At 65.8% G+C, this 42,749-nt stretch carries 32 protein-coding genes; 11 read left to right on the plus strand and 21 right to left on the minus strand.

All coding sequences use genetic code 11. The features are described from left to right. Positions 1-98: IS3 family transposase (locus tag ACREPD_RS10245; RefSeq protein ID WP_046427907.1), on the plus strand; the 98-nt coding region annotated here is incomplete at its 5' end. 26 nt (positions 99-124) lie between these two features. Here ACREPD_RS10245 and ACREPD_RS10250 read toward each other — a convergent pair. The 6 genes from ACREPD_RS10250 to ACREPD_RS10275 form a co-directional block, all read right to left on the minus strand. Beyond that, positions 125-418 (minus strand): hypothetical protein, encoded by a 294-nt coding sequence (locus ACREPD_RS10250; protein WP_431599234.1) that lies wholly within the window; start codon positions 416-418, stop codon positions 125-127. A 76-nt stretch (positions 419-494) separates the two neighbouring features. Continuing rightward, the gene (locus ACREPD_RS10255) at positions 495-3,107 is read right to left on the minus strand and encodes a fimbria/pilus outer membrane usher protein (protein WP_431599235.1); all 2,613 of its coding nucleotides are present in this window, start codon (positions 3,105-3,107) and stop codon (positions 495-497) included. 621 nt (positions 3,108-3,728) lie between these two features. Next, positions 3,729-4,520 carry a fimbrial biogenesis chaperone gene (locus ACREPD_RS10260; protein WP_431599236.1) on the minus strand — a complete coding sequence of 264 codons (792 nt, stop codon included), beginning with the start codon at positions 4,518-4,520 and terminating at the stop codon, positions 3,729-3,731. 29 nt (positions 4,521-4,549) lie between these two features. Continuing rightward, positions 4,550-5,113, minus strand: coding sequence for a fimbrial protein (locus ACREPD_RS10265; RefSeq protein ID WP_431599237.1), 564 nt, complete (start codon positions 5,111-5,113; stop codon positions 4,550-4,552). 164 nt (positions 5,114-5,277) lie between these two features. Beyond that, on the minus strand, positions 5,278-9,081 hold the full coding sequence (locus ACREPD_RS10270) for an ATP-binding protein (protein WP_431599238.1): 3,804 nt from the start codon (positions 9,079-9,081) through the stop codon (positions 5,278-5,280). 46 nt (positions 9,082-9,127) lie between these two features. Then, positions 9,128-9,772: a response regulator gene (locus tag ACREPD_RS10275; RefSeq protein WP_431599239.1), complete on the minus strand. Its 645-nt coding sequence runs from the start codon at positions 9,770-9,772 to the stop codon at positions 9,128-9,130. A 477-nt stretch (positions 9,773-10,249) separates the two neighbouring features. Here ACREPD_RS10275 and ACREPD_RS10280 point away from each other — a divergent pair, with 477 nt between their 5' ends. Continuing rightward, complete coding sequence (locus tag ACREPD_RS10280) at positions 10,250-10,414, plus strand: hypothetical protein (protein ID WP_431599240.1); 165 nt, start codon at positions 10,250-10,252, stop codon at positions 10,412-10,414. A gap of 281 nt (positions 10,415-10,695) precedes the next feature. Here ACREPD_RS10280 and ACREPD_RS10285 read toward each other — a convergent pair whose 3' ends face one another. Beyond that, entirely contained in the window at positions 10,696-11,697 is a 1,002-nt protein-coding gene (locus ACREPD_RS10285) for a LacI family DNA-binding transcriptional regulator (protein ID WP_431599241.1), read from the minus strand. A 94-nt stretch (positions 11,698-11,791) separates the two neighbouring features. Here ACREPD_RS10285 and ACREPD_RS10290 point away from each other — a divergent pair, with 94 nt between their 5' ends. From ACREPD_RS10290 to ACREPD_RS10310, 5 genes are read left to right on the plus strand one after another with little or no spacing between them, the layout of a single operon-like run. Beyond that, the gene (locus ACREPD_RS10290) at positions 11,792-12,844 is read left to right on the plus strand and encodes a sugar phosphate isomerase/epimerase family protein (RefSeq protein ID WP_431599242.1); all 1,053 of its coding nucleotides are present in this window, start codon (positions 11,792-11,794) and stop codon (positions 12,842-12,844) included. Between the two features lie 26 nt (positions 12,845-12,870). After that, positions 12,871-14,088, plus strand: a complete 1,218-nt coding sequence (locus ACREPD_RS10295) for an MFS transporter (RefSeq protein WP_431599243.1) — start codon at positions 12,871-12,873, stop codon at positions 14,086-14,088. A gap of 12 nt (positions 14,089-14,100) precedes the next feature. Beyond that, on the plus strand, positions 14,101-15,225 hold the full coding sequence (locus ACREPD_RS10300; RefSeq protein ID WP_431599244.1) for a Gfo/Idh/MocA family protein: 1,125 nt from the start codon (positions 14,101-14,103) through the stop codon (positions 15,223-15,225). Between the two features lie 19 nt (positions 15,226-15,244). Next, positions 15,245-16,111, plus strand: coding sequence for a sugar phosphate isomerase/epimerase family protein (locus ACREPD_RS10305; RefSeq protein ID WP_431599245.1), 867 nt, complete (start codon positions 15,245-15,247; stop codon positions 16,109-16,111). Between the two features lie 18 nt (positions 16,112-16,129). Beyond that, positions 16,130-16,426: a c-type cytochrome gene (locus ACREPD_RS10310; protein ID WP_431599246.1), complete on the plus strand. Its 297-nt coding sequence runs from the start codon at positions 16,130-16,132 to the stop codon at positions 16,424-16,426. A gap of 7 nt (positions 16,427-16,433) precedes the next feature. Here ACREPD_RS10310 and ACREPD_RS10315 read toward each other — a convergent pair whose 3' ends face one another. The 6 genes from ACREPD_RS10315 to ACREPD_RS10340 form a co-directional block, all read right to left on the minus strand. Next, a complete protein-coding gene (locus ACREPD_RS10315; RefSeq protein ID WP_431599247.1) occupies positions 16,434-17,174 on the minus strand; it encodes a 3-keto-disaccharide hydrolase in 741 nt (246 codons plus the stop codon). Positions 17,175-17,185: 11 nt separating this feature from the next. Beyond that, positions 17,186-17,761 (minus strand): gluconate 2-dehydrogenase subunit 3 family protein, encoded by a 576-nt coding sequence (locus ACREPD_RS10320; RefSeq protein ID WP_431599248.1) that lies wholly within the window; start codon positions 17,759-17,761, stop codon positions 17,186-17,188. Then, positions 17,761-19,446, minus strand: a complete 1,686-nt coding sequence (locus ACREPD_RS10325) for a GMC oxidoreductase (RefSeq protein WP_431599249.1) — start codon at positions 19,444-19,446, stop codon at positions 17,761-17,763. The genes ACREPD_RS10320 and ACREPD_RS10325 overlap by 1 nt, the downstream gene beginning before the upstream one ends. A gap of 31 nt (positions 19,447-19,477) precedes the next feature. Continuing rightward, positions 19,478-20,374 (minus strand): hydroxypyruvate isomerase family protein, encoded by an 897-nt coding sequence (locus ACREPD_RS10330; protein WP_431599250.1) that lies wholly within the window; start codon positions 20,372-20,374, stop codon positions 19,478-19,480. A gap of 177 nt (positions 20,375-20,551) precedes the next feature. Beyond that, positions 20,552-21,031, minus strand: coding sequence for a hypothetical protein (locus tag ACREPD_RS10335; protein WP_431599251.1), 480 nt, complete (start codon positions 21,029-21,031; stop codon positions 20,552-20,554). Positions 21,032-21,320: 289 nt separating this feature from the next. Further along, entirely contained in the window at positions 21,321-21,878 is a 558-nt protein-coding gene (locus tag ACREPD_RS10340) for a single-stranded DNA-binding protein (RefSeq protein WP_431599252.1), read from the minus strand. A 343-nt stretch (positions 21,879-22,221) separates the two neighbouring features. On the opposite strand from ACREPD_RS10340, the gene ACREPD_RS10345 reads away from it, so the two are divergent. Then, positions 22,222-23,256, plus strand: a complete 1,035-nt coding sequence (locus tag ACREPD_RS10345; protein ID WP_431599264.1) for a LacI family DNA-binding transcriptional regulator — start codon at positions 22,222-22,224, stop codon at positions 23,254-23,256. 30 nt (positions 23,257-23,286) lie between these two features. Here the strand turns inward: ACREPD_RS10345 and ACREPD_RS10350 are convergent, their stop codons facing one another. The 7 genes from ACREPD_RS10350 to ACREPD_RS10380 all read right to left on the minus strand — a co-directional run bounded on the left by ACREPD_RS10350 (position 23,287) and on the right by ACREPD_RS10380 (position 33,944). Continuing rightward, on the minus strand, positions 23,287-24,342 hold the full coding sequence (locus ACREPD_RS10350; RefSeq protein WP_431599253.1) for a DUF5694 domain-containing protein: 1,056 nt from the start codon (positions 24,340-24,342) through the stop codon (positions 23,287-23,289). 89 nt (positions 24,343-24,431) lie between these two features. Next, positions 24,432-26,504, minus strand: a complete 2,073-nt coding sequence (locus ACREPD_RS10355; protein WP_431599254.1) for a PAS domain-containing protein — start codon at positions 26,502-26,504, stop codon at positions 24,432-24,434. After that, complete coding sequence (locus ACREPD_RS10360) at positions 26,494-27,993, minus strand: ATPase domain-containing protein (protein ID WP_431599255.1); 1,500 nt, start codon at positions 27,991-27,993, stop codon at positions 26,494-26,496. Before ACREPD_RS10360 ends, ACREPD_RS10355 begins: the two co-directional genes overlap by 11 nt. 125 nt (positions 27,994-28,118) lie before the next feature. After that, positions 28,119-28,499 (minus strand): SseB family protein, encoded by a 381-nt coding sequence (locus tag ACREPD_RS10365; RefSeq protein ID WP_431599256.1) that lies wholly within the window; start codon positions 28,497-28,499, stop codon positions 28,119-28,121. 44 nt (positions 28,500-28,543) lie between these two features. Next, positions 28,544-30,265 (minus strand): alpha-amylase family glycosyl hydrolase, encoded by a 1,722-nt coding sequence (locus tag ACREPD_RS10370; RefSeq protein ID WP_431599257.1) that lies wholly within the window; start codon positions 30,263-30,265, stop codon positions 28,544-28,546. Next, complete coding sequence (locus ACREPD_RS10375; RefSeq protein WP_431599258.1) at positions 30,265-31,752, minus strand: MFS transporter; 1,488 nt, start codon at positions 31,750-31,752, stop codon at positions 30,265-30,267. Before ACREPD_RS10375 ends, ACREPD_RS10370 begins: the two co-directional genes overlap by 1 nt. Then, complete coding sequence (locus ACREPD_RS10380) at positions 31,749-33,944, minus strand: Six-hairpin glycosidase-like protein (protein WP_431599259.1); 2,196 nt, start codon at positions 33,942-33,944, stop codon at positions 31,749-31,751. The genes ACREPD_RS10375 and ACREPD_RS10380 overlap by 4 nt, the downstream gene beginning before the upstream one ends. 255 nt (positions 33,945-34,199) lie before the next feature. Between ACREPD_RS10380 and ACREPD_RS10385 the strand changes: the two genes are divergently transcribed. Continuing rightward, positions 34,200-36,266: a glycoside hydrolase family 97 protein gene (locus ACREPD_RS10385; protein WP_431599260.1), complete on the plus strand. Its 2,067-nt coding sequence runs from the start codon at positions 34,200-34,202 to the stop codon at positions 36,264-36,266. Positions 36,267-36,583: 317 nt separating this feature from the next. Beyond that, positions 36,584-39,346: a TonB-dependent receptor gene (locus tag ACREPD_RS10390; protein ID WP_431599261.1), complete on the plus strand. Its 2,763-nt coding sequence runs from the start codon at positions 36,584-36,586 to the stop codon at positions 39,344-39,346. A gap of 488 nt (positions 39,347-39,834) precedes the next feature. Here the strand turns inward: ACREPD_RS10390 and ACREPD_RS10395 are convergent, their stop codons facing one another. Continuing rightward, positions 39,835-41,448, minus strand: coding sequence for an alpha-glucosidase family protein (locus tag ACREPD_RS10395; RefSeq protein WP_431599262.1), 1,614 nt, complete (start codon positions 41,446-41,448; stop codon positions 39,835-39,837). Positions 41,449-41,684: 236 nt separating this feature from the next. On the opposite strand from ACREPD_RS10395, the gene ACREPD_RS10400 reads away from it, so the two are divergent. Next, the gene (locus tag ACREPD_RS10400; protein WP_431599263.1) at positions 41,685-42,683 is read left to right on the plus strand and encodes a polyprenyl synthetase family protein; all 999 of its coding nucleotides are present in this window, start codon (positions 41,685-41,687) and stop codon (positions 42,681-42,683) included. Positions 42,684-42,749 lie beyond the last annotated feature (66 nt).

Here is a 42,749-nt window from a genome sequence, read left to right on the forward strand (position 1 = left end):
AGTACATCGAGATGTTTTACAACCCAAAACGGCGGCACAGTTCCAACGACGGGCTGTCCCCGGTAGAGTTCGAGAAGCAGTACGCACTAAACGGCTGACGACTGTCTACAAAACCCTGGGCGATTCACTTCGCCACCTTTCCATTGGTGCAGCCTGCCTGGCCCGCACCGCCCACAATCAGGGAGAACTGGGTGTAGCCTGCCATGTCGCCGTCGTTGGCGAGTTCGGCTTGCGTGGCACTCCTCATATTGACAGTGAAGTCACCGTCACTCCCGTCCGTGCCTGTGCCACCGCGCACCGAGCAGGTGACCGAATCGATCGAGCCACTGAGTGTGATGCGGCCATCGGCAGCCGACGCAGAATTCGCAAAGAAGCCGGCGATTGCGAGCAACGCAGTTGAGGTAGCAATCCTGTTCATCTTGTAAGTCACTTTTCTGGTGATGGTAGGGTGTAGTTCCGGCATGGCGCGTCGCGGCCAGCGCACGAAACCTGAACTAAAGGGTGCGGCATTCCGCGTTGATGGCTTGCATGGACTGGTCGGCCGTCTTGCTGGCCCCCGGTGACCAATCGATCTGGCAACTACCGGCGCCGTCACCCCAGTTCACGGAGAGTGCGCTGGCGCCGTCGTCCGACAGGCGCACCAGCGCCTGCCCGCCTTGGCCTACATAGCCGACGTTGTTGCCACCGGCATCCAGGACTTCGGCCGCGAACGGAACCGGATTGCCGTCTATCTGGACCAGCTGGAGGAGGTAGGCCATGCCCGTAGTGGTCTGGAACTTCACGGGTACCACTGCACCGGCTCGCGGGGCCACCTGCAGACGGGATTCCTGCAGTTCGACGTTCGCGGAGGTCCCCTTGGGATCCAGCACGACGTCGTTCATGCGGTACGGAGAAAGCGACGTCGTGATGGCGTAGCCGCGACCGTCGACCTTGACGCCATTGTTGCTGCCCAAGAGGGCGCCCTTGGCACCCTTGGCCTCGATGATGCCGATCGTCTCGCCCAGCTGGGGAGCCAGGGTAACGCCACCGGAATGGACAACCACGGCACCCGATGCCGAGGCGGACGCCTGGCGCGTGCCGTTCGAACTGCTGGTGTAGGAGCCACCCAGCGTGGCATACGGCGCACGCCAACCGGTGCTCACCGCTACGCTGTTGTCACCGGTGCCAACACGCCCATTGACGCCGTACCGATACTGTTCCTCCTGGCCAAACGTGCCGTCCACGCTACCGATCAGCGAATTGCCCTGCGGCGCATGGGCGCCCTGCAGGGTCATCGTCGGGGCACGGCTTCCTGCGGTGCTGGGACCCAGGGGCATCGACAGGCTCAGGTATACCGAGTCGTCCTTGCGGCCACCGGGCGTGACGCTGCGCGAGGCAGACACGCCGTAGGACAGTGACTTGTAGCGGTTGCTGTAGCCGACGTTGTACGTCATCTCATTGTTCTGGTCGCTCCAGTAGGCGTTGCGCGAGCCGCTGACATGCAGCTGCCCCGCGCGGTCACCCAGACTCTGGCTGACCGTCAGCTGGAACCGACTGCGCTCCGCCCGGCGCGCAACATCCGACGCCGACAAGCCCCGGGTACTGAGGTGATCATTGAGCGTGGCCGCATCGCCGAGGCCCAGATAGCCTTCGCTCGAGTAGCGGTACGCCGCCAGGGCGAAGTCCGTATTGGTCTGGGGAATGCTCTTGCTGTACGTGGCACGCGCGGAGTAGCCGCTCTGGCTGCCTGCGCCGTTGTCGAACTGCGCACGCGAACCGGTGACATCCAGCGACACCGCGCCGATCGGGGTATTCAGCGCCGTCCCCACCACGGCACTGCGGTGCAGGTTGGAATCGGTAGTGGCCTGCACGCCACCATAGGCCGTCACCACGTTGTTGATACCGCGCTGGTAGGTCGCTTCCACGAAGGTGGGCGCGTCGCTCAGCTGCCCATTGCGCACTTCACCGGCCGTCACCGCGTAGCGGGAGACGCCGGGGCGCAGCAGATTGGGCACGGCGGCGAACGGAACGCCGAAGGTGCGTTCGCGACCATCCGCCTCGACGACGGTCACCTCAAGGTCACCGCCATAGCCGGTGGCGCCAATGTCAGTGATTTCGAAATTTCCGGGTGCAACCTGGGTTTCGTAGACGATGAAGCCGGCCTGACGAATGATGACGCGCGCGTTGGATTCGGCCACGCCCCGGACAGTCGGCGCGAAGCCGGTCATCGAGTCCGGGCGCATGCGATCGTCGGTGGCCAGGCTGACACCACGCACACCGACCGAATCGAAGATCTGACCGGAGGTGAAGGTATCGCCGAGGGTCAGCGTGGATTGCAGGCGATCAACGTCGTGCTGGGCGTAGGTACGGATGTTCTGATAGTCGGCGCCGTCGCCGTCCGCCCAGCGATAGTTGGACTGGTTGCGGATGCGCCAGCCACCGACATTCAGACCGGCTTCCAGGCCCAGGTAGGCGTTGCGACGCCCCTGTGCACCGCCCTGAAGATCGGTGGCATTGAAGTTGTAGCCAAGCGTGAACGCGTTCACGCCGCGCTCCCACAGCGAAGGATCCACGTAGCCACGCGGGTTGCGCACCATCGCAACCTGGGGAATGGACACGGTCAGGCGCAGTTCGCCGGAGTCGGCGCTGATCGTCGCATCGGGAATCAGCTGCGCCAGATCCAGGCACTCGCCACCGAGGTCGGCACCGGCCGCTTCCAGCTTTGCCACATCCACGCCCATGACCGTCAGCCGCGCCCGATCCACGCAGGGACGCGCGGAGCCGCCCTCGGCGTCCGCGATGAACTCGATGCGTTCACGCGACACCAGGCGCTCGTTGACGTACAGGTCGACGCGATAGGTACCCGGAAGCATCGGGTTGCCTTTCTCGTACCGGGAGATGTCGATGGTCTGTGCGGTCTCGCCGAGGAAGGCCGCACTGAACTCCACCGACTGCGGGGCCGGAGACGGAGAGGGCGACGGCGACGGCGCTGCAAATACGGCGGCGGCCGGCGAAGCAGCCAGTACCGTCAGAATGGATCGCGCCAGGCGGGCATGGCGCACACCACGCAAGGCTACGAAGCGCTGGTCGCTGGATTTCTTCATGGCCATGGTTTCGTCAGCTCGCATCGTTGGGTGCCTGGGTGCTCGAATGGAATAACGCTTGAATATCTGAATATCTGAACTACCGAACATTTAGGTTCGCGACCTGAAACTTCCGCCCTGAACCATGGAAACATTCTGCAAACTGCGGCCTGCGGTAGAAATGAGAGCAATCTCACGAGCGATCTGCCGCGGTACCGGATCATTCAGGGTTTCCAGCCTTCTCACGCAGATAAATGACGCATTTACGCGCGTCGCTGCGAGCCAGATGGACCGAATTGATGGACCTCGAACACGAGGCCATCGATCAATCTGGATAAACTTGATTTCCCCCGCGCACGCTCCGCCAAACAGCCGGAAAGAGCGGCCGGAAGTTAATGGCTGCGGAATTGATCGAATACGCGGTCTGGTTTCGGCGAGGCCGCCGAACGCAGCACTACCCGTGGGGCAGGTGCAATGTCGCATTTTCTGTCTGACCGACGCGCTGCGTGTCGCAGCGCGAGGTTGTCAGGCGCCGCGTACTGCTTTACAGCGCGGCCTGGAATGCGGATTGACAGGCGCAGATGGCCTGCGCGAAGCCGCACTCCACCGCCCCTCCGAGTTAAGGGGCTTGGAATTCTGGCACTACATCACGCTGAACAAGGAGGATCAGCGGGTATACGCCGCTTCACCGTCGCGGAACGCGCCGTAGTCATCGATGGACTGGAACGTCAGGCGACCGCTCTCGCTGCCACCGTGGACGTCGAACGTTGCGGTGCCCTTCGCGGGGCACATGCCGCCGCCGGTTGCATCGTTCTTCTTGTCAGGCGCGCCCTTCAGACGCACATCGGCGAAGGACACGTTGAAGGCACTGTTGTTGGTGCACTCCAGGGCCATCTTGCCGTTGCTGCCGACCAGACGCCACGCAAGCGTGTCGATCGAGCTCTTGGGATCGCCCGGCAATGCCGTAGGCCGGTAGAAGATGTTGATACGCGTACGTACGGCAAACTGGAGATGGTTGGCAGATTCGCCTTCCTTGACCTCCGGCTTGGGCGGCACTTCCACCACATTCAGCCAGAACACCGATTCACGGTCCTGCGGCAACGGGGCACCTGTAAACATGAGGCGCAGCGACTGGCCCTTGCCGGGCTCCACGCGGGACACCGGGGGCGTCACCAGGAAAGGCGCCTTGGACGTTTCGGCAGTCTGCCGTTCGTCGCCATCATCCACCCAGGCCTGCAGCAGACGCGGCGAATCGCCGGTATTCAGGATTCTAACCGAGACATCACGGTCGGCTGCCCCGTACACAACACGCGTGCCAACGATCTGGGTACCGGCGTGAGCGGCTGAAATGCCGCAACCAGCAAGCAGAAGAAGCGAAGCGAATCGAGCAATGACGTTCATGTTGATTCCTGCCCTATGACGGTGGAATGGACGGAAAAACACGCGGGGCTGGAACACCAGCCCCGCGCTGGCGGAAACAACTGGGATCAGTTGTAGCCGGCCGAGTACATCACGAAGGTGTCGACCGTACCCGAGGTCACGCCTTCCTTAGCGGCGTAGTACTGGGCGAAGTAGTCCAGGGTCGCGGTGTTGCCGGCGATGGTGGCAACCGGGTTGCCGCTGCCGTCGACCAGATTGATGTCGGCGCCTTCCTTGTCCAGCAGGCCGATCTGCACGAACTCAGCCGCGCCGGTGCCAGCCTGGTTGATCAGGCGGCCGGTGGCCGAGTCGACCGGGCTCTGCGCCGGCTCGAACTTCAGGCTCACCAGCTTGCCGTTGGTGCAACCGGCTTCGCCAGCGCCGCCGACCTGCACGGAGAACGCCTTGTCACCAGCGCGCGCGCCGGCAACGGCCAGGGCGGTCTTCGACACGGTGTCCAGGGTCACGGTGAAATCCTTCGCAGCACCGTCGGTGCCGGCGCCGCCGGTGACCGAGCAGGTCACGTCGTTGACCAGGCCCTTGAAGGCGATCTTGCCGTCGGCGGCAAAGGCGGACGGAGCAACGCCGCCAACGATGGCAACGAGGGCAGCGGTGATGATGGTCTTCTTCATTTGATACATCCTAACTAGTGGTTTCAGGGAGTGATAAAGCTGTCTGATCGACCTTTCGCGAGAAGCGAAGTGCTTGCCGCAGCAGGTGGACGTAGTTTGTTGATACTCCCCGTCCAGAGAAATGAGATACCTCTCATCGGTGACATTCAATTCTCATCTGGCGTTCAGGCAGAAAGTGCGGCCTTTACCGTCGCGTTTATGCAGCGCATCACTTCATTGTGAAGTTCGACTAACTCCGGGCGATGGGCGGCCACGCCATCGGACTCGATGAGGGCGATCACGCGCCGGATGCGCTGTGCCGTGGAGGTATGTCCCACACAGGCAAGCGCGCCGGCGATGCGATGCAGTGCGCGCTCCATCTCGCGCGGATCTTCCGCGCGCAGGGCAGCGTCCATTTCATCGCGCAGATTGTGCGCATCGCTGGAGAACGCCTGTATCACGCTCTCCGGCACTGTTTTAGCTGACACCTTGGCGGCGACCGGGATGCGACGCTCGGAAGGCTGCGAGGGATCCAACCACCGTTTCAGGGCGGCGGAGAGTTCTGCCAATGAGGCTGGCTTGCTCAGGTGACCATCCATCCCTGCATCCAGGCAACGCTGGGCGTCCTCGCGGAAGGCACCCGCGGTCAGCGCCATGATGGGCAGTCTCGAGCCTGTGGCCTGCTCCCGCAGACGAATCTCCCTGGCGAGGCCAACGCCATCCAGCCGGGGCATTCCCATGTCGGTAATCAGCAGGTCATAACGGCCCGTCTCCAGCGCAAGCAGGGCCTCCACGCCGTCGCCCACCACGTCACACACACAGCCCAGCTCCGCAAGCTGGCCCCGGATGAGGACCTGGCTGGTCGGATCATCTTCCGCAACGAGCACGACTGGCGCGTTTCCCTCGGCGTGGAATAGCTCGCTTCGAGTGTCGATGGAGGTGGATTGAGGCGCGTCACCGCCCAATGCCCTGAGACATACATCGCGCACGGCGGTAAAGAGCACGGGCTCACATGCCAGCGAAAGCTGCGTCGCGCTCAGCGTCGCCAGAGGGGTCGCCATGATCAGGGTCACGACCGGCCTTCCGGTAGCGCCATCGCCCTCATCGGTCATGATGACGTCCGCATCCGCGGCATCCGTGACCAGGATCATGCCAAGCGTGCTGAGATCAGCGCGAATGTCAGCATGGACGATGGCATCGTCGCAGAGCAGCAGCACCTTCTTTCCAATCAGTGCCACATGCGTGTCGTCGCGTTCGACAATGGTGTTGTGCAGATCCAGGCGCGCCGTGGTCCCGCGACCCACCTTGCTGGTGAGCGAGACGCTTCCCCCCATCAGCTCGGCAAGTCGACGGGCGATCACCAGCCCCAGGCCCGACCCACTAGTTCGCGCCTCCGCACTGGAGTGCGCCTGTACGAAAGGCTGGAACAGCGCGGCCAGCGCGTCTTCGGGAATCCCGATGCCGGTGTCGGACACTTCGACCGCCCACGACTGCACGCCGTCCGCCTCGGCGACCACGACGGCGCGCAACGCGACATGGCCGCGCTCGGTGAACTTGATCGCGTTGCTGAGCAGGTTGATGACGATCTGCCGAATCCGCGCGCCATCGCCCCTCAGAATGCCGGCAAGTCGGGCGTCGATGTGGCACTCGAAGCCCACGCCCTTCTGCTCTGCGATACCCGACATCAACAGGCCGACCTCGCACAGGAGGTCACGCGGCCTGATGTCGGTCGTCTCAACCTGCAGGCGTCCGGACTCGATGCGACTGAAGTCCAGGATGTCGTCCAGCAGCAGCCGCAGCGAGCGCGCGGCCGCTATTGCCAGCTCCAGCATGCGTCGTTGTTCTGCGGCCAGTCCGCTGCGACTCAACAACTCGAGCAACCCCGCCAGCCCACTCATGGGCGTGCGGATCTCATGACTCATGGTCGCCAGGAAGGTCGCCTTGGTGTTGGCCGCGAGTTCGGCCTGCACCTTCGCGGTGGCCAGTGCATCCAGCTGCGCCTGCTCCTGCGTTGCATCCGCGAAGTAGCCGCTCCAGTAGGTCCTCCCATTCCCTGAAGCAAGCGCAGCCGCACTGAGTCGGATCCAGCGCTCACCTACCAGCAGGTTCATGAGAACAGCGGTTTCGGCTTCGTTGCGCAGCGTCGATACCAGCCGATCACGGTCTTCCGGAGTGAACGTATCCAGCAACCTCTCGACACTGGCTTGAACACGCTCGGCACTGATCCCGAAAATCTCCTCGGTATTACCACCGACGAAGACCGTCTTCATCGTGCCGTTCGGCGCGACGGCGATCTTGAATACGACACCGGGAAGGCTGCGCGTCAGGTCGGCAATCAACTCGAACGCCTGCTCCCTGCCGGCGATGGCCCGGCGCAGATGGATATAGGCGAAGGTAAGGATGCCCGCCATCAACGCGGCGAGGAACATCCAGGCGATGACGCTGCGCCAGTGAACCCCATACTGGACGTTGAGCTGCAGCCAATCCGAGCGGAGGCGGTGATTCTCCTCGTCACTCAAGCCGCTGATGACGCGATTGATGATAGGAACCAATTCAGCGTGCCGGGGGCTGACCGCGAAGACGACGACCTCCTCGAACCCGGCCGGCGCAAGGATCTGCAGCGCCATCCGTTCATCGCGCAACGTTCGATTCACATTGACGACGTCGCCAACATACACGCTGACGGTGCCCTGCTCGACCATGCGCAGACCTTCGACAGGGCTGTCGACCTGCACGATGCGGGCCGCAGGCGCCAGCCTGAGAATATGGGCCTGCCTACCCGGCCCCACCGTCGCAACCGTTTGTCCATTCAGGTCGCTGACACCGGTTATGGCTACACGGTCACTCCTGCCGACGATGACATTGGCGAGGCGCAGCATCGGCTCGGTTTGATGCCAGCCTGCCGCCAGCGCGCGGCCGCCGGTCGTGATGGCGACGTCGACCTTGTCCTGCGAGACCAGCTTCGCCAGCCGGGAATGCCCGCCCACGGGCACCGGTATGAAATGAATCCCCAGGCGCTCTTCCAGTATCTGGGCATACTCCCCGGAAATGCCGCCCAGGCCTCCCTCGAACTCGGGACTGATCGCGTCCCAGGTCGTGTTGAACCCCAGCCTCAGCGGAGGCAGGTGCGAGATCCAGTCACGCTCGCGCCGATTCAGCACCACCCGCTGCCCGCGGGTCTCCCTGACGACGTCATCGACCACCAACCAGCGTTCCCGGATCGCGTTGCGCTGCTCGTCAGTGATCGTCGCCAGCGCCTTGTTGATCGCGCCAACCAGCGGCTTCGCATGCTCAACCACCGCGAAATGAAACGCGCTGAAGGGGATATCCGCATTGCGCAGGATGGCCAGCTCGCTGAACTCCGGCATTCTCAGCAGCTCTGCCACCAGATAGGGATTGTCGACGTACACATCGGCTTTTCCCTGAAGAATTGCCCTGAATGCCTCCTCGGCGCTGCCCACTTCCACCTGTTTGGCCAGGGGATATCGATCCGAGACGCCCGCCGAGCTTGCGTTCTCTCTTTCGACTGCGATCCGGGCCACCGCAAGCCTGGCATCATCGATCGGGCCCAGCGCGCTGTTCCCAACCACCACGGGAGGGATATCCATGTAAGGCCGGCTGAAGACCATGCAGCGCGTGCGATCCGGCACGAGCGCGATATTCATCACCAGGTCGATCTCGCCTGCACATGCCGCCGCCAGCACCTCGGCCCAGGAAGCGTAGCGCTTGATGACCACCTTCAGGCCCAGCTTCTTGGTCACGAGCGCCATGTAGTCCGGCCCGAGACCGATCAGGTTCCCGGCGCTGTCCGTCTGTTCAAACGGCGGCCGGCCGTGGTCGAGGATTCCCAGGGTGACCTGCCTGTTCTGGCTCAGCCACGCCCGCTCATCACTTGAGAGAGGCAGATCCGCCGTCTGGGCGGCAGCACCGAATATCAACGTGCAGTGCACGATGACGACGTACAGAAAATAGCGAATCGAGCGTGACACGTGACTCCTTTCCTTGGCGCCTCGCTCTACCGCATGCAGGTACCGCTCAGCTGATCATTCCGCTTTCGCGCGCATACTGGTAAAGCTCGACGTTGGTGGTCAATCCGAGTTTCCGCATCGCCTGCATCTTCTGCCGGCTGATGGTCTTGATGCTCTTCCCGCTGCGCTCGGCGATCTGGTTCACGCCCATTCCGCCGGCCAGCAACCTGACCACCTCTACTTCGCGCGGCGACAACTTCTGCTGCGTTCCACTTTCGGCCTTGTGCAGGCTCAGCATCTCGCGCAGATCCTTGGAAACATACAGCCGCCGGGTGGCTGCGGAACGGACCGCGGACGGCAGTGATTCCAGGTCTGCCGCCTTGTCGATCAACCCGAGTACGCCCAGGGAAAGCACCTGCTGCAGGATCCCCAGGTTCCCCATCATCGTCATCACGATCACAGGCAACAGCGGATAGGTTTCGCGCACCAGCCGGATGTACTCGACACCGTCATCCCGCTCGCTGTCGGGCATGGCGAAGTCGGTGACCAGTACGTCGCAGGGCTGTCGCGGCAGTTCGCGCATCACTTCATCCACTGATCGCGCCTCACCGACCACGGTCGCGATGCGCGACTGTTCGAGCGCCGCGCGCGCACCGACAAGGACGATGGGATGGTCATCTGCAAGGAATACACGGAGCGGCTGATCGTTCATGGGGCACTCCGGTTCGATTGCGGTGAATGAGAATCAAGCTGCAGATGGATGGACCGACGCCGTGCGAGGGCATGCATGGCGGGTGTCGGGTGCAGCACCCGTGGAGGGGCAGCACTATCTCCGCGGTGCTCACGGACATACATGAGACTGTTCTCACGCAGATGCAGGCGCGGGCGGGCGAGTGCCGTATAGGGAGATTTATCCACTTTCGTCACTGCGCGGCCTGATCTATGTTTCTTCCCGAACAGACGACTGGAACCTTCGTACATGAAAACGACGAGTTGTCCTGCGTGCATTCCGGAATATGAGACCGAGTCGAGTGCAGGCGGGCGATCACCACCCGCGCCAGCGAATGCGGCGGGCGGCACACCCCCAGCGCCGGCCGCCCCGCTCTCGCCGGACGACCTGGACGCCATCCGGCTCATTGTCGAATACCTGTGTGGACGCATGCGACACCTCAAGGAAGAACCGGGCTCCATGGACGACATCATCGAAGCGCGCGGCCGACCCACCACGCGGCTGAGCGCCTATCACTTTCCGGTGTATCTATGGGACTGCCAGACGAAACGCGGCCACCGCATGGAGGCGGTCATCGACCAGGGCAGCCGGCGCTTCGCCTTTCATTTCCGTAGGACACGCTAGAACCTGGCGGGATCACATCGCGCCTGCGTCCACGCCAGCCGCAGTCCCACGCTTCCCGGAATCGTCGAGCCCACGCGCGCGTCGCCGCTGAGGGCGTCCCCACGGCGAAAGAGAAACAGCACACGTGAAGGCGCTGCGGAATTACGGGAGTCGTTGCTCCATATACTGGCCGCTCGGCAATTACCCGACTACGGTAAAAGTACTGATCTGACTTGGGTGCTGCACGCATCCCGCGCAGCCACGCAGGGCTTCGCGCTACCTCAGCCACGCATGGCGTGGCTCTACCTCGGCGACGCCGTGGAGCCGCGCACCATCAGGGTGAATTCCAGCGTCTGCTGGAGCGGCACGTCCACCCCTTCGATGATGGCCAGCAGCAGGTTGACCGCGCGCTCGCCGATCTCCCGCATGGGCTGCCGGACGGTGGTCAACGCGGGCGTGAGGTAGCGAGACGATGCCAGGTCGTCGAAGCCGACGATGGACAGGTCATCGGGCACACGGATGCCCAGATCCCGGCAGGCCGCGAGGGCACCCAGCGCCATCTGGTCGCTGAAGCAGAAGATCGCGGTCGGCACCGCCGCACTGGCCAACAGCGCCATCGCGGCCGCGTGCCCTGCCTCCACCGAGAAGTCGCCCGGCACGACGGTCAGGCTGCGCAAACGGCCACGCGCCTTGCCGGCAGCCCGGACGCCTTCCAGCCGCTGCTCGTGCAGCGGATTCTCGGGCGGCCCGCCCACCACGGCGATCCGCTCGTGGCCCAGTTCATACAGGTGTTCCATCACCGCACACGCGGCGGCCGCGTTGTCGATATGGACGCTGGGGATGCCCAGCGCGGGGTCGAACTCGCAGCCATTGACCACCGGCGCCGCGTTGCCTTGCTGCTGGACGATCTCGCGCGCGGTCGGCGGCAGGCGATGCCCCAGCACGATCATGCCGTCGGCCTCGTTGCGCCGGAGCATCTGCGCGTAGCGCTCCTCGCGCTCGGGGCGATGCTGGGTGTCGCCCAGCAGCACGGCGTAGCCGACCGCCTGCGCCGCGTCCTCCGCGCCCTGCAGGATCTGGGCGAAGAACGGGTTGGCGATGTCCGGCACGGTGACCAGGAGCTTGCCGCTGCGCTGGGTCTTGAGCGTCCTGGCGACCGTGTTGGGGACATAGCCCAGTGCGGCAGCGGCCTGCTCGATGCGCGTGCGCGTGGCCGGCAGGACTTTGTCTGGCCGGGAAAGCGCCCGCGACACCGTACCTGCGGAGACGCCGACGTGCTTTGCGATGTCGTAGATGGTGGCCATGGGTGAGATTCTTCCTATTGCTGTGCAGTGCACAACAGGTTTTTCGAAACGTCCTGCTAGGGTAATGCAATCGATTGCATCGGGGTGAATCACGTTGAAGACGCTCAAGGGTCCGGCGCTGTTCCTGGCGCAGTTCATTGGCGATACGCCACCGTTTGATCGGCTCGACACGCTGGCCGGCTGGGCCTCGAGCCTGGGCTATCGTGGCCTGCAGGTCCCCACCAGCACGCCCCACCTGTTCGATCTGGCCGAGGCCGCCCGCAGCCAGGCGTACTGCGACGACATCGCCGGCATGCTGGCCGGCCACGGCGTGCAGATCACCGAGCTGTCCACCCACCTGCAGGGGCAACTGGTCGCGGTCCATCCCGCCTACGACAGCCTGTTCGACGGCTTCGCGCCGGCGGACACGCACGGCGATCCGGCCGCCCGCCAGGCCTGGGCGGTGGAGCAGTTGATGCTGGCCGCCAAGGCCAGCCAGCGCCTGGGGCTGACCGCGCATGCCACCTTCTCCGGCGCGCTGGCATGGCCATACTTCTATCCCTGGCCGCAGCGCCCGCCAGGACTGGTGGAAGAAGCCTTCGCCGAACTCGGCCGCCGCTGGCGCCCGATCCTGGATGCCTTCGACGCCTCCGGCGTGGACCTTTGCTTCGAGATCCACCCGGGCGAAGACCTGCACGATGGCGCGACCTTCGAACGCTTCCTCGACGTGGTGGACCACCACCCCCGCGCCAAGATCCTGTACGACCCCAGCCACCTGCTGCTGCAGCACATCGACTACCTGGGCTTCATCGACCGCTATCACCCGCGCATCGGCATCTTCCACGTCAAAGACGCGGAGTTTCGTCCCAATGCGCGCAGTGGCGTGTACGGCGGCTACCAGGATTGGATCGATCGGCCCGGTCGGTTCCGCTCACTCGGGGACGGTCAGATCGACTTCAAGGCGATCTTCTCGAAGTTCGCGCAATACGATTTCCCGGGCTGGGCGGTGCTGGAATGGGAGTGCTGCCTGAAGCACCCGGAGGACGGCGCGCGCGAAGGCGCCGCCATCATCCGCGACCACATCATCCGCGTGACCGAACGTTCCTTCGACGACTTTGCCGACAGCGGCGCTGATCCGCAGTCACTGCGCCACATGCTGGGAATCTGAGCCACTACCGCCTGGGAGGGCAAGCCATGAGGCACGCCATGTCGCGCTTGGGCGCGATGATGTTTCTGCAGTTCTTCATCTGGGGGGCATGGTTCGTGACCCTGGGAACGTACCTGGTGCAGGGCCCGCTCCAGGCCAGCGCCAGCCAGGTGGCCGCCGCCTTCCTCAGCCAGTCCGTCGGCGCGATCGTGGCGCCGTTCCTGGTCGGGCTGATCGCCGATCGCTACTTCGCGGCCCAGCGCATCCTCGGCGTGCTGCACCTGGCCGGCGCGGCGCTCATGTGGCTGGCGTCCACGGCGACGGACTTCAACACGTTCTTCGCCTGTGTCATGGGCTACATGCTGCTGTTCATGCCGACCCTGGCGCTGGCCAACAGCGTGGCGATGCGGCACATGCACTCGCCCGAGAAGCAGTTCCCCCCGGTACGCGTGGCTGGCAGCGTCGGCTGGATCGTGGCCGGCGTGCTGATCGGCTGGCTGGGCTGGGAACAGGCGCATACGCTCGAACTGACCTTCCGCATGGCGGCGCTGGCCTCGCTGGCGTTGGGCCTGTATGCCTTCACCCTGCCGCATACCCCGCCGCTGGCGCAGCAGCGCGACGCTGGACTGGGGCAGGTTCTGGGACTGGATTCGCTACGACTGCTGAAGTCGCGCTCCTACCTGGTGTTCTTCCTGGCCTCCATCGCCATCTGCATCCCGCTGGCGTTCTACTACAACTTCACCAACCCCTACCTCAACGACCTGGGCGTGCGCGGCGCAGCCGGTCTGCAATCGCTGGGCCAGGTGTCTGAAGTACTACTGATGCTGGCCATGCCGTTCCTGTTCGTGCGGCTGGGAGTGAAGACGATGCTGGCGGTGGGCATGGCCGCGTGGGTGGTGCGCTATGTCATGTTCGCCTTCGGCGACGCGGGCGGCGGCTTCTCGCTGCTGGTGATCGGCATCGTGCTGCACGGCATCTGCTACGACTTCTTCTTCGTCACCGGCCAGATCTACACCGATGCGCATGCCGGCCCCGCCGCGCGCAGCAGCGCGCAGGGCTTCATCACCTTGGCCACCTATGGTGTGGGCATGTTGATCGGCACCTTCCTGTCCGGCGCCGTGGTCGAGCACTACACCACCGCCGCAGGGCCGGACTGGCAGCGGATCTGGCTGTTCCCGGCCGGCGTGGCGCTGCTGGTGCTGATCGCCTTCCTGCTGCTGTTCCGCGACCGGCCGGCACTCGCGGCCGCGCCCACCACGCCCTGAGGAGCCCACCGGATGCGCAAGCTTGGAATCGCCATTGTGGGCACGGGCATGATCGGTGCGGTGCATCGCCGCGCGGCACTGCTGGCGGGTGCCGAGGTTCGCGGTGTAGTTGCGTCCTCCCCGCAGCGCGCGGAGGAAGCGGCGCGGTCATGGAATGTCCCGCGCGGCTATCGCGACATCGAAGACGTCATTGCCGATCCGCACGTACAGGTCGTGCACGTGTGCACCCCCAACCACCTGCACCGCCCGATGGCGCAGGCGGCGCTGGAAGCAGGCAAGCACGTGATCTGCGAGAAGCCGCTGGCCACGACGCTGGAAGACGCCCAGGCCCTGGCGGCACTGGCCGCCTCGACCGGGCTGGTGGCCACGGTGCCGTTCGTCTACCGCTACCACCCGGTGGTGCGCGAGGCACGCGCACGCATCGCGCAGGGCGACCTTGGGCCCCTGCACCTGATCCACGGCAGCTACCTGCAGGACTGGCTGCTGGACCCGGCCAGCAACAACTGGCGCGTGGACCCCGCGCTGGGCGGCGCGTCGCGCGTGTTCGCCGACATCGGCTCGCACTGGTGTGACCTGGTCGAATGGGTCAGCGGCGAGCGCTTCGTCGACGTCAGCGCGGCATTCGCCACCGTCATTGCCGAACGCGGTGCCGTCACCGGGCAGAGCTTCACCACGCCGGCGGCTGGGGGTGCCCTGCAGGCGGTATCGAGCGAGGACGTGGCCGCGGCGATGTTCAAGACCGGCGCGGGTACGCTGGCGTCATTGACGGTCAGCCAGGTCTCGGCCGGCCGCCACAATCGGCTCTGGTTCGAGATCGATGGCGCCAGCGCCAGCGTGGCCTTCAACCAGGAAGACCCCGAGCGTCTGTGGATCGGCCGGCCCGACCAGCGCGAGGAAACCTTCGTGCGCGGGCCGGGCGCCGGCAGCGCCGAGCAACGAAGGCTGTCGGTGTTGCCGCCCGGCCATGCGCAGGGTTATGCCCAGTGCTTCGAGGCGTTCGTCGCCGACACCTATCACGCCATCGAAGGCGAGCGGCCGCAGGGCCTGCCCACCTTCGAGGACGGCCTGCGTTCGGCGCTGATTGTCGATCGTGTCATCGCATCGGCCAGGTCTCGCGCCTGGACCACTATCGGTTGAATCCCGGGAGGATTGCTTGATGAAGACCGCTGCACGCAGGACCACGACCCTCGCACTGCTGCTACTGGCTGCCCTGCCCGCTTTTGCAGGCGAAGCGTCCAGCTCGCAGCAGCCCATCGCGGTGCAGATGTACACGCTGCGCAACGCCGGCACGCTCGACCAGCAATTGAAGATCGTCCACGACGCGGGCGTAGGCGCGGTGGAAACGGTCGGCACCCAGAACGTCAGCGCCGCCGAACTCAAGCAGCTGCTGGACCGGTATTCGATCAAGGTGGTTTCATCCCACGTGCAACTGGCCGACCTGCGCGGTGATCTGGACAACGTGGTGGCCTTCAACCGCTCGATCGGTAACAGCACACTGGTGGTGCCTTACCTGGACAAGAAGGATCGGCCAACCGATGCCGCCGGCTGGACTGCATTGGGCAAGGAACTGGGCCAGATAGCGGCGCAGGCGAAGGCCAAGGGCATGCACCTGGCGTACCACAACCATGACTTCGAGCTGGTCGACTTCAACGGCAAGACCGGCCTGGAGCTGCTGTTCGCCGCCGCCGGCCCCGACCTGCAGACCGAGCTGGACCTGGCCTGGGTGGCGCGTGCGGGTTACAACCCGACCGTGATGCTGGGCAAGTTTCGCGGCCACGTGTTCGCGGTCCACGCCAAGGACAACGCACCGAAAGGCCAGGCCGAAGACGAAGGCGGCTTCGCCGCCGTGGGCCAGGGCGTACTGGACTGGAATGCGATCCTGCCTGCCGCAGCCGATGCCGGTGTGCAGTGGTACATCATCGAACACGACCAGCCGCGTGATCCGGCCACCGTCATCAAGACCGGCGCTGACTACCTGCGTCACCACCTGACCGCCCGCCTGCCCGCCAGCGCACAGCGCTAGCCAGCGAAGGAGCCCTGCTTGAAAACGATCCTGACAATGGCCGTGGTTCTTGGTGCGGCCACACTGGCAACGCCAGCGTGGTCCAAGGACGACCCTGCGGCCGGCGCCCAGCTCTACGCAACGCACTGCATTGCCTGCCATGGCGCGAACCGGGCCGGCGTTCCGCCGACGTTCCCCGCGCTCACCGATGTCGCCAAGCGGCTGGATTCGGCTCAGATCAAGGAAAAGATCAAGAAGGGCGGCGGCTTGATGCCGCCCTTCTCCCAACTCTCCGAACAGGACATCGGCAACCTCGCCAGCTACCTGGCGAAATAGGATCCCACTACAGCTTCCGCACCCATATGTTGCGGTAGCTGACCTTGGAATCGTGCTCCTGCAGGTACAGCGGCGCGCAGCCGTGCGGCGCGTACGACGGCGCACCGATGTACTCGGTCTTGCCCGACAGCACGGTGTCGTCCTGTACCAGTACGCCGTTGTGCAGCACGGTGATGCGGGCCGGTGAGGTGAGCCCACCGCCCGGCGAGAAGCGCGGGGCCTTCCAGATGATGTCGTAGGCCTGCCACTCGCCCGGCGCGCGCGAGGCGTTCACCAGCGGCATGGCCTGCTTGTAGAGCGAGCCGGCCTGGCCGTTGGCGTAGGTGGGGTTGTTGTAGCTGTCGAGCACCTGCAGCTCATACAGCTCCTGCAGGAAGATGCCGCTGTTGCCGCGATGCTGGCCGTCGAAGCCTTTGGTCGCAGTGGGCGCGCGCCATTCGACATGCAGCTGGATATCGCAGAAGTCCTGCTTGGTGCGGATCCCCTTGCTTCCCGGAACCACCGTCAACGCGCCCTTGGCAACGCTCCATGGCACGGCCCCGCCCTGCTCGGACTCCCAGGCGGAGGTATCCCTGCCATTGAACAGCACGATCGCATCGGAGGGCGCGCCGTTGGAGGGCGTGGCCACGGTTGCGGGCACGGGCTTCCATACCTCGGTTTTCGTCGGGTCGCGCGCAGGATCATCGGCCTGTGCGAACGCAGCCGCCGTGGCCAGCACGCAGGTCACCGTCAGTACGGGTTTGATCATCGTGTTCCTCATCAGCTGGTCCCCCACGCGGGCGTACCGGGGACATACGCCAGGTCGCCGTCGTAGCGACCGGGCACGGCGACGTACTGCAGCGCTTCGGTCGCGCCGACCTTGGACGTGAAGTAACCGAAGATGGTCAGCTGCTTGATCATCGTGAAGTAGTGCGGCATGGCCTTGTCCCCCTCGGCAGTGCCGGTATCGCCCACGTCGACGGCGCGCTTCCGGGCTTCTGCATCCAGTGTGCGCAGCAGCTCGGTGCGCGCCGCTGGCGCCAGCGCGTTGAAGTGTCCGCCGGCGCGTTTGTCGATGTCGGCCAGGCCGGCATGGAATGCCGCCTGCTGCCCTGCGGTGTAGCAGTCGGTGACGAATTGGGCCATGAACGCGCCAGTGCCGGCATCCTTCGCGCCTGGCGTGCGGGTCCGCGGCAGGATGGTGTCGGCGATCTCATCCAGCGTCGCCACGTCGGCGGCGGAGAAGGCGGTCTTCGCCCCCGCAGCAGGAACCTGGCCGTTCACCAGTGCGGGCAGACCGACCATGGCGGCGCCCGTGGCGGCAACGATCATCTTCAGCAGGTCGCGACGGTCCATTACAGATTCCCCGCTTTCAGCTCGCGCACCGCATGGTCGGCCGCGCGTGCGGTCAGCGCCATGTAGGTCAGCGAGGGATTCACGCAGGCGCTGGAGGTCATGCAGGCGCCGTCGGTCACGTAGACATTGGACGCATCCCAGACCTGGTTGTGCTGGTTCAGCACCGAGCTCTTCCGGTCACGCCCCATGCGCGCGGTCCCCATCTCGTGGATGCCCTTGCCGGGCGCGTAGTCGTTGTCGTGCATCTCCACGTCCTTGACGCCGGCGGCCTCCAGCATCTCGGCGGCATCGGCGGCCATGTCCTTGCGCATGGCCTTCTCGTTCGCGCGCATGGACACGTCCATCGCCAGCACCGGCAAGCCCCATTTGTCCTTTCGGTCATGGTCCAGGCGGATCGTGTTGTCATGGTGGGGCAGCATTTCGCCGAAGCCGGTCATGCCGATGCGCCAGTCACCCGGCACGGTCAGCGCATCCTTCAGCTCCGCACCGATATTCAACTCGGCGATCTCACGCGACCAGCCATTGCGGCTGGCGCCGCCCTGGTAGCCAAACCCGCGCAGGTAGCCACGCTTCTCTTCGGCCACGTTGCGGAAACGGGGAATGTAGAAGCCGCAGGGACGACGGCCGAAGTAGTACTTGTCGTCGTAGCCCTCGACCCGGCCGGAGGCGCCGGCGCCGAAGTGATGGTCCATCACGTTGTGCCCCAGCTCGCCGGACGAAGAACCCAACCCGCCTTCCCAGACATCGGTGGCCGAGTTCATCAGCAGCCAGGTCGAGTTGAAGGACGATGCATTGAGGAAGATCACCTTGGCCGTGTACGTGTAGGTCTGTCCGGTTTCGGCATCGATCACCTCCACCCCGCGCGCACGCTTGCGGTCCTTGTCGTAGAGCACTTCCTTGACGATCGAGAACGGCCGCAAGGTCAGGTTGCCTGTCTTCATGGCCGCCGGCAGTGTCGCCGACTGGGTCGAGAAGTAGGCGCCGAACGGACAGCCCAGGATGCACTTGTTGCGGTACTGGCAGTTGACGCGGCCCTGCTCGGGCTTGGGCTGGGTGATGTTCGCGGTGCGCGAGTGGATCATGTGCCGGGTGCCGCCGAAGGCCTTCTTGATCCGCGCCGCCACGTCCTTCTCGACGATGTTCAACGGGATCGGCGGCAGGAACTCGCCATCCGGCAGCACGTCCAGCCCCTCGCGCGTGCCGGCGATGCCCGCGAACTTCTCCACGTGGTCGTACCAGGGTGCGATGTCGGCGTAACGGATCGGCCAATCGGTGGCGATGCCGTCCTTGAGGTTCGCCTGGAAATCCAGGTCCGACAGGCGATAGCTCTGCCGCCCCCACATCAGCGAGCGACCGCCAACGTGATAGCCGCGGAACCAGTCGAAACGCTTGGTTTCAATATAGGGCGATTCCTTTTCGTCGGCCCACATGCCCTCCAGGTTTTCGGCCAGGGGGTAGTCGCGCCTCAAGACCGGAAAATCGGCCTTCATTGCCTGGGTGGGCCGGTTGCGGTGTGGGAAGTCCCACGGCTCCTTCATCGCATTGACGTAGTCCTTTACGTGCTCGATGTTGCGACCGCGTTCCAGCATCAGGACCTTGAGGCCCTTCTCGGTCAGTTCCTTCGCCGCCCAACCGCCACTGATGCCGGAGCCGACGACGATTGCGTCGTAATGATTGTCTGCCATGGGTTCTACTTCACCTGGGTGGATATCAATTTCAGACGTCGCAGAGGCGGATCGCCTCGCGCAGCGAACCGACGGGATCGGGCGCCGCAGGCATGAACTCCTGCGCCAGATACCCATCGAAACCGGTGTCGCGTATCGCGCGACAGATGGCGGGATACTGGAGTTCCTGCTGGTCTCCAATCTCGTGCCGGCCCGGCACGCCCGCGGTGTGGTAATGCTTGAAATGCGCGTGATGCCTGCCGATGGTGGCGATGATGTCGCCTTCCATGATCTGCATGTGATAGATGTCGTACAGTAGGCCAAAATGCGCTGAGCCGAGCCGCTGGCACAGCTCCACGCCCCAGGCCGAGTGGTCGCATAGATAGTCGGGATGATCGACCCGGGAGTTCAGCAGTTCCATCACCAGCACCACGCCGCGTTTCTCGGCGTGGCCGAGGATGCGCTTGAGCCCCGCTTCGGCATGGGCCATGCCCTCCTGCGGGTCCATGCCGTTGCGGTTGCCGGAAAAACAGATGAGGTTGCGGTAGCCAGCATCGGCCACCAGATCGATATGCCGGGTGTAGCGCTCAACCAATTCGTCGTGGAACTGGCTGCCAGCAAAGCCCTTGGTCAGCCCCAGCTCCGCGCCGTTGCACATCGCGCTGTACACGCCGTGCGCCTTCAGGGTGGGCCAGTCCCCCGGCCCCACCAGATCGATGGCGGCAAAGCCGATGCCCTTCACCGTCTGGCAGAGCTGGGCCACCGACAACTGCGGGAAGGTCCAGCGGGCGACGGAGTGCTTCAGGTTGCCCTTGAGCGGCGCGGTGGCGGCGGTTGCAGGCAACAGGCCGGCGGCACCCAAGCCCACGCTTCCGGCAACCGCGATGCGCAGCGCGTCGCGCCGCGTGAGGCGTGCACCTTGGATCGATCCAATCGAGTGGATGGACATCCGACTGCCGGCCTCCCAACCGGTATCAAACGCAACGATTTACGGGAATGCAATCGATTGCACCATAGGGGAGGAAATCGTTTATTTGCAAGACGCAGTGCACGAAAACAAATGTTGCAAGGCACAACGACCTCCGACAGCTACATCATGTCGGAGGCGTTCATAGCACCCGCTCCACTACTCGATAACCGCTTTGCAGCTTTCGTCCACCTCGATGGTGAACTCGCGCGAGAAAAGGCCTTTTGATTTCTGAAGATTCAAGGTCTCTCTCAGCGCTACGCCGAACTCCAGTTCGCACCCCGCGCCCAGGGCAAATGCGGTGCAATCGCCCTGAAGGTCGGGCCGCACATCGTTGGCCGGAATCTTGGTACTGGGGGCTGACTCGACCGATACGATTTCAAGCTTCAGGTCTTTGCCATCGACGTGCGCATGGTGTTCGGCCAGGCTTTCATGGAACGACTGTGATACTTCCTTGAACGAGTTCATGCCCTGATGGAACACAAACGTTCCAAGAAGTTCCGAGGTCTTCCTGTTGTAAACACGGCCAAATCCAACCGTGCACATGGTGAGTTTGCCGGGTCGGATGAAATGTCGGATACCCTTTGGAAAGAACTTCCCCTTACCCATTGCAACCAGGACATACGGAAGTGAACTCATCGCACCCTCCTGCGGACGAGACGGCATGTGTCTCGACGCAAAGGGTAGACACAGGTAGTCCGCGTGGTTTGTCGCCGTGTTCCAGCTCGTTGGCTGCGATGGGCCGCGTCCAGTGGGTGGTCGCAAACAGGATACCCGTCAGTGGTGAGGTGTGGCTTGTCAAGCGTCAAATGTTGCCTGTTTGGCAACAAATCGCGGGTGTCCCGGCAGCAGAGTTGCCGGACGCACACCCAATAAAAAAGGCCCGCTCAAGAGCGGGCCTTTCGATTCAAGGCGGTGCAGGTACAACTCAGAACGGAATATCGTCGTCCGCGAAGTCGTCCATCGGCGGCGCCGACTGCTGCGGCTGCTGCGGGCGCTGCTGCTGGCCGTAACCACCGCCACCGCCCTGGCGCTGACCGCCGCCACCACCACCACCGCCACCGCCGTATTCCTGGCGCGGGGCCTGCTGGCGCTGCGGACGCTCGCCGCCGGCGAAGTTGCCGCCGCCACCACCGCCACCGCCGCCTTCACCACGGCCGCCCAGCATCTGCATTTCGTCGGCGATGATGTCGGTGGAGTACTTCTCCACGCCATCCTGGCCGGTGTACTTGTCGTAACGCAGGCTGCCTTCGACGTAGACCGAGCTGCCCTTGCGCAGGTACTCGCCGGCGATTTCGCCGAGCTTGCCGAAGAACACCACGCGGTGCCATTCGGTGCGTTCCTGCTGATTGCCATCCTTGTCCTTGCGGACGCTGGTGGTGGCCAGGCTGATGCGGGTGATCGCCATGCCGCCTTGGGTGTACTTCACGTCCGGGTCGTTGCCGAGGTTGCCGACCAGGATGACTTTATTGATGCCGCGCGCCATAGGGTTGCTCTTCCGTTGTCCGAGGGCAGGCCTGAGAGATTACACACTCTTGGAGGTGCGGATACGCCGGCTGCCCCACGGGAAATCTGGGTGGGATGACAGAACGCGCCATTCTACCACCCCGGCCTGCCCCGCCCCTGTCGGGGATGCCCCTGATCCGCCTCAGTTTTTTGCCAATGCCTTGTAGGGCATGCCTTTCGGGCCGGAGGTAGAGCCACGCCATGCGTGGATTCTCGGTCCTGAACGAAGGGCAGCCACGCACGGCGTGGCTCTACCTCCCGTGCCCGGTCGGTTCCATTGTCTCCATGGCATCATGGCTTCCGTCGTCCCTGCCCTGCCCTCCATGACCATCCGCGGCAAAGCCACCTCCCTGGACATCGCCCACCTCGCCGGGGTTTCCCAGCCGACGGTGTCGCGGGCGCTGCGCGGCAGCCCGATGGTGAACCAGGAAACCCGTGAGCGGATCCTGCGGATCGCCCGGGAGCTGAACTACAAGGTAGACAAGAACGCCTCCAGCCTGCGCCTGCGCAACGCCGGCACGCTGGCCCTGCTGTTCTTCGAGGACCCCACCAACGACGATTCGCTGATCAACCCGTTCTTCCACGCCATGCTGGGCTCCATCACCCGCGCCTGCGCGCTGCGCGGTTATGACCTGCTGGTGTCGTTCCAGCAGTTGTCCACCGACTGGCAGGCCGATTACGAAGACAGCAACAAGGCCGACGGCATCATCCTGCTCGGCTACGGCGACTACCACGAGTCGCGCGAGCGGCTGCAGCGGCTGGTGGAACAAGGCACCCACTTCGTGCGCTGGGGCGCGGCGCTGCCCGACCAGCCCGGGGTATCCATCGGCTGCGACAACTTCCAGGGCGGCTTCGACATCACCGCCCACCTACTCGACCAGGGCTGCCGGCGCATCGCGTTCGTCGGCCACGCCTCCAGCCACTACCCCGAATTCGAGGAACGCTACCGGGGCCATGTGGCCGCGATGGCGGCGCGTGGGGTGGCGGCCGAACCGGACCTGCAGTTCGATGCGATCACCACCGAACAGTCCGGCTACGAAGCGTGCCAGTCGCTGCTGGCCGATGGCGAAGCCATCGATGCGGTATTCGCCGCCAGCGACCTGATCGCCATCGGCGCGATGCGCGCCCTGCGCGAGCACGGCCTGCGCATTCCGCAGGACGTGGCGCTGGCCGGATTCGATGACATTCCGCTGGCGGCATCGGTCTCGCCGACGCTGTCCACCGTGCAGCAGGACACCAAGCAGGCCGGCCAGCTGCTGGTGGAACGGCTGTTGGCGCTGATCCAGGGCGAGCCGGTGGAGAGCCAGACCATTCCGGTGAAGCTGGTGCTGCGGGAGTCGTCCTTGGCCGCGCGGTGACGCCGCGCCGTACCGACCAACGGTCGGTACCTACCGCAGCGCCTGCTCCGCATCCACGATCTGAACGCCCTGCATCTGCCCCAACCAGTGGTCGAAGTACGGCTTGTGCGAGGCGCCCACGACGGAGAGCACGCGCACGCCCGGGCGCTCGCGGAAGGTCTCCAGGATGTTGGCGACCATGCGCAGGTTACGGATCTCCCACCCACTCACCCAGATCTGCGGATAGTGTTCGCGCGAGGTGGCGCGCAGACTGGCGCCGACGTTGACGTCGGTGAGCACGTTGAGCCGCTCGGGTGCATTGAGGAAGCGGTATAGCGGCAGCAGGTCGGCCTGTTTGGCCAGCCCGTCCTCGATGGCGATGTTCTTCTCCAGCTCGCTGCGGCCCGCCTTCCACGCCGCTTCCACCGACGCGCCGAACGCCTTGCGGTCCTTGATCTGGATGTTGTCGCCGGTGTGATCGTCAATGGCGTGTACGCGCGACAGGCCCAGCCGCGCGGCCAGTTGCGCGGCGATCTGGTAACTCTCGTTCTGGCGGGTGGCAATGGTCTGCAGCAGCGCGACCAGATTGGTATCCAGCCCGTCGCCCGCATGGCGCTCGTCGGCCGGCAGCTGCAGCCACTGGGCGTAAGCCGAGGGCCGGTCGTTGGCGGCCAGCATCCAGGCCGCCAGCTGACGGCGCTGACCCGGCGTGGGTGAAGCAGGCCAGCTTGCCAACGTGGCGTTGACCCGTTCGATCGCTGCGGGAATCTGCAGGCCGGTGGCGATGCGCGCCGTATCGGATTCGGCGCAGGTGTCCGGGCCGTACACGCTGGGATGGCGTGCGACGAGATCGCACTGCTCGCCACTGATGTTCTCGACGGTGATGATGTCGGGCTTGAACGCGGCCAGCCGGTCCAGCAGCGGCGCCAGCGTGCCGGGCGCAACGCCGCCCTCGATCTCGCTCAGGTGCACGCTGCCCAGCACCAGCACCTGGGTGCGGGGGCCGGTCATGTCGCGGTCCAAGGTGCCCAGGTCGACCGGCGTACTGGCCGCCACCGGGAATGCCAGCGCCGCCAGTGCGGCCCACCACCATGCACGTTGTTGCATGTTCTGCGTCCTGTCGTCCGTTGCCGGGACCCATTGTTGCGCACCCCACGCGCCCGTACGCGTGACGTTGGGCAGGGTGCCCATTGGAATCAGGCCTGGGTGTCCTGCACGGCCTCTGCCATGGCATTGCGCACGGCGTCGCTGAAGGCATCCAACAGGAAGGGTTTGGCGATCATGCTCATGCCCGGCTCCAGGAACGCCGCGCGATCCTGCGCTTTCTCGGCATAGCCGGTCATGAACAACACCGGCAACGTGGGACGCGACTGCCGCGCGATCTCGGCCAGCTGGCGCCCGTTGAGGCCGGGCAGACCGACGTCACTGACCAGCAGGTCGATGGGGCGCGACGAGGCCAGCAGCGGCATGGCCTCGTCGGCATCGCCCACCACCTCCACCCGGTAGCCCAGATCCTCCAGCACCACGGTCACCAGCATGCGCACCTGCGGGTCGTCTTCCACCACCAGGATCGACTGCCCGTCGCCCAGCGCCATCGGGGTGGCAGGCTCGTCCTGCGCCGGCCCGGCCCCGGCGTCCACCAACGGAATGAACAGCGAGATGGTGGTGCCCTGCCCCTCGCGCGAGTCGATGGCGATGTGGCCGCCAGACTGCTGCATGAAGCCGTAGACCATGGACATGCCCAGGCCGGTGCCCTTGCCGATCGGCTTGGTGGTGAAGAACGGCTCGAACGCCCGCTCCACCACGTCCGGCGGCATGCCGCTGCCGGTATCGGCCACGTCCACCACCGCGTAGTGGCCGGCGGGCACGCTGGCGTGGTCGCCCTCGCCCAGCCGCAGCGGGAAACAGCGCAGGGTCAGTGCGCCACCGCCGGGCATCGCGTCGCGCGCATTGATGGCCAGGTTCAGCAGCGCGCTCTCGAACTGGTTGGCGTCGAGCGTGGCATGCAGCGGCGCGCACGCCACTTCGGTGTGGATGCGCACGGTCTCCCCCAGCGTGCTGCGCAGCAGCTGCTGCATCGAGCCCACCCGTTCGTTGAGCTCCACCGGCCGCGCGTCCAGCGACTGCCGCCGCGAGAACGCCAGCAGCCGCTGGGTCAGCGCGGCGGCGCGCTGGCTGGAGGCGGTGGCGGTGTCCAGGAAGCGTTCCAGATCATCCACGCGGCCCATTTCCAGGCGCAACCGCACGATGTCCAGCGCCGAGAGGATGCCGGTCAACATGTTGTTGAAGTCGTGCGCGATGCCGCCGGTGAGCTGGCCGATGGCCTCCATCTTCTGCGACTGGCGCAGCGCGGCCTCGCTGGCCTCGCGCGCGGCCATCTGCGCCTGCAGTTCCAGGGTGCGCTCAGCCACCACGGTCTCCAGCTCCTGCGCATGCTGGCGACTGGCCTCCAACGCCTTGCGGGCCACGGTGATGTCGGTGACGAACACATGGAAGCCGTCGACGCTGCCGTCGACGGCGCGCCGTGGGCTGTAACGCACCTCGCAATCGCGGCGGCGCCCCTCGCGGCTGGGCCAGCTGACCTCGAAGACGTGCTCCTCGCCCGCCAGCACCCGCTGCATGACCGGCAGGCGCTCCTCCCACACGCGGCTGCCAACCACCTCGCGGACATGCTTGCCGATCACCTCGCCCACCGGCAGGTCGAACCACGCCTCGTAGGCCTTGTTGGCAAACCGGTAGTGCATGCTGGTGTCGACGAAGGCGATCAGCTCCGGCATCGCATCGGCGATCAGCCGCAGCTCCGCCTCGCTGCGCGCCAGCGCGCTGCGGCTGTCGGCCAGCGCGCGCATCTGGTCGCGCACCACGAACTGCTTGGCACGCGCACGCAGGGCACCCTGCACCGCACTGAGCAGGGAGATGCTGCCCAGCGGCCGGTCAAGCTCGACCACGTTGATGGTGCGCGGCAGGAGGCTTTCGAACGGGGAGCGCCGGTGCGCACGCGGCGAACGCAGCAGGATGACCGGCAAGTCCGACCAGGTCGGCTGCCGCGACAGCGGTTCGAGCAGCGCTTCGGTGCCGCCCGCCACCGCCTCCTCGGTGATCAACACCACGCCGGCCTGGTCGTCCAGTGCGGCGCCCAACGCCTCCAGGCTGGCCGCCACCTGCGTGCTCAGCCCGGCGGTGGCCAGCACCGCCGCCATGCTGCTGGCGTCGCGCCCGAACGGCGCGACGATATGGACGATGCCACCGCCGTCGGCGTCATCCGGCATAGGGATGGGCCAGCAGCGAGGCCGAGTCGCCCACGAATTCCGGGGTGCCGGTGAGGATGCCCTTGAATTCGTTCAGGGGCGCGCTGAGCGTGATGCCCTTGCCGTTGATCTTGAGCTCGCGGATGGTGTCCTCATGCGCGCCGCCGCGGTTCTTGATGACCGAGATCGCCTTGCGGATCCGCCCCTGCGCCTCGAAGAAGCGGAACAGGATCACCGCATCGGCGATGTAGGACACGTTGAGGTTGCCGGTGGACATGGTGCCCACCAGGCCGTGCTGCGGGTTGATGAGGAAGGTGGCCACGCCCTTCTGGTTGAGATAGGACAGCATCTCGTGGAGCTGCAGCATCAGCTGCTTCTCCTGCGGCATGGCCGCCACATAGCCGTTGAGGCTGTCGATGACCAGCACGCTGCAGCCACGCTCCTCGACCGCCTTCTGCACGTTCCAGGAGAACTCGCCCGGCGAGATCTCCGCCGGGTCCATCTGCACGATCTCCAGCCGGCCCGAGGCGATATGTACCTCCAGGTTGATATCCAGCGCCTGGGCGCGGGTCAGCAGGGTGCCGATGCGTTCGTCGAACTCGAAGATGCAGCAGCGCTCGCCGCGTTCGCAGGCGGCCCACACATACTGCAACGCCACGTTGGTCTTGCCACTGCCGGCCGGACCGGTCAGCAGCGTACTGGTGCCGCGCAGCGGCCCGCCACCGAGCAGGTTGTCGATCTCCGCCACGCCGCTGCTGATCGGCGATTCGCCGAAGGTTTCGTGGTGCTGCGAGGCAATCAGACGCGGAAAAACGTCCACCCCGCCGCTGCGGATGACCAGGTCGTGGTAGCCCGCGACGAAGTTGACGCCACGCAGCTTCTGCACCTGCAGGCGGCGACGCGCCGCGCCGAAGTCCAGGGTCAGCCGCTCCAACGAGATGACGCCGTGGCACAGGCTGTGCAGCTGACCATCGCGGTCATCGACACCGGAGGTCAGGTCATCCACCAGGATCACGGTGACGCTCTTCGGCGCGAAGTACTGTTTCAGCGAGAGAATCTGGCGCCGGTAACGCAGCGAGTCCTGGGCCAGCAGGCGCAGCTCGGAGAGCGAGTCGAACACCACGCGGGTGGGCTTGATCCGGTCCACTTCGCCCAGGATCAGGTTGACCGTCTCATCCAGTTCCACTTCCCACGAGTGCAGCACCGACTGCAGGCGGCCGTTGCCGAGCGCGTCTTCGGCCGAGCCCAGCTCGAACAGGTGCAGGCCGTCCAGCGACCAGCCGTGCGCGGCGGCCACCTCGCGCAGCTCCTCGGCGGTCTCCGACAGGGTGACGTACAGGCAGCGCTCGCCCTGCTTCAGCCCCTGCAGCAGGAACTGCAGCGACAGCGTGGTCTTGCCCGAACCGGGCGGCCCTTCGAGCAGGTAAAGCCGCCCCTGCGGCAGTCCGCCGGCGAGGATGGTATCCAGGCCCTGTACACCGGTAATGACGCGCGAAGACTGTGTCTGCATGAAGGACCCCCGTTTTGACGGCGGAGTCTAGCAACGGGGAATGTGTAGAGATTGTGTGACCGGCGTCTCTACATGAAGTCCACTTCAGCAATGTGCAAACCGCGTGGAATCGCGCCCTTCGGGGCTCAGGCGAAGTCCTTCAGGATCTCGCCGATGCCGCCCGGTGACAGCTCCAGGCCCAGCGACGTTCCCGGATTGACGACGACACCGTAGCCACCGGGCACGCGCTTGAGAACCTCGAGCATCTGCATGCGGATCGTATGCGGTGCCTGCTGGCTGTGGAAGCCGACCCGTGCCATGTCGGTGAACACCGCCACGTGCAGCACGCCCTGCTTGTCGAACAGCAGCGGATCGAAGCCGCTGCCGTCGGCGGTGATCAGGCTGCCGGTGAGCAGCACCACGTCCGAGGCCACGAAGGCCTTCATGAAGGCGCTGATCGGCAGCTGGCCATCCATGGCGGACTTGAGCAGGGTTTCGACGGGTGTCTGTGGGGCGAGGTCGGTCATGGGGCCATTGTAACCGCGGCGGCGTATCGACCAACGGTCGATACCTACCGCGAGAGACGTTCCGTCCTCGCCTTCTGGTCCGCCACCGCCTTCGCCAGCTCGGCCTGCAGGTCCTTCTGGTTCACCCCTGCATCCAGCACATACACCTTCACTCCGTGGGCGGGCACCTCGGCTGTCAGGCTGCGGGTGACCTGCACGCTGCCCCCGCCCAGCGCATCGCGCCAGCTGCCCGGCTGCAGGTAGCGGCTGACCTCGATGCTGCGTGCGGTATCGCCCTTGTTGAGCAGCACCAGCGCGGTCTGCGCGGTGTCGCCGTGCTGCAGCACGCGGAAGAACACCGCCTCATCGCCCTGCAGGCGCTCATTGACCTGCAACCCACGCTGCAGCGCCGGAGTCGCCTCACGCAAGGTGGCGATACGCTGCAGCGGCCCGAAGATCGGGCTCTGCGGCGCGGCATCGATACGCGCCTGACCGAAGTAGGCGCGGTTGCCGGCGTGCTCGGCACGGCTGCGCATGAAGCCGGTCTCCGAGCCGTAGTACAGCACCGGAATGCCGCGCGCGGTGAACAGCCAGTTATGGGCGTCGATGAACCCGTTGTCGGTGGCATCCAGCCGCGCCATGTCGTGGTTGTCGTAGAAGCTCATCAGCTCGTACGGATTCGCATACGGCCCGCCGAGCAGATGCAACGGCTCGGCCAGCGCCTCGAAGCCCTTCTGCTCCTTGCCGAACACGCTGGACAGCGCGCCGCGCAGCGGGAAGTCCAGCACGCTCACATTCGCGTTGGACGGCCAGGTGTGTTCGGCGATCTTGCCCGCGTCGTAGTCGAACGCCTCGCCGAACATGAACATGCCCGGATGCGCGGCACGGATGCGGGTGACGAATTCATGCCACCACGGGTGCGGCAGCCAACCGATGGTGTCGATGCGCAGCGCGTCCACGCCCTGCGCCGTCCACCGCAGGTAAGCGCCCACCAGATAATCCATCACCGCCGGATTGTTCTGGTTGAAGTCGCTCAGTTCGGCCAGGTTGCCGTCGAAGATCGAGCCCTTGTCCGCATCGACCGGGCCGATGTTGTTGTAGAACGCGTGCAGCGGGTTGTGCTGCGGGTCGAGCTGCTGCGGTGGCAGGTTCTGATGGTCGGCGATGAGCTTGCCGTCCTTGTCGAAGATCTGGCCGAACTGCGGCTGCTTCACCGGCATGGTCCAGGCCGGCGAGCCGTGATTGCCGACGATGTCCAGCACCACTTTCAGCTTCGCGTCGTGCAGGCCACGGGTGAGCCCGGCGAAATCCAGGTCCTTGCTGGGCAGGTGCTCGTCGAGCTTGTAGAAATTGATGCCCCAGTAGCCGTGGTAACCGGTCTTGCCCCGGTCGGTGAGCGTGCTGGTGCAGCTGATCGGCTTGCTGCCGGTGAAGGCCTCATCCGGGTTGTCGACGATGGGCGTGATCCACACCGCGCCGAAGCCGAGCGTGCGGATGTAGTCGGCGTTGTCGAGCACGCCCTTGAAATCGCCGCCGAGGTAGCCGATGTTGCCGTCCACCTTGTCCGGGCACGGCACCGGAATGTCGAAGGTGCGGTGCTTGCCGCCCTGGTCGCGGTGGTCGTTGGACGGATCACCGTTGACGAAACGGTCGGTGACCACGAAGTACACCGCATCGCTGGCGAACGGCTCCAGCGTGCCCACATAATCCGGGCGCGGGGCGGCAACGGCGCTGCCGGCCAGCAGTGCGAGCGACAGGCCCAACGACAGACGCGAACGAGACAGCATCAGACAACCTCCTGGTGGGACGGTACCCGCAGCACGCACAGGCCGGCGATCAGCAGGCTGACGCCACCCAGCGCCAGCACGTGCATCGGATCGCCACCCAGCCACAGGCGCAGCATGAAACCCAGCGCGCTGGCCGCGACCAGCTGCGGAATGACGATGAAGAAATTGAACAGGCCCATGTACACGCCCATCTTGGCCGCCGGCACGCTGTCGGACAGCAGCGCATAGGGCAGCGACAGGATCGAGGCCCAGGCGAAGCCGACGCCGACCATCGACAGCAGCAGCCATTTCGGATCGTCGATCAGCATCAGCGAGATCAACCCGAGGCCACCCAGCCACAGGTTGACCAGGTGACTCACGCGCAGGCCCATCAGCCGCACCATCAGCGGAATCAGCAGCGCGGCCAGTGCGGCGAAGCCGTTGTAGGCGCCGAACAGCACGCCCACCCAGTTCGCGCCTTCGTTGTACGCGGCCGAGGCCGGGTCGGTGGAGCCGAAGTGGGTACCGGCCACGGCGGCGGTCGTGTAGATCCACATCGCGAACAGCGCGAACCACGAGAAGAACTGCACCCACGCCAGCCGGCGCATGGTGCGCGGCATGCCGCGCAGGTCGTCGACGATGGTGGCCAGCATGTGCGGGCCGGGCAGCAGCCGCGCCACGCCGAGCAGCACGCCGTAGGCGATGCACAGCCCAGCCAGCACGTACAGCATCTTGTCGCCGTCGCGCCACGCGATGGCTGCGGCGAGTGCCAGGCCGAGCGCGATCCAGCCGCCGATCTGCAGCAGCGGCGGCGGTCCGGCCACCGGCGCGGACTGGTGCACGGCCGGCGGTTCGGCGTCGTCGAAGCTGGCCAGCTCGGCCGGCGAGTACTCGCGGGTGCTGAACACGGTCCAGGCGATCGAGGCCAGCAGCACCACCGCGCCGAAGTAGAACGCGTAACGCACGGTGGGCGGTACCTCGCCGGCGGCGGCCGTGTTGGCGACGCCGAAGTGGGCCAGGATGAACGGCAGGAAGCTGGCCACGATGGCGCCTACGCCGATGAAGAAGCTCTGCATGGCATAGCCGCGTGGCCGCTGGCGTGGCGCCAGCTTGTCGCCGACGAAGGCGCGGAACGGCTCCATCGAGACGTTGATGGAGGCGTCCAGGACCCACAGCGTGCCCGCCGCGATCCACAGCGTGGGCGAGTTCGGCATTACCAGCAGGGCCAGCGTGGTGAACACCGCGCCGATCATGAAGTACGGCCGGCGGCGGCCCCAGCGGGTCCAGGTGCGGTCCGACATATAGCCGATGATCGGCTGCACCAGCAGGCCGGTCAGCGGCGCGGCGATCCACAGCCCCGGCACGGCATCCATCGGCGCGCCCAGGGTCTCGAAGATGCGGCTGGCGTTGGCGTTCTGCAGGGCGAACCCGAACTGGATGCCCAGGAAGCCGAAGCACATGTTCCAGATCTGCCAGAACGACAGGGTGGGCTTGGCGGTGCGGCTCATCGCGTGGCCTCCGCATCACCGGCCACCGGCGCGATCAACAGCGCACTGACCTTGGCCGCGTTGAGCACGCCATCGCGGCCGCCCTTGCCGCCGTTGTACTGGGCGAAATGTTCCAGCGCGCTCATGTTGAAGCCCGGTTCCAGGGTGAAGCGGCAGCTGCCCTTGGGCAGGTCGAATTCGGCGGCCGTGGAGTCCTGCGGGCCGACGCTGTGCGGCATCACCACGGTGGCGCGCTGCACGGGCTGGCCGGCGCACTGCACCGCCAGCTGTTTGACCGCGGCGGTGACGCCAGTGTTGATCGGGCCGTTCGGGTTGTCGTAGCGCAGGCGGATGCGCACGCGGGTGGGCGTGGCGGCGGTCCAGTTCCATGTCGTCGCGCCGGCCAGGCGCTGCTGCGGGCCAATGCAGGTCATCGGGCTGTGCAGCGATTCGAGTGTGCCTTCGCGACGGGTGAGGCTGAAGCAGTGCTGGTAGCCGTCCTCCGTAAGGGTGTGGGTGGAGGTGCCCGTTGCCGGTTGACCGTCCAGCCAGAGTTGATGATTGGCGGGTATGGGGGTGACCCATGTGTTCCCGTGTGGGACCGCGACTACGACGGGAGCGGGCGGTGTGGGTGGGGCGAACAGGTTGGTCCCGGTCGGGGTTGAGTGGGACGCGTGTGACGTGTTGCCACGCAGCTGTACCGTTACGGTGTTGCCTTTGCGGGTGGTTGTCTCCGCTACCAGCAGGTCGCCGTCGAGCTTGCGGGGGCGCTTGAGGATGTAGCGGGTGGTGCCGTCGTCCAGTTCGATGCTGCCGCGCTTGCCGAACAGCTGCGGCACCAGCGCCACCGGCAGCTTGGGCGCGACCGTGCCGTCGGCTTCCACGCCGAACACGCCTTCCAGCACCATCGACAGGTACCCCGCCACCGACCACAGCTGGCGCGGCGAGTTCACCACCGGCCCACTCAGCGGGCCTTCGTCGACGTGCACGGCCAGCGTGCGCATCTCGTAGTTCTCCATGTTCGATCCGGCCAGCGCGCTGCCGCGCATCAGCGATTCGATCTCGCGCTGGATGCGGGTGGCGTCGTCCACCTTGCGCGCCGCGCGCAGCGAATAGGCGCTGACGAACGGCCACACCGCGCGGTTGTGGTAGATCGGCTGCTGCGCCTCCTGCGGCCACACCACCGGGCTGCCACCCTCCACGTACGGGTAGTTGGCCAGCGAGCGACGCGCGCGTTCGGCCGGGAACACATCGGCCAACACGCCCAGCGAGATGCCCAGCAGGTCGTACTTGGCATAAGGCACCGGATGCGCCGCTTCGCCGATGTAACTCATGTACATGCCGGCGTCTTCGCGCCAGAAGCGGGCATCGATCTTTCGGGCCAGCGCGTCGGCCCAGCCGGCGTACTGGCTGGCGCGTTCATCGCCGCGCATGCGTGCCTGCTGTTCGGCCAGGCGCAGCGCCTGGTAGTGCAGCACGTTGGTGGACAGTGCGAACGACTCGCCGATGAAGCGCACGTCCTGGCGGGTCCAGTCCGGGTAGGTCTGCTCGCGCCAGTCCAGGAACGAGGTCTCGCCGCGGTACAGGCCGGTGCGCGCGTCGAACACCATCGCGCGGTCCTGCGCCAGCGTGGCCTGCAGCGCCTCCCAGGTCTGGGTGGCGAAGGGGCCGTCGTCAAGCAGGTTGCGCGCGGCCAGGAACCACACCACGCGGTCGCTGCTGATCGGCCAGCTGCCGCCCGAGCCGGTGTCCTGGGCCACGAACAGGCCGGGCGTGTGCCCGTCGCGGGCGGCCGACAGCTTGAACTGCAGGGATTGGCGGGTACGGGTCGGCTCCAGCCGGGCCAGCGCGAGGTCGGCAGCGAAGCTCACATCGCGCGTCCACACGTACGGCCAGCGCTCGCCGGTCTGGAAGCATGCGCAGTCCACCGGGTTGCCGAAGTTGAATGCCGGGTCGCGGATCGCGTCGACGCGGTCGGCCACCATGTCCTGCTGGGCCAGTGCGAACAGCGCATCGAACATGACGCTGTCGGTGCGGCTGCGCATCGGCTGGGCGGCAATCGCCACCGGTGTGCCGTTGGCCAGCAGCTGGAAGCTGCCATCGGCGGCGGCCGTGGCGCACGCGGTGCGGCCATCGAATGTCAGGTCCGCCGCCGCAGCGGTGGACACCAGCGCCGCCCCGAGGGCAGCGGTCAGGCAGATCGTCTTCAGCATCGAAAAGCGGCGGACCGGCTTGCGCCCGTCGGCCTTCCTCCCTTCTTGCACGCGGTGTGGTTCGACAGCGCCGGGGCACTGTCGTCGCGGCCCCCTCCCAGGGTGCCTGCCTGCATGGTAGGCGACGACCGTCGCCCACCGCACGGCACAGGCGGCATCGATGCCCGCTTGCATACGTATTCATGGCTCGCCGGCGAATGGTCACGGCAGGCGTGGCTATAGTCCGGGCAGTCAAGCGCTGCCCTGGGAGGGGAAATGCCACTGGATTTGCCGTTGTTGCGCGCCTTTGCCGCGCCCCGCCCGCTGGCCTGGCTGGCATTGTCGTTGTTGTTCTGCGCTACCGCCGCACAGGCCGAGCCGGTCACCGTGGCCAGCGCCAGCTCCCCGGGCAAGGTGCTGACGGTGTCGCTGCAGCTGGATGGCGGCAACCCCAGCTACCGGGTCGAGCGCCTGGGCCAGACCGTGGTGGCTGAGTCCAAGCTGGGCTTCCAGCTGCGCGACGGGCGCCTGGACCGCGACCTGGCGGTACTCGGGCAGGACACGCGCAGCGTCGACGATACCTGGGAGCAGCCGTGGGGCGAGCGCCGCAGCGTGCGCAACCACTACAACGAAGTGACCGTGCACCTGGGCGAGCGCAGCGGCGCCAAGCGCCGGCTGGACGTGGTGTTCCGCGTTTACGACGACGGCTTGGGCTTCCGCTATCACTTCCCCGATCAGCCGGGCTTGCGCGAGGCGATCATCGACGACGAGCTGACCGAGTTCGCGATCGCCCCCGCCTCCACCGCGTGGTGGATCCCGGCCGGCGAGCCCATCCACTATGAATACCTGTATCAGCGTACGCCGCTGGACCAGGTGCCGCTGGCGCATACCCCGCTGACGCTGCGCAGCCACGACGGCCTGCACGTGTCGATCCACGAGGCGGCGCTGGTCGATTACGCCGGCATGTGGCTGCGCCGCACCGAGGGCCAGCGCCTGCGCGCCCAGCTGTCGCCGTCGGCCGAAGGCTGGAAGGTGCGCCGCACCCTGCCCTTCAATACGCCCTGGCGCACGCTGCAGATCAGCGATACCGCCGGCGGGCTGGTGGAATCCAACCTGATCCTCAACCTCAACGAGCCCAACGCACTGGGCGATGTGAGCTGGGTAAAACCGTCCAAGTATCTTGGCGTGTGGTGGTCGATGCACCTGGATGAGGAAAGCTGGGCAACCGGCCCGAAGCATGCGGCAACCACCGCCAAGACGAAGAAGGTGATCGACTTCGCCGCCGCACATGGCTTCCGCGGCGTGCTGGTGGAAGGCTGGAACCCCGGCTGGGACGGCATGTGGGTGGGCAACGGCTACGACTTCGACTTCACGAGGGCGACCCCCGACTTCGACATCGAGGCGCTGTCGGCCTATGGCGCGAAGAAAGGCGTGCACCTGGTCGGCCACCACGAGACCGGCTGTGCGATCGAACACTACGAAGACCAGCTGGGCGCTGCGCTGGACCTGTACGCGCGGTTGGGCGTGGATTCGTTCAAGACCGGCTACGTCTGCGACGATGGCCAGGTGGACCGGCGCAATCCGGCTGGCGGCCCACTGTGGCGCGAGTGGCATGACGGCCAGTTCATGGCCCGCCACCACCTGAAGGTGGTGCAGGAGGCGGCCAAGCGGCACCTTGCGGTGAACCCGCACGAGCCGATCAAGGACACGGGGCTGCGCCGCACCTACCCGAACTGGATCTCGCGCGAAGGCGCGCGCGGCATGGAATACAACGCCTGGGGCCAGCCGCCGAACCCGCCCGAGCACGAGGTCAACCTGGTGTTCACCCGCCTGCTGTCCGGGCCGATGGACTACACCCCCGGCATCCTCAGCCTGAAGGGCCGCCATGGCCAGGCCATTCCCAGCACGCTGGCGCGGCAGCTGGCGCTGTACGTGGTGATCTACAGCCCCATCCAGATGGCCGCCGACCTGCCCGAGCACTACGAGCAGCACCGCGAGGCGTTCCGCTTCATCGAAGACGTGGCGGTGGACTGGGACGAGACCCGCGTGCTGGATGGCGAGGTGGGCGACTACGTGACCATCGCCCGCAAGGACCGCAACAGCCGCGACTGGTTCCTGGGCAGCATCACCGACGAACATGGCCGTGCCCTGCCGGTGCCGCTGTCGTTCCTGGAGCCGGGCGTGCGTTACCGCGCGGAGATCTACCGCGACGGTGACGGTGCCGATTACCAGTCCAACCCGTTCGCGTTCAAGCGCGAAACCCGCGAAGTGACCAGCGCCGATACGTTGAACATCGTGCTGGCACCGGGTGGTGGCCAGGCAGTTCGATTTACTCCGCTATAGCGTTTCCGCGCCGCTGGAGCCTTCTGGTGAAGAGCCCCCTGAGTCAGGGGGCGGTGCCGAAGGCACCGGGGTGTGGGTGCTGGTGAGACATGGGTCCGCGGTTTGCGGAGCAAACCGTGGAGCGGCAGCGCGAATGCGATGACGGACATGTAATCGCTTCCACCCCATGTATCTGCATTGAATACGTATGCAGGGTGATTCGCCGCGCGAACGCGCTGCCTACCATAGCCACGCAGTCAACGGCCACCGTGCCGCGACGCTCCCGGGTCTTCCGGGCAACCACAATTCAGTTTGGCAACATTGCCTGGGAGGGGAAAATGTTGAATTGCAAGCGCAGCGCGCTGAGTCTCGCGCTGGCCGTCGCCCTGACGCCGTCATTGGCGTTGGCGCAGTCCACCACCACCGATTCGAGCACCGCGCCGGCCACCGGCAGCGCGGCGACCAACCTGGACACCGTCCAGGTCACCGGCATCCGCCGTGGCATCGAAAACGCCATTGCGATCAAGCAGGATTCCACCTCGGTGGTCGAGGTCATCTCGGCCGAAGACATCGGCAAGCTGCCGGATGTGAGCATCGCCGAATCGCTGGCCCGCCTGCCCGGCCTGGCCGCGCAGCGTGTTGCCGGGCGTGCACAGGTGATCAGCGTGCGCGGCCTGTCGCCGGACTTCGCCACCACCCTGCTCAACGGGCGTGAAGTGGTCAGCACCGGCGACAACCGCAGCGTCGAATTCGACCAGTACCCGTCCGAGCTGGTCAACGGCGTGACCGTGTACAAGACCCCCGACGCGGCACTGGTCGGCCAGGGCCTGTCCGGCACCATCGACATGCAGACCGTGCGTCCGCTGTCGTTCGCCGAGCGCGTGATCGCGGTCAGCGGCCGCTACTCGAAGAACTCGCTGGGCAAGGCCGCCAACGTGGATGCCTTCGGCAACCGCTTCAGCGCCAGCTACATCGACCAGTTCGCCGACAATACCTGGGGCATCGCGCTGGGCTACGCGCACAGCGACAACCCGATCCAGGAAAACCAGGTGGGCCTGTACGAGCCGTGGACCACCGAGCAGACCGACCAGGGCAACCGCCCCGGCGTCGCCCCGGGCACCGCGTTCTCCGACGGCATCAAGGCACTGCGCCGCACCGGCAACGCCAAGCGCGACGGCTACATGGCCACCGTGCAGTTCCGCCCGTCGAACGTGTGGACCAGCACCCTGGACCTGTTCCACACCAAGGCCGAGCAGATCGACACCGCCAACCAGTTCGAGGTCAACCTCAGCAACTACAACGGCGGCTACAGCCCAGGCCTGCTGATCAGCAACCCGCAGGTGAATGGCAATGGCACCTTCACCGGCGGCACCGCCAGCGGCGTGTACCCGCTGGTGCGCGGCATGTACAACAAGCGCGAAGACAAGATCGATGCGTTCGGCTGGAACAACGAGCTGACCTTCGACAGCTTCAAGCTCACCGCCGACGTGAACTATTCCAAGGCCACGCGCGATGAGCTGAACCTGGAAAACAACCTGCAGCTCACGCCGATGCCGCAGCTGGACACCATCGGGCTGACCATCAACCCGGACGGCTTCTCGCAGATCCGCCCGGGCCTGGACTACTCCAATCCCGAAGCGCTGTACCTGACCAACACCATCTACGGCTCGGGCTACGGCAAGGTGCCGCAGGTGGAAGACCGCCTGAAGGGCGCGCGCCTGCAGGGCACGTTCAATGTGCCCGAGGCACTGTCGTGGTTCCAGGACGTGGACGTGGGCGTGAACTACGCCGACCGCCGCAAGGAAAAGACCCAGGCCGAAGGCAACATCCTGCTCGGTGCGCAGGGCGACGCCAACGTGGGCAGCGACCTGCAGTATTCCCCGGTCAACCTGGGCTTCGCCGGCATCGGCTACATCCCGGCGTGGAACGTGCCGGCGGCGGTCAACCGCTACATGGTGTTCAACCCGGTCACCAACCTGGACTACCTGATTCCCAAGTCGTGGGTGGTGCAGGAAAAGACCACCACCGCCTGGGTGCGCGCCAACATCAACACCGATATCGGTGAGGTGGGCGTGCGCGGCAACATCGGCGTGCAGATGATCCACACCGACCAGAGCTCGCAGTCGAACTACTTCGACCGTTCGCGCCCGGCCGGCCAGGAAGTGCTGCCGATCGACGAAGGCAAGAGCTACACCGACTGGCTGCCGAGCTTGAACCTGGCCTTCATGTTCCCGCACCAGCAGACCCTGCGCTTCGCCGTGGCCAAGCAGGTCGCGCGTCCGCGCGTGGACCAGATGCGCGCCGGCCTGGAGTTCGGCGTGGACACCGCCACCGGCAAGCCGGGCGGCAGCGGCGGCAACCCGCTGCTGGATCCGTGGCGTGCCAATGCCATCGACCTCTCGTACGAAAAGTACTTCGGCGAGAAGGCCTATGTGGCGGCGGCGGTGTTCTACAAGGACCTGAAGAGCTACGTCTACACCCAGTCGGTGGACGACTACGACTTCAGCAACCTGCTGGCCAATTACGTGCCGCCGCCGGGCATGATCGCGCCGGTGCAGACCACCGGTACGTTCTCCGCGCCGCAGAACGGCAACGGCGGCACGCTGCGCGGCCTTGAACTGACCGCCTCGTTCCCGCTGGAGATGCTGGCCGACCCGCTGCGTGGTTTCGGCGTGCAGGCCAGCGCGACCTTCAACGACAGCGACATCAAGATCCTGGATCCGGAAAGCGCGTCCAGCGTGGGCAGCGATCCGATCAGCCTGCCGGGCCTGTCCAAGCGCGTGTACAACTTCACCGCCTATTACGAGCGCAACGGGTTTGAAGCACGCGTAAGCCAGCGTCGCCGGTCGGACTTCATCGGTGAGATCGGCAACTTCAACGGCAACCGCACGCTGCGTTACGTGGTGGGCGAGAACGTGACGGACGCGCAGGTGAGCTACACCTTCGCCGACGACAGCGCGCTGCACGGCCTGACCCTGCTGCTGCAGGGAAGCAACCTGACCAACGAGCCGTACCGCACCTATTCCGGCACCAAGGACCGCCCGCTGGAGTACATCGAGTGGGGCCGTACCTACATGCTGGGTGTGAACTACAAGTTCTGATCCCGGTGTAGAAGCACGAACGGGAAACTCGCTGCGCGAGCAGCGGGTTTTTTGTTGGATGTTGTGGGGAGCGCGTTCCGGTCAGGGGTCCATGCGTTAAAGGGCGTGGGGACGTTATCGGCGGTCGATCGGGATCCGACCCTACCAATGCGCCGCCCGGGGTTGGCGTTGGCCGCGACCTGCCGGCGCGGTCGCGGCCGTTCTGACACAACCGGATTCCCGCCGGCGCGGTCGCGGCCGTTCCGACACAACCGGATTCCCGCCGGCGCGGTCGCGGCCGTTCTGACGCAATCGGATTCCCGCCGGCGCGGTCGCGGCCGTTCTGACACAACCGGATTCCCGCCGGTAGGGTCGAATCCCGATCGACTGCCGATAACGGTGGCCACATCCGGTAGGGCATGACCCCGAAACGCAGCGCGCTTCACCCTCCACCAAAAAAAGGGCGGAACCTTTCGGCCCCGCCCTTCAATACCACCGGAAAACGTAAATCAGGCGCGGCGCGCGCAATACATCGCCTGCGCCGGCAGGTGCAGCTGCACGCCTTCGGCGTGCCCCGCATCCGGGCCCGGCACGTGCAGGGCATGCCACTCGCCTTCGGGCAACGCCACCTGGGTCGCTTCTGCCGACAGGTTGAACGCCAACAGCAGCGTCTCGCCCGCATGCGTACGCTCGAACATCAACACCGGCTCAGCCGTCTCCAGGAAACGGATGGCGCCCAGCAGCAGCGTCGGCATCGTGCGGCGCCACGCCAGGAACTGGCGGAACGCGCTCAACACCGACTGCGGGTCGTGCTCCTGCACCGCCACGGCACTGGCCTGGTGTTCCGCCGGGATCGGCAGCCACGGCTCACCGCTGGTGAACCCGGCCAGCGGCGCGTCCAGCCACGGCATCGGCGTGCGGCAGCCGTCGCGACCCTTGAAGTTCGGCCAGAACGTGATGCCATACGGATCCTGCAGCGCCTCGAACGGCACGTCGGCCTCGCCCAACCCCAGCTCTTCGCCTTGGTACAGGCAGATCGAGCCGCGCAGCGAACACAGCACCGCCACCAGCAGCCGCGCCAGCCGCGGCTGCGCCGGGTGCCCGCCCCAGCGGGTCACCGCGCGCTCCACGTCGTGGTTGGAGATCGCCCAGCACGGCCAGCCTTCGGTCATGGTCGCTTCCAGCCGCGACACGGTGTCGCGGATGTAGGCGGCGCTGTAGTCCTTCACCAGCAGCTCGAAGCTGTAGCCCATGTGCAGGCGGCCCGGCGCGGTGTACTCGGCCGTGGTCGCCAGCGAATCCTCGGCGGAGATCTCGCCCAGGCTGACCGCGCCCGGGTATTCGTCCAGCAGCCCGCGCAGGCGCTCGATGAACGGCAGGTTCTCCGGCTGGGTGTTGTTGTAATAGTGGTACTGGTACGCGTACGGGTTGTCGGTGCTGAAGCCACGGCCCAGGCGCTTTTCCAGCGGCTTGGCCGGGTTGTCGCGCAGCTGCTTGTCGTGGAAGCAGAAGTTGATCGAATCCAGGCGGAAACCATCCACGCCGCGATCCAGCCAGAAGCGCACGTAGTCCAGCGTCGCCTGCTGCACGGCCGGATTATGGAAATCCAGGTCCGGCTGGTCGGCCAGGAAGTTGTGCAGGAAGTACTGCTCGCGGCGCGGCTCCCACTGCCAGGCCACGCCTCCGAAGATGGACATCCAGTTGTTGGGCGGGGTGCCGTCCTCGCGCGGGTCGGCCCACACGTACCAGTCCGCCTTGGGATTGGTGCGGTCCTGGCGGCTCTCGCGGAACCAGGCGTGCTCGATCGAGGTGTGGCTGAAGACCTGGTCGATCATCACCTTCAGGCCCAGCGCATGCGCCTTGGCCAGCAGCCGGTCGAAATCGGCCAGGGTGCCGAACAGCGGGTCCACATCGCGGTGGTCGGCGATGTCGTAGCCGAAATCGGCCATCGGCGAAGTGAAGAACGGCGAGATCCAGATCGCGTCCACGCCGAGCGTGGCCACATAGTCCAGCCGCTCGATGATGCCGGGCAGGTCGCCCACGCCATCGCCATTGGCATCGAGGAAACTGCGCGGGTAAATCTGATAGATGACGGCACCGCGCCACCATGGAGTCTGCGTCATCGAGGGCCCCCCTCCGGGCTTCCACGGCGCCCTCCCAGGGGCGCCAGAACATACCCGACAAGCTTAGCGGGGCGCCCTCTGCGGTGGCGTTGCATGCATACGTATTCACGCCCTGCCCGCTGCCCCGGCGGTCGGCGCGGGCCGGATCGGGAGGGCTGCGGCCGGCCGGGAGGCCTTCGCGGGCGGAATACGGCCGTACCGCCTATAATTTCGCCTACGCCTGAAAGTCAGACCGCATGACCATCACCGAAGACACCCGCCCCGCGCTGGGCCTGCCCCAGATCCAGTCGCTCGCCGCGCCCGACATGGCTGCCGTGGATGCGCTGATTCGCCGCCGACTGTCCTCGGATGTCGTCCTGATCAACCAGATCGCCGACCACATCATCTCCGCCGGCGGCAAGCGCCTGCGGCCGATGCTGGTGATGCTGGCCGGCCACGCGGTGGGCCAGGCCGGGCCGGAGCACCACCAGCTGGCGGCGATCATCGAGTTCATCCACACCTCCACCCTGCTGCACGACGACGTGGTGGATGAGTCCAGCCTGCGCCGGGGCCGCAGCACCGCCAACGCGCTGTGGGGCAACGCGCCCAGCGTGCTGGTCGGCGATTTCCTGTATTCGCGCAGCTTCCAGCTGATGGTGGAACTGGACCGCATGCCGGTCATGCAGATCCTGGCCGACACCACCAACCGCATCGCCGAAGGCGAGGTGCTGCAGCTGCTGCACGTGCATAACCCGGACACCGACGAGGCCGCCTACCTGCGCGTGATCGAGCGCAAGACCGCGGTGCTGTTCGCAGCCGGTACCAAACTGGGCGCACTCGCCAGCGGCGTAGACGCTGCCACCCAGCAGGCGCTGTACGACTACGGCATGCACCTGGGCTATGCCTTCCAGATCGCCGACGATGTGCTGGATTACTCGGCCAATGCGGACGAACTGGGCAAGAACCTGGGCGACGACCTCGCCGAGGGCAAGGCCACCCTGCCGCTGATCCACGCGATGGCGCATTCCGATGCCGCCACCCGCGAACGCCTGCGCGAGATCGTGCAGAACGGCGATGCCGACGCCATGCCGGACGTGCTGGCCGCGATCCACGCCACCGGCGGGCTGGAGTACAGCCGCCGCCGTGCCGAGGAATACGCCGACGCCGCCGAGCGCGCGCTCGACGGCCTGGCCGACAACGATGCCGTGGCCGCATTGCGCGGTCTGGCCCGCTACGCGGTACAGCGGTCGCATTGACCCGGACGCGGGTCTCGTGAAATTCCGGTAGCGCCGGCCGTTGGCCGGCCCAGGCGATCCGTGGGC

The organism is Stenotrophomonas sp., from assembly GCF_050737075.1.
Classification (GTDB): Bacteria; Pseudomonadota; Gammaproteobacteria; order Xanthomonadales; family Xanthomonadaceae; genus Stenotrophomonas.

Bases quoted from the DNA above. Each gene is read 5' to 3' on its own strand.
- ACREPD_RS10250 (WP_431599234.1), bottom strand. From the start codon at position 418: ATGAACAGGATTGCTACCTCAACTGCGTTGCTCGCAATCGCCGGCTTC.
- ACREPD_RS10255 (WP_431599235.1), bottom strand. From the start codon at position 3,107: ATGCGAGCTGACGAAACCATGGCCATGAAGAAATCCAGCGACCAGCGC.
- ACREPD_RS10265 (WP_431599237.1), bottom strand. From the start codon at position 5,113: ATGAAGAAGACCATCATCACCGCTGCCCTCGTTGCCATCGTTGGCGGC.
- ACREPD_RS10275 (WP_431599239.1), bottom strand. From the start codon at position 9,772: ATGAACGATCAGCCGCTCCGTGTATTCCTTGCAGATGACCATCCCATC.
- ACREPD_RS10280 (WP_431599240.1), top strand. From the start codon at position 10,250: ATGGACGACATCATCGAAGCGCGCGGCCGACCCACCACGCGGCTGAGC.
- ACREPD_RS10285 (WP_431599241.1), bottom strand. From the start codon at position 11,697: ATGGCCACCATCTACGACATCGCAAAGCACGTCGGCGTCTCCGCAGGT.
- ACREPD_RS10295 (WP_431599243.1), top strand. From the start codon at position 12,871: ATGAGGCACGCCATGTCGCGCTTGGGCGCGATGATGTTTCTGCAGTTC.
- ACREPD_RS10300 (WP_431599244.1), top strand. From the start codon at position 14,101: ATGCGCAAGCTTGGAATCGCCATTGTGGGCACGGGCATGATCGGTGCG.
- ACREPD_RS10305 (WP_431599245.1), top strand. From the start codon at position 15,245: ATGAAGACCGCTGCACGCAGGACCACGACCCTCGCACTGCTGCTACTG.
- ACREPD_RS10315 (WP_431599247.1), bottom strand. From the start codon at position 17,174: ATGATCAAACCCGTACTGACGGTGACCTGCGTGCTGGCCACGGCGGCT.
- ACREPD_RS10320 (WP_431599248.1), bottom strand. From the start codon at position 17,761: ATGGACCGTCGCGACCTGCTGAAGATGATCGTTGCCGCCACGGGCGCC.
- ACREPD_RS10325 (WP_431599249.1), bottom strand. From the start codon at position 19,446: ATGGCAGACAATCATTACGACGCAATCGTCGTCGGCTCCGGCATCAGT.
- ACREPD_RS10330 (WP_431599250.1), bottom strand. From the start codon at position 20,374: ATGTCCATCCACTCGATTGGATCGATCCAAGGTGCACGCCTCACGCGG.
- ACREPD_RS10335 (WP_431599251.1), bottom strand. From the start codon at position 21,031: ATGAGTTCACTTCCGTATGTCCTGGTTGCAATGGGTAAGGGGAAGTTC.
- ACREPD_RS10340 (WP_431599252.1), bottom strand. From the start codon at position 21,878: ATGGCGCGCGGCATCAATAAAGTCATCCTGGTCGGCAACCTCGGCAAC.
- ACREPD_RS10345 (WP_431599264.1), top strand. From the start codon at position 22,222: ATGACCATCCGCGGCAAAGCCACCTCCCTGGACATCGCCCACCTCGCC.
- ACREPD_RS10350 (WP_431599253.1), bottom strand. From the start codon at position 24,342: ATGCAACAACGTGCATGGTGGTGGGCCGCACTGGCGGCGCTGGCATTC.
- ACREPD_RS10355 (WP_431599254.1), bottom strand. From the start codon at position 26,504: ATGCCGGATGACGCCGACGGCGGTGGCATCGTCCATATCGTCGCGCCG.
- ACREPD_RS10360 (WP_431599255.1), bottom strand. From the start codon at position 27,993: ATGCAGACACAGTCTTCGCGCGTCATTACCGGTGTACAGGGCCTGGAT.
- ACREPD_RS10365 (WP_431599256.1), bottom strand. From the start codon at position 28,499: ATGACCGACCTCGCCCCACAGACACCCGTCGAAACCCTGCTCAAGTCC.
- ACREPD_RS10370 (WP_431599257.1), bottom strand. From the start codon at position 30,265: ATGCTGTCTCGTTCGCGTCTGTCGTTGGGCCTGTCGCTCGCACTGCTG.
- ACREPD_RS10375 (WP_431599258.1), bottom strand. From the start codon at position 31,752: ATGAGCCGCACCGCCAAGCCCACCCTGTCGTTCTGGCAGATCTGGAAC.
- ACREPD_RS10380 (WP_431599259.1), bottom strand. From the start codon at position 33,944: ATGCTGAAGACGATCTGCCTGACCGCTGCCCTCGGGGCGGCGCTGGTG.
- ACREPD_RS10385 (WP_431599260.1), top strand. From the start codon at position 34,200: ATGCCACTGGATTTGCCGTTGTTGCGCGCCTTTGCCGCGCCCCGCCCG.
- ACREPD_RS10390 (WP_431599261.1), top strand. From the start codon at position 36,584: ATGTTGAATTGCAAGCGCAGCGCGCTGAGTCTCGCGCTGGCCGTCGCC.
- ACREPD_RS10395 (WP_431599262.1), bottom strand. From the start codon at position 41,448: ATGACGCAGACTCCATGGTGGCGCGGTGCCGTCATCTATCAGATTTAC.
- ACREPD_RS10400 (WP_431599263.1), top strand. From the start codon at position 41,685: ATGACCATCACCGAAGACACCCGCCCCGCGCTGGGCCTGCCCCAGATC.